At 50.4% G+C, this 57,671-nt stretch carries 43 protein-coding genes and 3 riboswitches (1 of these 46 running past the window's edge); of the genes, 11 read left to right on the forward strand and 32 right to left on the reverse strand.

Annotation, left to right across the window (positions count from 1 at the left end):
* Positions 1-465: 465 nt before the first annotated feature.
* Positions 466-5,106 carry a glycoside hydrolase family 3 C-terminal domain-containing protein gene (locus tag FJQ58_RS11895; RefSeq protein WP_139993611.1) on the reverse strand — a complete coding sequence of 1,547 codons (4,641 nt, stop codon included), beginning with the start codon at positions 5,104-5,106 and terminating at the stop codon, positions 466-468.
* Between the two features lie 262 nt (positions 5,107-5,368).
* On the opposite strand from FJQ58_RS11895, the gene FJQ58_RS11900 reads away from it, so the two are divergent.
* A complete protein-coding gene (locus FJQ58_RS11900; protein ID WP_139993613.1) occupies positions 5,369-6,049 on the forward strand; it encodes an SDR family NAD(P)-dependent oxidoreductase in 681 nt (226 codons plus the stop codon).
* A 97-nt stretch (positions 6,050-6,146) separates the two neighbouring features.
* Here FJQ58_RS11900 and FJQ58_RS11905 read toward each other — a convergent pair whose 3' ends face one another.
* The 4 genes from FJQ58_RS11905 to FJQ58_RS11920 all read right to left on the reverse strand — a co-directional run bounded on the left by FJQ58_RS11905 (position 6,147) and on the right by FJQ58_RS11920 (position 14,968).
* Complete coding sequence (locus FJQ58_RS11905) at positions 6,147-9,851, reverse strand: cell division protein ZapA (RefSeq protein ID WP_139993615.1); 3,705 nt, start codon at positions 9,849-9,851, stop codon at positions 6,147-6,149.
* 200 nt (positions 9,852-10,051) lie between these two features.
* Complete coding sequence (gene pheT / locus FJQ58_RS11910) at positions 10,052-12,493, reverse strand: phenylalanine--tRNA ligase subunit beta (protein ID WP_139993617.1); 2,442 nt, start codon at positions 12,491-12,493, stop codon at positions 10,052-10,054.
* 24 nt (positions 12,494-12,517) lie between these two features.
* Complete coding sequence (gene pheS, locus FJQ58_RS11915) at positions 12,518-13,552, reverse strand: phenylalanine--tRNA ligase subunit alpha (RefSeq protein WP_139993619.1); 1,035 nt, start codon at positions 13,550-13,552, stop codon at positions 12,518-12,520.
* A 444-nt stretch (positions 13,553-13,996) separates the two neighbouring features.
* Complete coding sequence (locus tag FJQ58_RS11920) at positions 13,997-14,968, reverse strand: DUF5071 domain-containing protein (RefSeq protein ID WP_139993620.1); 972 nt, start codon at positions 14,966-14,968, stop codon at positions 13,997-13,999.
* A gap of 495 nt (positions 14,969-15,463) precedes the next feature.
* On the opposite strand from FJQ58_RS11920, the gene FJQ58_RS11925 reads away from it, so the two are divergent.
* Positions 15,464-16,309 (forward strand): hypothetical protein, encoded by an 846-nt coding sequence (locus FJQ58_RS11925; RefSeq protein ID WP_139993622.1) that lies wholly within the window; start codon positions 15,464-15,466, stop codon positions 16,307-16,309.
* A 52-nt stretch (positions 16,310-16,361) separates the two neighbouring features.
* On the opposite strand, the gene FJQ58_RS11930 is transcribed toward FJQ58_RS11925, so the two are convergent.
* Complete coding sequence (locus tag FJQ58_RS11930; protein WP_139993624.1) at positions 16,362-16,757, reverse strand: VOC family protein; 396 nt, start codon at positions 16,755-16,757, stop codon at positions 16,362-16,364.
* 183 nt (positions 16,758-16,940) lie between these two features.
* Here FJQ58_RS11930 and FJQ58_RS11935 point away from each other — a divergent pair, with 183 nt between their 5' ends.
* Complete coding sequence (locus tag FJQ58_RS11935; protein WP_139993626.1) at positions 16,941-18,221, forward strand: class II aldolase/adducin family protein; 1,281 nt, start codon at positions 16,941-16,943, stop codon at positions 18,219-18,221.
* Positions 18,222-18,327: 106 nt separating this feature from the next.
* Here FJQ58_RS11935 and FJQ58_RS11940 read toward each other — a convergent pair whose 3' ends face one another.
* The 8 genes from FJQ58_RS11940 to FJQ58_RS32930 form a co-directional block, all read right to left on the reverse strand.
* Positions 18,328-22,422 carry a discoidin domain-containing protein gene (locus tag FJQ58_RS11940; protein WP_139993628.1) on the reverse strand — a complete coding sequence of 1,365 codons (4,095 nt, stop codon included), beginning with the start codon at positions 22,420-22,422 and terminating at the stop codon, positions 18,328-18,330.
* Between the two features lie 152 nt (positions 22,423-22,574).
* Complete coding sequence (locus FJQ58_RS11945; protein ID WP_139993630.1) at positions 22,575-24,326, reverse strand: cache domain-containing sensor histidine kinase; 1,752 nt, start codon at positions 24,324-24,326, stop codon at positions 22,575-22,577.
* A 6-nt stretch (positions 24,327-24,332) separates the two neighbouring features.
* Positions 24,333-25,097: a response regulator transcription factor gene (locus FJQ58_RS11950; RefSeq protein ID WP_139993632.1), complete on the reverse strand. Its 765-nt coding sequence runs from the start codon at positions 25,095-25,097 to the stop codon at positions 24,333-24,335.
* Positions 25,098-25,109: 12 nt separating this feature from the next.
* Positions 25,110-26,825, reverse strand: a complete 1,716-nt coding sequence (locus FJQ58_RS11955) for an extracellular solute-binding protein (RefSeq protein ID WP_238404009.1) — start codon at positions 26,823-26,825, stop codon at positions 25,110-25,112.
* A gap of 222 nt (positions 26,826-27,047) precedes the next feature.
* Positions 27,048-28,697 (reverse strand): SGNH/GDSL hydrolase family protein, encoded by a 1,650-nt coding sequence (locus FJQ58_RS11960; RefSeq protein WP_139993633.1) that lies wholly within the window; start codon positions 28,695-28,697, stop codon positions 27,048-27,050.
* A gap of 33 nt (positions 28,698-28,730) precedes the next feature.
* Positions 28,731-29,435, reverse strand: coding sequence for a response regulator (locus FJQ58_RS11965; protein ID WP_139993635.1), 705 nt, complete (start codon positions 29,433-29,435; stop codon positions 28,731-28,733).
* Positions 29,435-30,289 carry a sensor histidine kinase gene (locus FJQ58_RS11970; protein WP_139993637.1) on the reverse strand — a complete coding sequence of 285 codons (855 nt, stop codon included), beginning with the start codon at positions 30,287-30,289 and terminating at the stop codon, positions 29,435-29,437. Before FJQ58_RS11970 ends, FJQ58_RS11965 begins: the two co-directional genes overlap by 1 nt.
* 24 nt (positions 30,290-30,313) lie before the next feature.
* Entirely contained in the window at positions 30,314-31,696 is a 1,383-nt protein-coding gene (locus FJQ58_RS32930; RefSeq protein WP_238404011.1) for a copper resistance D family protein, read from the reverse strand.
* Positions 31,697-31,899: 203 nt separating this feature from the next.
* Here FJQ58_RS32930 and FJQ58_RS32325 point away from each other — a divergent pair, with 203 nt between their 5' ends.
* Positions 31,900-32,055, forward strand: a complete 156-nt coding sequence (locus tag FJQ58_RS32325; protein WP_162341460.1) for a hypothetical protein — start codon at positions 31,900-31,902, stop codon at positions 32,053-32,055.
* Positions 32,056-32,163: 108 nt separating this feature from the next.
* On the opposite strand, the gene FJQ58_RS11980 is transcribed toward FJQ58_RS32325, so the two are convergent.
* Positions 32,164-32,574, reverse strand: a complete 411-nt coding sequence (locus tag FJQ58_RS11980; RefSeq protein WP_139993641.1) for a gamma-glutamylcyclotransferase family protein — start codon at positions 32,572-32,574, stop codon at positions 32,164-32,166.
* 67 nt (positions 32,575-32,641) lie between these two features.
* On the opposite strand from FJQ58_RS11980, the gene FJQ58_RS11985 reads away from it, so the two are divergent.
* From FJQ58_RS11985 to FJQ58_RS11995, 3 genes are all read left to right on the forward strand, one after another.
* Complete coding sequence (locus FJQ58_RS11985; RefSeq protein ID WP_162341462.1) at positions 32,642-33,526, forward strand: AraC family transcriptional regulator; 885 nt, start codon at positions 32,642-32,644, stop codon at positions 33,524-33,526.
* A 121-nt stretch (positions 33,527-33,647) separates the two neighbouring features.
* Positions 33,648-34,925 carry a glycoside hydrolase family 27 protein gene (locus tag FJQ58_RS11990; RefSeq protein WP_139993931.1) on the forward strand — a complete coding sequence of 426 codons (1,278 nt, stop codon included), beginning with the start codon at positions 33,648-33,650 and terminating at the stop codon, positions 34,923-34,925.
* Positions 34,926-36,581: 1,656 nt separating this feature from the next.
* Positions 36,582-37,961 (forward strand): Glu/Leu/Phe/Val family dehydrogenase, encoded by a 1,380-nt coding sequence (locus FJQ58_RS11995; RefSeq protein ID WP_139993645.1) that lies wholly within the window; start codon positions 36,582-36,584, stop codon positions 37,959-37,961.
* 212 nt (positions 37,962-38,173) lie between these two features.
* Here FJQ58_RS11995 and FJQ58_RS12000 read toward each other — a convergent pair whose 3' ends face one another.
* The gene (locus FJQ58_RS12000; protein WP_139993647.1) at positions 38,174-39,508 is read right to left on the reverse strand and encodes a VWA domain-containing protein; all 1,335 of its coding nucleotides are present in this window, start codon (positions 39,506-39,508) and stop codon (positions 38,174-38,176) included.
* 153 nt (positions 39,509-39,661) lie between these two features.
* Between FJQ58_RS12000 and FJQ58_RS12005 the strand changes: the two genes are divergently transcribed.
* A complete protein-coding gene (locus FJQ58_RS12005; protein ID WP_139993649.1) occupies positions 39,662-39,964 on the forward strand; it encodes a hypothetical protein in 303 nt (100 codons plus the stop codon).
* A gap of 56 nt (positions 39,965-40,020) precedes the next feature.
* Here the strand turns inward: FJQ58_RS12005 and FJQ58_RS12010 are convergent, their stop codons facing one another.
* The 3 genes from FJQ58_RS12010 to FJQ58_RS12020 form a co-directional block, all read right to left on the reverse strand.
* Positions 40,021-40,983 (reverse strand): aldolase catalytic domain-containing protein, encoded by a 963-nt coding sequence (locus FJQ58_RS12010; RefSeq protein WP_139993651.1) that lies wholly within the window; start codon positions 40,981-40,983, stop codon positions 40,021-40,023.
* A gap of 346 nt (positions 40,984-41,329) precedes the next feature.
* Entirely contained in the window at positions 41,330-42,076 is a 747-nt protein-coding gene (locus FJQ58_RS12015; protein WP_139993653.1) for a GTP cyclohydrolase II, read from the reverse strand.
* 31 nt (positions 42,077-42,107) lie between these two features.
* Complete coding sequence (locus tag FJQ58_RS12020; protein WP_139993654.1) at positions 42,108-42,872, reverse strand: DODA-type extradiol aromatic ring-opening family dioxygenase; 765 nt, start codon at positions 42,870-42,872, stop codon at positions 42,108-42,110.
* A gap of 146 nt (positions 42,873-43,018) precedes the next feature.
* On the opposite strand from FJQ58_RS12020, the gene FJQ58_RS12025 reads away from it, so the two are divergent.
* A complete protein-coding gene (locus tag FJQ58_RS12025) occupies positions 43,019-43,342 on the forward strand; it encodes a winged helix-turn-helix transcriptional regulator (RefSeq protein ID WP_139993656.1) in 324 nt (107 codons plus the stop codon).
* Between the two features lie 81 nt (positions 43,343-43,423).
* Here FJQ58_RS12025 and FJQ58_RS12030 read toward each other — a convergent pair whose 3' ends face one another.
* The 6 genes from FJQ58_RS12030 to FJQ58_RS12055 all read right to left on the reverse strand — a co-directional run bounded on the left by FJQ58_RS12030 (position 43,424) and on the right by FJQ58_RS12055 (position 50,748).
* Positions 43,424-45,748, reverse strand: coding sequence for a histidine kinase (locus tag FJQ58_RS12030; protein ID WP_139993657.1), 2,325 nt, complete (start codon positions 45,746-45,748; stop codon positions 43,424-43,426).
* Positions 45,749-45,752: 4 nt separating this feature from the next.
* Entirely contained in the window at positions 45,753-46,361 is a 609-nt protein-coding gene (gene kdpC, locus FJQ58_RS12035) for a potassium-transporting ATPase subunit KdpC (protein WP_139993665.1), read from the reverse strand.
* 30 nt (positions 46,362-46,391) lie between these two features.
* Positions 46,392-48,431 carry a potassium-transporting ATPase subunit KdpB gene (gene kdpB, locus FJQ58_RS12040; protein ID WP_420799831.1) on the reverse strand — a complete coding sequence of 680 codons (2,040 nt, stop codon included), beginning with the start codon at positions 48,429-48,431 and terminating at the stop codon, positions 46,392-46,394.
* 12 nt (positions 48,432-48,443) lie between these two features.
* Positions 48,444-50,123: a potassium-transporting ATPase subunit KdpA gene (gene kdpA, locus FJQ58_RS12045; protein ID WP_139993668.1), complete on the reverse strand. Its 1,680-nt coding sequence runs from the start codon at positions 50,121-50,123 to the stop codon at positions 48,444-48,446.
* Positions 50,124-50,142: 19 nt separating this feature from the next.
* On the reverse strand, positions 50,143-50,220 hold the full coding sequence (gene kdpF, locus FJQ58_RS33410; protein ID WP_139993933.1) for a K(+)-transporting ATPase subunit F: 78 nt from the start codon (positions 50,218-50,220) through the stop codon (positions 50,143-50,145).
* A gap of 129 nt (positions 50,221-50,349) precedes the next feature.
* Positions 50,350-50,748 carry a hypothetical protein gene (locus tag FJQ58_RS12055; RefSeq protein ID WP_139993669.1) on the reverse strand — a complete coding sequence of 133 codons (399 nt, stop codon included), beginning with the start codon at positions 50,746-50,748 and terminating at the stop codon, positions 50,350-50,352.
* Positions 50,749-50,867: 119 nt separating this feature from the next.
* Positions 50,868-51,040: riboswitch (cyclic di-AMP (ydaO/yuaA leader) on the reverse strand.
* An 88-nt stretch (positions 51,041-51,128) separates the two neighbouring features.
* Positions 51,129-51,327, reverse strand: a riboswitch (cyclic di-AMP (ydaO/yuaA leader).
* A 441-nt stretch (positions 51,328-51,768) separates the two neighbouring features.
* Here FJQ58_RS12055 and FJQ58_RS12060 point away from each other — a divergent pair.
* Both FJQ58_RS12060 and FJQ58_RS12065 read left to right on the forward strand, forming a co-directional pair.
* Entirely contained in the window at positions 51,769-52,203 is a 435-nt protein-coding gene (locus tag FJQ58_RS12060; protein ID WP_139993673.1) for a hypothetical protein, read from the forward strand.
* 46 nt (positions 52,204-52,249) lie between these two features.
* Positions 52,250-52,411, forward strand: a riboswitch (cyclic di-AMP (ydaO/yuaA leader).
* 5 nt (positions 52,412-52,416) lie between these two features.
* The gene (locus tag FJQ58_RS12065) at positions 52,417-52,842 is read left to right on the forward strand and encodes a hypothetical protein (protein ID WP_139993676.1); all 426 of its coding nucleotides are present in this window, start codon (positions 52,417-52,419) and stop codon (positions 52,840-52,842) included.
* A 125-nt stretch (positions 52,843-52,967) separates the two neighbouring features.
* Here FJQ58_RS12065 and kduD read toward each other — a convergent pair whose 3' ends face one another.
* From kduD to FJQ58_RS12100, 7 genes are all read right to left on the reverse strand, one after another.
* On the reverse strand, positions 52,968-53,723 hold the full coding sequence (gene kduD / locus FJQ58_RS12070) for a 2-dehydro-3-deoxy-D-gluconate 5-dehydrogenase KduD (protein ID WP_139993678.1): 756 nt from the start codon (positions 53,721-53,723) through the stop codon (positions 52,968-52,970).
* 4 nt (positions 53,724-53,727) lie between these two features.
* Positions 53,728-54,522 (reverse strand): DeoR/GlpR family DNA-binding transcription regulator, encoded by a 795-nt coding sequence (locus tag FJQ58_RS12075; RefSeq protein ID WP_139993680.1) that lies wholly within the window; start codon positions 54,520-54,522, stop codon positions 53,728-53,730.
* A 25-nt stretch (positions 54,523-54,547) separates the two neighbouring features.
* The gene (kduI, locus tag FJQ58_RS12080; RefSeq protein ID WP_139993682.1) at positions 54,548-55,378 is read right to left on the reverse strand and encodes a 5-dehydro-4-deoxy-D-glucuronate isomerase; all 831 of its coding nucleotides are present in this window, start codon (positions 55,376-55,378) and stop codon (positions 54,548-54,550) included.
* A 227-nt stretch (positions 55,379-55,605) separates the two neighbouring features.
* Positions 55,606-55,875 (reverse strand): hypothetical protein, encoded by a 270-nt coding sequence (locus tag FJQ58_RS12085; RefSeq protein ID WP_238404013.1) that lies wholly within the window; start codon positions 55,873-55,875, stop codon positions 55,606-55,608.
* Between the two features lie 132 nt (positions 55,876-56,007).
* Positions 56,008-56,277, reverse strand: coding sequence for a histidine phosphatase family protein (locus FJQ58_RS12090; protein ID WP_139993684.1), 270 nt, complete (start codon positions 56,275-56,277; stop codon positions 56,008-56,010).
* A 19-nt stretch (positions 56,278-56,296) separates the two neighbouring features.
* Positions 56,297-56,860: a hypothetical protein gene (locus FJQ58_RS12095; RefSeq protein WP_139993686.1), complete on the reverse strand. Its 564-nt coding sequence runs from the start codon at positions 56,858-56,860 to the stop codon at positions 56,297-56,299.
* 90 nt (positions 56,861-56,950) lie between these two features.
* Positions 56,951-57,671, reverse strand: the 3' portion of a protein-coding gene (locus tag FJQ58_RS12100; protein ID WP_139993688.1) for a helix-turn-helix transcriptional regulator. It continues 197 nt past the right edge of the window; 721 of the gene's 918 nt are visible here — the last part of the coding sequence; the start codon falls outside the window, past its right edge — the gene reads right to left on this strand; its stop codon occupies positions 56,951-56,953.

The following is a 57,671-nucleotide window of genomic DNA, read 5'->3' on the forward strand; positions in this document are numbered from 1 at the left end:
AAGAATATTGCTTTTCATACGCTTCATTCCCCCTCATCAATATTGTACCTTATTGCATATTGATGACTCCAATCCAATTAGGGGGCTTAAGAGTTACTCTCTAGGAAAATGAAATAGTTGGAATTTTTCCCGTTAATTCATTCGTTACAGGTCATTTTCGTCAATGTACCCGGAATTATAGGGAAAATTTCCTTCTAAATGCCTCAGAATCCTAAAATCCTTAAAAATAGCAGGAGAAAATCCATCTATTCAAATGAGGTTTAGTCTTAAACAAAATTATTACAAGATTAGTCGAAGGAAAGGCACGCATCGGATGAAAATTTGTTTCTCCAGAACGATCTTCTCGCTTCGCGTCAACTTCATTTCTTTAGTTTTAGATATACAGGAAAAAGACACACAGACGGTTTTCCGTCTGTGTGTCTTTTTTATTTTCTCTCCTAATTAACTACACAAACCTCATACTAATTAAGAAATAAGAGCAATAATGGCGCTGTGAGTACGAAGGGCTACAGCAGCCAGCTCCGCACGCGTAATGGTTCCGGAAGGCTGCAATTGCTGTGATGGATTCCCTTTGAAAATACCGTATTTAACTGCAATTGCCATTGCCGCACGGTTTTCTTTGGAAATGCTTGCCGCATCCGAGAAGCCTTGAAGCTGCTTGCTCACTTCTGACTCGCTTAATGTAATGTCAATCCCCGCATACTGAAGGGCATTAGCAAGCACGGCAGCCATGCCTTCACGGGACATTGGCGTATCCGACGCCAGCGTAGAATAACTAACCAGCTTATGCTCGCTAGCTGCTTTCACGACGGCGTCATACCATTTCGCTCCCTCTTCACTCTTCTGAGGTGCAATGCCAAGTACGTTAAGGGCAACCATAAGCGTTTGTGCTTTTGTTGTTGGTGCTCCCGGCTGCATCGTCGTGGATGAGACGCCATTGATTAGAAGCAGGCTATTGGCCTTAGCGATCTCTTCCGCATACCAGGCTTTGGCTGCCACGTCCGTAAACGCGCGCTCCGAGTTAACGGCTACGTAAGTACCGCTCAAGGAGACAAGCGCTTTAATGACCGTTTTGCCGCTTGCATCTGTTGTAATCTGGCTTGGTACCGGCGTTAATGTGCCGTCGTCGGCAACCATCGCCAAAGCCGTTACCTTCTTGCCTGCGTTTTTCTCGACAGTAACGGTCGCCGCTGCATAGGCACCGTTTAATTTGCTGATTTTGATGCCTACCGGTGCTCCCGCTACCGTAACGCCATCAGCTTTGATGTTGTTCACCTTAGTCGTATCGGCTGCACTCGCGGCTGTTACGGTCACAGCCGGCGTTTCAGCGCTAGGCGTTCCTGTCCCTGGCGTGCCTCCTCCTCCAGAAGAAGAATTAGCAATCGTAAGATTCAGCTTGTTGCTGTCCGTCAAATTACCGTCGAAAGCAGCAGCTTTAGCTTGAATCGCGATTGTTGCCGCTTGCGCTGTTCCGTTGAATTGAAGCGTCGCTTCGGAACCCGATTCCGATACAGAGACCGAGGCTAGATTTAAGCCGCTTGCCGCAGGGTCGATCACCCAGTTCTCGATATTCGCTGCTAGCGCTGCGAACGGTGCGCTCTCGCTCTTTATAACCACTGTAGGATTAGTTTGGCCGGCAGTCACTTGGCTTGCGCTGCTGATAGCCGATTCACTTTCAAATGCCAGGCTGTCAATGCGAAGATCAGCGGCTTTGAACACGACATAAAGATTGTGTTTGCCCTTCAAGCTCGTGTTGCTCAAATCCGCTTTCACATCAACATAGCCAAGTTCCGTTACCGAAACAGATGCATTCGCAATCGTATAGGATCTAGGCTGCGTTGCCGGAACCTCAATCATGGCGATCGGTGCGCTGCTTGGCGAATCCGCGTGCAAAGTGATGATACCTCCTGCCGCATCGGATGCAACTGAGGCTTTAACGCTTTTTGTTCCTGTCAGGTCTACATTCGGAAGCGCTACGTAGGAACCGTTTTGTTTGGAGCGGACGGCATAATAGCCCCCAACTACCTTATTCGCTTTCAAGTTTTGTGCAGTGCGCTCCTTAGAAACCTCGTGGTAAATGACTTCATGGGATACGAATGCATGGTCAAATACATTAATCGGCTTATAGGCCTGTAATGCAGCAATGGTTTCGCTGTTGATTTGGATCGTCTTCTCGCCGTGAATAGCTTTGGAGGACGAGCCGACCATCAGCGTATAAGCTCCGTTTTCCACAATGAAGCTGCCTTTATTGACATCCCAGATACCAAAATCGCTAGGGTCAACAGTCAGGGCAACCGTTTTGCTCTCCCCCGCAGCCAGCGCGATTTTCTCAAAGCCGACGAGCTGCTGCTTCGGTGCAGAGTCGCCGTAGCCCGATTGATTGTTCTTGATATAAAGCTGAACGACTTCCGACGTGTTGACGGAGCCTTCATTTTTCACTTTTACAGAAACGGTAAACGGATCTTTCCCGCCTGCGCTCGCTGGCGCCGTCAAGTCGCTGTAAGCAAAGCTGCTGTACGAGAGGCCGAATCCAAACGGATACGTAATTGGAGCATCCGTATACATATAAGTAAGCTTGGACTCGATCGGATCAGCATTCGTCATATCCAAGGTGAAACGCGGGTCAATCGTAGCCATCGAAGCGGTCTTGTTTCCTTCCGGAATAACGTATTTATTAATCTCTGGGAAAGCGGACATATCCGCATACCAAGTGGAAGTCAGACGGCCCGTTGGCGCGTAGTCGCCGTATAGTACCTTTGCGAGCGCCTGGGAGTCATATTGGCCGCCATATGGCTGATAGACGATAGCCGCTACATTCGGGTTATTTTGAATGTCTTCCAGACCAACCGGGAAGCTACTTTTGACAACAACGATCGTCTTTTTGCCTTGCGCCGCGAAAGCAGCAGACACTTTATCCACCAGCTCGTAATCGGCATCGCCCATATACAAGCTGGAGCGGTCATTTCCTTCGCCTGCACTATGGCGCGGAACTGCGCCAACGAAAACGACAGCATAATCGTCAATCGCCGCACGATCTACGGAATCTTGGCCTACTTCCTTAACAACCGTTTCTTTGAATTTCACGTCGTTACTGCGAATAGCTGCATTCGATTGATTGCCGAGCACAGCTGCCGCAGTCTTCAGCTTGGCATCCGCGCCTGTCGTAATGAAACGGCCATTCGAATAATACCAGTTCGTAAAATCGCCGGAGAAGCCGCTTCTATAACCGTTCGCGACCAGCGATACCGTCTGGTCCGCGTTTTGCTCGATTCGCAGCCTTGGCGGGATTGCGCTCGTGTTGCCCAGCATCGCTGCCAAGTCCCAATCGTTATTGGTCAGATTGAGTGTAGTTCCATCGGTATTGCCAACTGAAGCGTTATTGCTGGTCGGCGATGTAACCCAACGGTTATTTTTGAGCGACAGCAAGCTGTAGCCCTCTTGACCCCAATCGTACACCTCGAAAAGCTGAGCGGTATCGGCTGGATTCAGCGGGTCCTCAGTCGTTACCAGCTGAGCTCCTCCAGTGATGGCAGAAGGATCATATACGTTAGCCGTAACCGTCTGATTATTGCTCATCGCAGTAAGCGCAATAACCTTGCCTGCCGAATCGTACGATACGTGATTTGCCCCGTTGGCGTTAATTATCGCCAGCAGCGGGGATATGCCCGATTGCGGAAGTGCAGGCGTCGTGCCTACCGAGTAGGTCGTTTTGAATCTCGCATCCGCGTATACGCCGGAAACCGCCGCATTTTTGTTTTTCGCAAGCGGCAGAACGCCGTCATTTTTCAGCAGCACAATGCTTTCCTGTGCCGCTTGCAGCGCAATCTGCTGATGCTCCGGCACGCTGTAAGTCGCCGCGGCTGCCGTACGCACATCTTTAGCGTCCTGAGCAAACGGATAAAATTTAGGAATCCCGTTAGCATCAACTTCATTAAAGATCCCTACGCGTACCATCTGATTCACATGCGGCCTTGCTGCCGTAATCAGATCCTCAGCGGTAATGCCGTACTCACCCTTGTTCACAAGTGCCACCAGATCCGGCACATCGGCTGGAGTCGTACCGGATGGACGTCCCGCATTGGCCTCAGCCAGTGCCATCAGCACAGTCGCATGCGTCCGGTCAATCGCATAGTTCGCATCATACCCGTTGCTTAGATTTCCCGAGCTCGATACATGGGCATCTGCATTAAAATCAGGCGAGCTGTACACGCCATATTTGGAGAAATCATTCGCATGCAGCTGCAGTGGGGATAAAATATTCGGTATCCCGTTCGTACGGCCGTAGGATGTCATTACCCCTGCTATGGCACCTGATTCGAGGCCCTTCAGCGGACTGCGTGTCTGATACTCGAACATCGCTCTTGCTCCGGCGCTATTGTTTGCGCTCTCGCGGAACCACTGCGCGTTATAAACGGAATAATGCTTAGTGCCGACGGCGGCGCGCATCCAAAACCCGTCATCGCTGGCCGGTTGATCGATTCCGCTAAGGCCTGTCGCCATCTCGTTAATCAGAGTTCCCGCCATATAAGGATCTTCCGAGTAGCCTTCGTCAAATCTGCCGCTCAGAGGATTAATCCGCATATCGCTGACTACCGTAAAAGCAACGGTTGCCGATGCATTCGCACCGCCATGAATATTGGATTCGCCTTGCTTTACTTTCAATAAGCTGATTTTTTCATTCCCCATCACCTTGCCGATATTGCCAAGCAGCTCCTTGTTCCAGGTTTGTCCCATGCCAACCAGTGCCGGAAAGTCTGTAGAGACGCCCTGCACATTATCGGCAGCTGCAAGTGCCCCCGGAATGACTTTACCGGCATGCGCCCCTTGCGTAAGCGTATAATGGTTACGCGAGCCCGTAACATAAACTGCCGGTCCCTCTAGCCCCGTATATGCAAAATACGTGTCCACATAAGCGTCCAAATGCTCCGGATTGCCATCGAACAACGGCATGCCGTCAAAGACTCCTCCGCTTTGTGTTTTAAATACAATACTCTCTGCCGCATGTGCCCGCGGAACCGCATTGGCTGTTATGCTTGAAGCAAGAACCCCTGCAAGCACCAAAGACAACATTTTTTTCCCCCATCTACGCTGGGTAATATGGTTCATTTTGTCGCTCCCTCTCTTCTCCCAATTTGTAATCGCTTTCACGAATGACCCAAGCTCATTATACAATTGCGAAGGGTATACTTTGTTTTTACCTTTTGGTGCAGTAATTTTAGATTACTTGCTTCGCTTTCCAGATTTCAGTCACCCAAATATAATAAAGATTTGCTTAACCGCTAAAAAAAATTGATGATGCGCCCTCTTCCCCTGCCGCTTTCCCTCTGTTAAGATATTCACCATACAAACAGCGAATGGAGGAGTCATGATGGGAACACTTCATGATCGAGTCGCCATTATTAGCGGAGCCGGAACAGGGTTAGGACGTGCGGCAGCTATTGCTTTTGCAGCGGATGGAGCGGAAGTTGCCTTACTCGGCAGACGCTTCGCGAAGCTTGAGGAAACCGCTTTGGCCGTAAAAGAAAAAACAGGAAAGTCCGCGCTCGCCTTGCAAACGGACGTATCGGATGAGCAGCAGGTGCAGGATGCCATCACTTCCGTTTTGAACCACTTTGGACGCATCGATATTATTTTGAATAACGCAGCTGTGCTCGAATCCGGAACGGTTCTGGAATTAACCTCCGATGATTGGCAAGCTCAAATCGCAACGAATCTTACTGGACCTTTCCTTCTGACAAAGGCTGTTCTGCCGACCATGCGCAAAGCCAGATATGGTCGAATTATTAACATTACCTCGGGATTATCGTGGAATGGGGCTGGGGGCTATGCGGCTTACAGCGCTGCCAAGGCAGGACTTGAATCACTGACGCGAACGCTAGCCGATGAGGAATATGAATATGGCATCCTTGCAAACCTTTATAATCCCGGCACGATTCGCACGGAGATGCATGCGACTGGCAAAGATCCCGCAACCGTCACACCGGATTTGATCCGCCTCGCCGGCCTGTCCGCGAGCGGACCCACGGGTACAATCGTGTCTTATGGCTAAATGGCCCAATACACTCGCTCATGGGAGTTAAAAGCAAAAAACCGCAGTAACAAGCGCTGGCATTGGCCATTGCTCGTTACTGCGGTTTTTTGGTGAATCAACTGTGCTCAATCAGCTCGATCCATTCGTTGTATTCGGTTTGCAGCTTGGAATATTCGTTTTTGAGTCTATGATGTTGTTCTAGCAAGTCGGCATGGTCGCCGGCCAGCTTCTCTGCCGAGCGTGCCGCTTCATCGCGTTCATAGGAGAGCGACTCCACTGCGCTTGCCGCTTCGTCGCGCTCGTACGCCAGTTTCTCCGCCCTGCGGGCTGCTGCGTCACGCTCTTCAGCAAGCTTCGAGGTATGCTCATTCAGCTCAAGCTTCCGTTCGGATGCTGCAGCCGCCTCTTGCATGGCGCGCTCGAGCCGGTCTCTTAGCTCTCCGTCTTCCGCCTCTCGCTTCTGTCTCTCCTGCTCCAAACGCAATGCTTCAGCTGCCGTTTGCTCAGCATATTGCTCCTGCTCTTTCAGGCGCTCGGTCAATTCTCGTTCGCGGGCGGATGCCGCTTCCAATTGCTGCGCGGCAATTCGCTCGCGGGCAGCCGTCCACTCTAGCTGCTCGGTTAGCTCACGTTCTTTAGCAGCCAGCTTATCGAGCTCCGCTTTGTACGTTTGTTCGCCTTCCGCAGCAGAAGCCGCAATCCTTTCGATTTGATCCAGCTGCGCCTGCAGCTTCTGAATTGCTGTTTCATAATCATGCTGCTGTTGAAGCTGCAGTTCCTCATGATTAACTGTCAGCTGCTTCAGCTGCTCCTCGTGCTCCGCAACCAATTGCGCCAACCGGTCTTCGCGTTCTTCCGCAAGTTCCCTGCGCATCTCATCTTGCTTTGCTGCAAGTTCGATATAACGCTCCTCATACTGGTCAACCAGCTGTTCAGAACGCGCCGCTTGCTGGGCAGCGAATGCCTTGGATTTTGCTTCATATTCTTCAGTCAATTGCTTGAGCTGGTCTTCATGCTGCACCGCTTGCTCCAGCAGCTGCTCTTCGTATTCGTCTGTGAGCTGTTTAATTTTGTTATCCACTTCGATCGCCCTTTGAGCAGCTTGTCCCTCGTACTCTGAAGCTTTGCGGACGGCTTGCTCCTCATGCTCGCGCAGCAGCTGCTGCGATTGCTCTTCGTGCAACAATTCCTGCTCCAGCAGCTGCTCTTCATATTGATCTACGAGCTGTTTCAGCTTGCTCTCATGCGCTGCAGCCAGCTCCGAGGCTTGCGCTCTCTGCTCCGCGTCTTTTTTGGCGAGCTGAGCTTCGTAATCCGCTGCGCGCCGCGCAGCTTCTTCTTCGTGCTCCGAATCCTTTTTGGCAATCTGAGCTTCAAAGTCCGCTTTCCAGCGTTTGGCTTGTTGATCAAATTCCGAAGCCTTGCCCGCTGTCTGCGCCTCATGCTCACCTGCCAGAGCCTTCATCTGATCCTCATGCTGCACTTCTTGCTCCAGCAGCTGCTCTTCGTATTGATCCGTGAGCTGTCTCAATCTGCTTTCGTGCTCTGCGGTTAGTCGTGCCGCTTGTTCTTCATATTCCGCGGTTTTTTGAGCCATTTGCGCTTGATGATTCGCAGCCCTTTGCGCTGCTTGCTCTTCATGCTCAGAAGCCTTGCTTGCAGCCTTCGCCTCCTGCTCAAGCACCAGCTGCTTTATTTGATCCTCGTGCTGCATTTCTTGCTCTAACAGCTGCTCTTCATGCTGGTTAGCCAGCTGCAAGAGATAGGCTTCATGCGCCTCCGCAAGCTCCTTGATTCGCAAATCCCGATCAGCAGCCAACTGCTCAAACCGGTCATTGCTTTCTGCACTCATTTGCTTAAACAGCTCGTCATTTTCCGCTTCTACGATTTTTAGCTGCTCTTCCTGTTCCAAGCGAAGCGTCCTCACTAGCTCGCGCTGCTCCTCTTGCAGGGAAAGAAGCTGCTGTACATGCCCTTCCTCCAGCACATCGCGCTGCTGCTCAAACTCTGCGCGCAATTGGTCGCGCTGTTCCTCCTTCTCCTTCAGGTGCCGCTGCTCGTGCACCTCCTGCTCCAGCCGCAGCTGCAGCAGCTGCTCCTCTTGCTCAATGTGCAGCTCCTCCAGCTGTTGAAGCCTTTCCGCTTGCTGCTGCTCACGCTCTGCCGCATCTTTCAAGCGCTGCTGCAGATCGGTTGCCCGCTTGTCCGCTGCCGAGACGTGGCTCCTCTCGTGAGCCAGCTTCTGCTCCAGCTCTTGCACCTGCGCCGTAGCCAGTTCCTTCGCACCCTGCAGCTCTTCCAACTGGCTCCGCGTCTCTTTCAGCTCGCTTTGAAGCTGCTCGTATTCGCTCTCCCGCGCGCGAACATCCTGCTCCAGCTGCGCATAGGAGGTTCGGAAGCTCTCTTCCTGCTCCATCGCCAGCATAAGCTGCTCCTCTGCCTCAGATAAACGCAGCTCCAACGCTTCTTTATCCGCGCCCCAGCTCTGCTGCAGCTCAGCAGCACGCTGCTCCAGCACTTCTTTCTCGGCGCTCCAGCCTTGCTCCAGCTCTACTGCACGCTGCTCCAACGCTTCCTTATCCGCCCTCCAGCCTTGCTCCAGCTCCGCCGCCTGCGCTTGCAGCCTAGCGCGCTCCTCCAGCCAGCCGTTCCGCCTCCGCTCCAGATCGGCCTTGAACGCCTGCTCTGTCTGGGCCGCTTCCGCCTTCCAAGCTTGCTCCCGCTCCTCGCCTAGCTTAGCGAGCTCGATTTGGGATGCCTCGGTATGCGCAAGCCAGCTTTGCTCCCGGTCCTCCCACTTGCTTTTCCAGCTTCCTTCCAGCTCATTAAGCCGTGTTTCCTTCTCTTCTTTCACCGCTTGCAGTGCCGCTTCAAGCTCAGCGGTTACTAGACTCAGCTGCTCTTCCTTCTCGCGCCTCAGCGCTGCAAGCTCCTCGGCCTTTGCGTTCTCCAGCTCGGAGAGCTTGATCTCCTTCTCAAGCTCCAGCTCAATCTCCTGGTTCTCCAAGGCTTCACGGAGCGCAGCTACCTCAGCTTCCTTCTCGCTGCGCAGCTTGGCAAGCTCTGCTTCCTTCCCGTTTCTCAACTCCGTGATTGCTGCGTCCGTCTCATTCTTGAGCGCCGCGAGGGCCGCTTCCTTCAAATCCTGAATCTCCAGCAGTTCCAACGCTTTTCTGCTGCTGAATTCCGCAAGCTCCTCTTCTTTGCTTCGCTTCAGCTCCGCCAGTTCCTGTTCTTTGGTGCCCATAAGCTCGGCAAGCGCCGCTTCCTTCTCCGCCTGCACCTCGGCAAGCTGGGCATCCTTCTTCGACCGAAGCGCCGCAATTCGCTCCACATTCTCCTGCGTAAGCCGCAGAATCGTCTCTTCCTGCACCTTGATCGCTTCGGCTGCCGCTGCCTGCTGGGCCGACGTCTGCTCTGCCGCTAGCGCCAGCATGTCAGCCAGCTCGGCTTCGGCTGCTTCCTTCGCCTTCTGCAGCTGCTCCGCTGCCATCCGCTTCGTCTCCGCCAGCTCTGCCTGCAGGGAAACCGCCTGCTGGCTGAGCTGCTCGAGCTCCGTCAGCAAAAGCGTAAGCCGTGCTTCCTCTTCAAGAAGCCTTGTATTGTCACGCCTCAAGCGGAAAACTTCCTCAGTGATTTGTACCGCTGAGAGTACAGCTAGCTTAGGCATATCCAGCCTTGGATACCCTTTGGCGAGCTTCTTCATGCTCTCGTCGATGGCTGCTGCAACCCTTTTCATATATTCCACATTAGAATGGCCTTTTAGCTTATATTGAACTCCATATATATCAACCGTAACTACCGTTTGTTCAGCATCCATTAAGGCGAATCCTCCTATTGTCCAAGTAGAGCAAGCGTAAACGGCTGATTTGGCTCTTATAAAGAGCCGTTTTCCGTTTCCCGTTGAAATATAGGCATAATCCTCTTCCAAAAACCGAATCATGCCTTATATTTAAAAGGAAAAAGCCGCATCGATAGCTCACTAGGAACTATTTCGATGCGGCTTTAAAGGTTTCCTGCCTACTTGCGCAATTCCGCTGCAAAAGATTGTTCTAATTGTAAAACAACCTTGCCATGCAGCTCCGTTACTTCCTCATCCGTCAGCGTACGCTCTCCATGGCGGTAAATCAGCGACAACGCGACGCTCTTTTTGCCTGCGCCGAGCTTTTCGCCGGTGTATACGTCGAAGACGCGAACAGACTCCAATAACTCGCTTCCGATCTCCCAAGCTACGCCTGTCAGCTTCGCAGCCGCCACCTCGTGGTCAACGACGAGCGCAATATCACGCTGCATAGCCGGATAACGCGGAAGAACCTTATACTCGATTCCTGAATCGGCAAGCTCATAAATCAAATCAAGCCCAATTTCCAGCACATACGTATCGGCAAGATCTGCCTCCAATTGAAGCGCAGGATGCAGCTGGCCTACGTAACCAATCACTTCATTGCCTTTCGGCGTGTGAAGAAGAACGGCGGCCGTGCGGCCCGGGTGAAAATGCTCCGGCTGTGCAGCTTCGTACGACACGCTTGCCGTAAGTCCCAGCACCGCGAATATTGTCTCCAAAATACCCTTCGCATCATAGAAATCCACTTGCGACGCTTTCGCATTCCACTGCGCTTCCGTACGGTTGCCTGTCAGCAGCGCTGCAAAGCGATGCTTCTCATGCGGCAAGCGCGTCAATTGCTCTTCATCGGTGTGGAAGACGCTGCCAATTTCAAACAGCGCTGCCGATTCGTTCTTCCGGTTGCGGTTATAGGCAGCGGTCTCCAGCAATTGCGCGACAAGCGTCGTGCGAAGCACACTGCGGTCCTCGCTCATCGGCATAGCAAGCTTCACGGGGTTCGTGTGCTCTGCCAGAGCAGGGAACAGCTTCGTGCGCTCAGGTCCGGTGAAGGAGTAGCTAACTACCTCATGAAGCCCTGCATCCGACAGCCGTTTGCGCAGTTCGCGGCGAATCGTTTGTGGTTTTGTCAAAGAGCCGGGCACGACATCGCCATGAATAAGCGTCGTCGGAATTTCATCATAGCCGTGAAGACGGGCTACTTCCTCTATTAAGTCAACGGCACGCGTAATGTCGCCGCGGCGCGTCGGCACGTTTACGGTGAATACATTGCTGTCAGAGAGCTCGTACTCAAAGTGCAGGCGTCCGAAAATCGTTTGAACCTCTAGCCGGGATAGCTCCGTACCAAGGTAGCCGTTGATTTTGTCCAATGATACGGGGACTTGTACCGGCTTCGCAGCCGCTGCTGCTGCCTCAACGATACCTTCGGTCACCAAGCCTTCGGAAAGCTGCGCAATGAGGGATGCCGCACGGTCCAGCGCCGGAATGACGCGAGCCGGATCTACTTCTTTCTCAAAGCGAATGCTTGATTCTGAACGAAGTCCAAGCTGGCGCGACGTTTTGCGCACCGTGCCGCCATCGAACTTAGCCGATTCCAGCAGGATATTAACCGTCTCGCCCGTAACCTCAGTGCTCGCTCCGCCCATAACGCCCGCAAGCGCAATCGGCTTCTCGCCATCCGTGATGACAAGCATATGCGGCTCTAGCTTGCGCTCTTGATCATCAAGCGTGACCAGCGTTTCGCCCGCTTTGGCTAGGCGGACATCGATCCGTCCCCCTGGCAAGCGGTCAGCGTCAAAAGCATGAAGCGGCTGGCCGTACTCCAGCATAACGAAGTTCGTAACGTCAACCACGTTGCTGATCGGGCGAATGCCGGCAGCGATCAGGCGGTTTTGCAGCCAAAGCGGAGATTCTCCGACTTTTACGCCTTTGATGTAACGGGCCGAATAATGCGAGCAATGCTCTTCAGCGCTTATTTTGACCGATACTAAGCTGTCCGTGCTGACCGAAGTATGGTTGATTGCCGTTTCAGGCAAACGAACCTCGCGGCCGGTCAATGCGCCAATCTCGTAGGCTACGCCAATCATGCTGAGGCAATCCGAACGGTTAGGCGTCAGGTCCAGCTCAAGCACTTGATCGTCAATGCCCAGCACTTCGCCGATCGGCGTACCGATCTTCGTCGCTGCTGGAAGAACTAGGATGCCTTCTTGCTGTTCCTTTGGCAGCAGCTTCTCATTGAGGCCAAGCTCCTTCGCCGAGCAAATCATCCCTTGGGATTCCACGCCGCGCAGCTTCGCGCGCTTAATCTTGAAATCGCCGGGCAGCACCGCGCCGATCACGGCAACGGGAACGAGCTGGCCTGCATCGACGTTTTTGGCGCCGCATACGATCTGAAGTTCCTCGTCTGTGCCAACGTCCACTTTGCACACATTAAGCTTATCCGCATCCGGATGCTTTTCCTTCGATTTCACATAACCGACGACAACGCCGTTTACGCCTTTATTGCGGGACTCGACAACGTCGATTTCGATGCCGCCGCGCGTCATTTTCTCCGCAAGCTCTTCCCCCGTGAATCCGGACAGGTCGATATATTCATTTAACCATTTATAGGATACTCTCATCGCTCTTCTTCCCTTCTCTCATTGCTACATTCTTGCGAATTGGCCAAGGAACCTTAGATCGTTTGTATAGAAATGACGAATATCGTCAATGCCGTATTTCAATAAGGCGATGCGCTCAACGCCCATGCCGAAGGCAAAGCCGCTAACCTCTTCCGGGTCATAGCCACCCATTTCCAATACGCGCGGGTGTACCATGCCGCAGCCGAGAATTTCAAGCCAGCCGGTTTGCTTGCACATCCGGCAGCCTTTGCCGCCGCACTGCACGCAAGTCACGTCAACCTCTGCACTTGGCTCCGTGAACGGGAAGAAGCTTGGGCGAAGGCGGATTTGCGCCTGGGCACCGAACATTTGCTGCACGAATTGCAGCAGCGTGCCTTTCAAATCGCTCATGCGGATATTTTTGCCGATCACAAGTCCCTCGATTTGATTGAACTGGAACGAATGCGTCGCATCGTCGTCATCGCGGCGGTATACTTTGCCGGGGCAAATGACTTTAACCGGCGTTTGTCCGTTCATCGCTTTCATCGTGCGGACCTGAACCGGTGAAGTGTGCGTACGCATCAGAATGTCATCCGTTACATAAAAGGAATCCTGCATGTCGCGTGCTGGATGGTTTTTTGGCAGATTCAATGCTTCGAAGTTGTAATAGTCCGTTTCCACCTCTGGACCCTCAGCGATCGTGTAGCCAAGGCCGATGAACACATCTTCGATTTCTTGGGACACTTTATTAAGCGGGTGGACCGAGCCTGTAGGCAATGCCTTCCCTGGCAATGTAACGTCCAGCGTTTCCGCAAGAAGACGGTTATTCGTCTCAGCCTGCTGGAAGGCCTCCTGCTTCTCGTTGATCACGGATTCAATAGCCGCACGCACATCGTTCCCCACTTGCCCGATGATCGGACGCTCCTCGGCGCTTAGGCCGCCCATGCCGCGCAAAATCTCAGTTAAAGCGCCTTTTTTGCCCAAATATTTGACGCGCAAATCATTTAGCTGCTGGGGAGTATCCACATGCTGAAGCTCCTGCAGCGCTTCGGTGCGCAAGCCTTCCAATCTTTCCTTCATTCTTCTTCGCCTCCGTATCATCTTTCCTGCATCTTGACACAAAAAAAGCCCTCTCTCCCTGAAGGGACGAAAGAACCGTGGTACCACCCTAATTCGGATTACGTTCCAGCTCACGCGCGCTATAACCTCATACGAAGCCTGCGCCTGCCGCTTGGCAGCGGATTGCAATCCCTTAGCCCCAATAACGGCGGGAACCGGGCCTTCCCTACTCGCGCCGTGCGGCATGCCGCCATGGCGTTTCAGGTGCCTGCTCTGGAGTGAATCTTCAGCAGCCTTATCTCATAAAGACGCTCTCAATCTGCGGCGTCCTCTCCCTGTACGAAAGCACTGCTTACTCTTCTCCATCATCGCTTTACTTCGGATATGGAACAATAATCTATATTATATGCAATCAGCGGAGGCGATGCAACAGCTGCGGGACAATTCAAGGCTAAAAACTAGGATTCATGAAACGGACAGCATACCCAGCCAGTCCGAATCCGGTTTCATCAGGCGGATTCCATTTGCCAGCCAGCGCTTTTCCTCAGCCTTTAACAGAGGGAGATAATGCATGAAATCCGCCAAATCCTTTTCTCTCGGAGCCAAGCTTTTAAACAGCAGCTGCCATACCGGATTGACGTATGGTCTTCCTGCTGCGTCTTTGTGAGCGAACTGCAACATTGGCATCGTGATATCCTTGTTTTTTCGAAATAGAATCTCGTCTCCCAGGCGTTCTGTAAGCAGAATCTCTAAAAAATCATCTCCCCTAAACAGATGCAAGCAGTATCTCGGCAGCGAAAGGTCGCTAAGCTGACCATAGTCAACCAGACGGTGTTCGCCGGGAACTGCGACTTTGATTTCCCAATTGACAAAATAGTCCAGCACAGCTTGTACGTCCTCGCGATAAACACAAATATCGATATCCTCATGCTCTCTCGTCATGCAGCCAAGCCCAAGATCGACGGCCCAGCCACCAGCAATCAACCAGGGCTTCTTAAAATCACGCATGACATCCATCACAAATTGCAGATTGGGATGATTAAAGCTTTTTTTTATTACGGCAAGTATGCTTGCGGCCGTCTCATTTACTTCCTCCAACAATTCTCCTTTCGTAGGCGAATAAGCCATTCTGACGAGATCCGCACTAAATTGCTCAATGAATGGGAAAGGAAGCTCCTTCACAAAAAACTGCAGACACCATTCTTTCCACTGGTCATCCTTTGTTTTTAACACTTCTTTGATGTGCGGTATGGTTTCATCTGGATGTTTAAGCAATAGAGTCGCCACTTCCATCGCAATGGGCCAATTAATGTTTTGCAGCCATTCCACAAGCCTAGGAATCATCGGTGCCAAACTCGCTTTATCGAGTTGATACAATTGAGCTACTCTCTCAAAATCATGTTTATCCCTTGGGAGATAAAGGCTTATATCCTCCATAAACACCCCTCGCTTTCCAAAAGCCTTTAAGAACCTATAACGTTCATAAATCTTACTCTGAATTCATGCTTCTTGTTGCTCTTTCGTCTGCACCACCTAAAATAATCCGTCCGTCTTACATGAAAATAGGTATTTTTCAACAGAATCGCCTCCATTGTTGAGTAGTGATTTAACTGGAATTATTCCCTCTAATTTGATTGTTTTCAGCCATTTTGAGGCTTTAGCTGGAATTTCTCCTTCTAATTCACCAGAAATCAACCGAAATCAGGTCAACTGGTTACATTAACGGGATAAATTCCATCTATTCGTTAGATGAAAATAAATTCGCTATTTTAGCAGGAAAAATTCCATCTAATCAAAACCAACAAGCGCCCCTCCGAGAAAGCTAATGATTCTCCTAATTCACCTATTCATTTATCTCTTTCTATTATTCTCCAATCCTATATTATTGTAAGATTATACGATATACAAATATTAACGAAAGTGGGAACTGCATTGAAAGATCCGATAATCATCCCTGAACGTTTAAAAACAATCATCCACTGGGAGAAAGAATTCGTCCCTGAAGTTCCCTATTTGGAAACGCCAACGGGGTATTTCCTTAGATTCAACGAAGAAGTCAATGGAGGATATCCATGCTCCCCTGCGGACGCTATCCTTTTTGCAAACACGGGGATGGACGGGATTCATTATGCCTTTTTAACAGATTTCGGAACGGTAGCCAACTTGGAGGAAGCACCCATCGTATGTGTTTCTCCCATGGATTTTGGCAATTGCGTACGGCTTGTCGCAAGCAACCTTGAGGACTTTTTCCGTTTAAAGTTTTACGGGCATGAAGGGCTGCTCATGAATGATTTCACAACAAAAGAAGACTATGCGAAGTACTGCCTTAAGGAACAGGATGAACCGGAGGTTTCCGAATATTTTGATCACAATAAGTGGGAGAAGCAAAGGGCTGTCGTCAGGGCAGCAGCCATACAAACCTTTCATTTCGAGCCCATTGCTGAACCGTTCGATTATATCCAGCAGTTGCGCGCCGCTAGGGAAAAACAAATCGTCCTCGCTACGGCAGATCGATTAGGCGTTAGGGCGGTAAACACCTCTGCGCTCAAGCAGACGTACCTTCCGCATCCGTGGCACGGTCAAGAAATTCCATACGAAGAAACAGATGAGATCCGAGATTTTGTAGATGGAGCAGAGGTTGAAACCTTGCTGTCGTTTGTCAGGGATTATCAGAATCAAGCTGTCGATGACACCTTCTCGCTTGCGATTGTATGTAGGGCACTGGAGGCTCGCGGTTTTCAAATGGAAGCGATGAGATTATCCAATTGCATCGAATAGGCCAACCAAGCGGAAAGAGGCAGCCGATTACGGCTGCCTCTTTCTGCTTTTCTCAATGGGGAAGCGTCAATTGCCAAGAAACGCCGAACTGATCAGATACCCAGCCGAACTTCTTGCTGAAGGAGTAGTCACCAAGCGGCATAAGAATACTGCCTCCCGCCTGAAGCGCTTCATACAAACGATCAATTTCTTCCTCTGTGTCACAGGTAACATATAGTGAAAAAGAAGGGGTAAATGTAAACGCATGCTGGGCATAGCTGTCGATGCACATGATATTTTGGCCTTTTAAAGAGAACGTCGCAAGCATTACGCTTCCCTCCTTGCCAGCCTCATTCGCCCCATAACGTGTCATGCTGATCACTTTGGAATCTTCCATTAAGCTGATGTAATAATTCATCGCTTCCTCTGCACGGCCTTCAAACATTAAAAACGGGGTTACCGTTGACATCGCGTTTAAGCTCCTTTTCTAAGACAAGTGGTATTTCTTCTTTCATTTATAACATATATTCGAGGATCTATACCTGCACTTCCTGCCTATTACGGTCTAATAACAGCTTCCCTGTAACATAGATCACATCCAAAAGATACAAATTAAGGTACGATGGGCTTAATACACAAAGGGGATGATTTTATGCAATTCGACCTGCTGCACCCATCGGACCAAATCTTGATGATGATGGACCGCATCTATGAATATGGCATGACCACAACCTCAGGCGGCAATCTGTCGGTGCTCGACGAGAACGGCGATCTCTGGATAACGCCTGCGGGGATCGACAAGGGCGAGCTAACGAGATCGGATATTGTATGTGTAAAAAAGGACGGAACGGTCGCTGGCAAACATAAGCCGTCTAGCGAATACCCGTTCCACAAGCTCATTTACGCGCGCAGAGCGGATTTGCGGGCCGTTGTTCACGCCCATCCTCCCGCACTCGTCGCCTTTAGCATGGTGCGGAAGGTACCTAATGTTCATCTGCTGCCTAATGACTATCTGGTATGCGGCGAGGTTGGCATGGCGAAATACGGGCTGCCGGGCAGCATGGAGCTAGGCGAGAATATCGCCCAAGTGTTCGAACAGGGCTTCAACACCGTCATGCTTGAAAACCATGGCGTAGTCGTGGGAGGCGAAAGCTTGTTCGAGGCGTTCCAGCGCTTTGAGACGCTCGATTTCTGCGCACGCCTTGAAATTCAAGCCAATCGCATCGGCCAACCCATCTCACTGGCAGTGGAGCCGGCTATCGATAAGCGGCATGAAATTAAATATGAGTTCCTGCCCGTATCCTACAGCAGCGAAGAGAAAGAAGCACGCCGGGAAATGTGCAAGCTCATTCACCGCTCCTACGACCAGCGTCTCTTCACAAGCACGCAGGGTACCTTCTCGCAACGGATCGGCGAAAACTCCTTTATCATTACGCCTTACAATAGAGACCGCAAATATTTGCAGCCAAGTGACTTGGTCCGAATCGATAACGGCCGCAGGGAAGCAGGCAAAACGCCGAGCCGCTCGGTCAGGTTCCATCAGCATATTTACGAAACACAGCCCCATGTCAACTCGGTCATCATTGCTCATCCGCCAAATGTGATGGCCTTTTCGGTGACGGGAGAGGCACTGGATTCGCGAACCATTCCCGAGAGCTATATCCTGCTGCGCAGCATACCCAAGCTTCCCTATGGCGACCTATACAGAGCTCCGGCAGAGACAGCTGCGATGTTTAAGCCGCAAACGCCCATCGTTATAATCGAAAATGACAGCGTCATTGTAACGGGTCAAAGCTTGCTTAATACGTTTGACCGGCTGGAAGTGGCGGAATACAGCGCCAAAGCCATCATTGACGCGAAGAGCATCGGACAAATCGTCCATATGGAAGATTCTAGAATCCAAGAGCTTGAGACGGCCTTTCATTTGAAATAAACGGATGGCCTCCCCCTTCGTACAACCTTGGTTAAGAAAAAGCGTCCTTCCTCCACTGCAATACCGGAGAAAAGACGCTTTTTAACATGCTTTTTTCAATTAATGCCTAAGAACCATAAACCTCAAAATTCCATAATGAGTAGCCAAAAGCCGTTCCCCGTTCCGTACCCAGCATGCGCACGTAGCGCCCTGTTCCGCTAAGCGTGACGTCATCTGTCCCGCCGTCGCCGGTTGTGGTACTGTAAAGATCGCTCCAGACCGAGCCGTCGGCCGATGCTTGAAGCTTGTAGGATTTGCCAAAGGCGGCCTCCCACTCCAGCTTCACTCGCGTAATTGAGCGTGATTGCCCGAGATCGATAACAATCCACTGCGGGTCTACGCCGGCAGCCGATGCCCAGCGTGTGCCACCGTCGCCGTCTACCGCCGAGCTTCCGGCAAATGGCGCCTCTACCGAGGATACCGTGACGGGTTTGTTAAGCGATAAAGGGGTTGCTCCCGGGGCCACTGGCCCCGCAGTATCATTGTATACTTCTACTTCATAAAGGGAGTAGCCATGGATGGTTCCCCGCTCCGTACCATATACGCGCAAGTAACGGCCAGAGCCAGCTGCCTCAACGACATCGGAGCCGCCATCGCCGGTTGTCGTATTGTAAATATCCGTCCAATCCGTTCCATTTGCAGATACTTGAAGCGTATACGATTTGGCAAAAGCCGTCTCCCACGTCAATTTCACTTGATTAAACGATTTGGTGCTGCCAAAATCGATGGTCAGCCATTGCGGGTCTGCACCCGTGGCAGAAGCCCACCTCGTTCCCAGCACGCCGTCGGTGGCATTGGCTCCTGTGAAAGGTTCTTGGAACGACGATACCGTCACCGCGCTGTTTAGCGCAAGATTCGGGCTCGTATTTCCGCCGCCCTCGTTACCGCCACCGCCGCCAGGCTCGCCGGTCCCGCCATCTCCGCCGTCCCAAGGCGTCCATGAATCCGAAACGTTTGAATTTTGCATCGGATTAACCTGAACGAGCGACCTCGCGCCAACCACTGCCGTCCCGGTTGTGCCCGATGCGTTTTTGAACGTAACCGTTACGCTGCTATTTGTCGGATTCCAAACTTGTGCGGTGTAGCCGCCATTTTTCTTATAGACGGTCGCCCCGCTCCAGCCTGTCGCCCATACGTCCTTCGTCCGCTCGCCTAGGGAAGCCAAGCTGTTGACGAACCAATACGTATTGAATACTTCATTGCGCTGCATGCCTGCCGGCGACCATTTGGCGAGCACCGACTGAGGATCGCTCAGCGATTGAATTGGCCATACAATATGCTTCCAGTCCGTTTCCGGCCCGCCGTTATCGGCTACGAAGCCGTTATAGAGAGCTGCAGCCTTCGACTTGTCGAACGCATAGCTCGTTAAATATTCGGAGGTTGGCAGCCAATGAATGCCGTAAATATGCACCGGCTCTCCGCTGAAGAAGGTACCATAGAAGTAAGAAGAGCCATACACCTGGCCCACCGATTTATGCGTCCACTGCGGGAGCCAGTTGTCTCCATCATAGTTGAACCAGTATTGCTCAACGGCCTTCAGCTCCGTCGTGAAGCCGTAAATGGAAGCATCACGGAAGCTGACGTCACCAGTCAACAAGCTCCACATATACTGGCCGACCCAGCCAAACAACGACTCTCCGGCTGCCTCTTGATTGTTGCCGCTATCATTGTCCGCATAGCCGCCAGCCCACGAATGGCCTTGGTACGGGTCAAAGCTGCGGAAGGACGGGTACATCGGATCCGTCTTCGAAGGGTTCGCGTAATCGCGGATCAAATGCTCGACCATGTCGCCATAGTCGGTCCGGAATTGATCGTCATACATGGCAAGCACCGCAGAGGCAAATACATAATAGCCATACGTAAAATGATGATCGGTAATGCCGGTATTGGCACCGAATTCGCTATGCTTGTAATACATCGTGCCCCAATCCTGATTGTAATACAGGAAATAATCAGGCTCGCCTTCCGTATACGTATACCAATCGATCAAAATGGTTTTGATGCGGGACAAGAAGCGGTCCCGGTACGTCGTATTTCCGATTTCGTTGGCAGCGATCACGCCCATCGCAAGGGGATGAAGTCTTTTTCCTTGCCAGTAGGCATCGCCTGCCATAATATTCGTTGTCGTTTCCTGATCCAGCATTTCCAAATAATCGAGCATGCTTTGGCGCGAATACTCCGGGTTCGTCGGCTCTGTAAACTGCGGCACCATGCCATAGAACCGGTCGACCGTCGTAAAGGCATTTCCTTCCCTGACCTTGAGCGTTCCCCGAATCGATGGGTACGTCCGTGCCGTAAGGGGAGTAGGCGTGATCTTCCATTGATGCGGATAGAGCGCCAGCAGCGTCTGGTCGGAGAAGCCCGAACGCTTAAGCTGGGTCGTGGCATTAAAGTTGGTCGTTACTTGAGAGGTCGATTCGTTATAGTTATAATTAACGACCGTATCTGTAACGAAAGCATAAGCATGCTGGTAATAGAAATCAAAATCCGCCGCTGCAGGCAGGGATGCGAGGGACAAATAATTACTGCCACCGCCAAGCTGAATTTTGATCTTGGGCCCGACTTTTTTGAATACGGTTCCGGCCGGGGCAAAAATGCCGTAGTAGCGCGTATCATTATCGTTGCTTACTTTCAGCCTGATTCGATCTCCGTTAAAGGTTGCCCCGTCTGCTGCCAGAACTGCAGCGCCGCTCCCGTTCACGATTTCCGTCACCAACGAAGAGTAGAGCTCGACCGAGTTTGGATCGCTGAATTGGCTGAATACATAAGGTGAACCTTTTACGAACGAGACCTTCATCTTGTCCGTATTGTTGTCGCTTAGCACTGAATCCACGGAAAAATCACCGTAATCGGTCACCCGATTGGACATTTTCGCCGTATTGATGTTGCTCGCCATCATATACAAATCCGGATTGCCGCCTGCGTTGACCGAAATGCCGTCCCCGCTAATTTTGCCCGCGCCTGGATTCAAAATCCCGAGCCCCTGCGTGTAAAATTTAGATTTCAGCGGCAGCGTAATGATGGAATCGCCTAGCGGCTTGATCAACAGAGATTGCCACCAGTCATTGGACGCGATCGGCGCTGCTACAGCGCCAGCCTTGTTCGCCGGATACCTTGGCTGCGGCATCACAATATCATTCGTCAGATAGCTTCCTTGCCCTACCTGCACTTTCGTTGGTGTCGGCAATGCAGGAATGCTGTAAGCAGGCTGTGGATGTCCTGCCACATAGTCGTACACCTCAAAGTCATACAAGGAGTAGCCAAAGCTGGAAGCCCTTCCGATTCCCTTCATACGAACGTATCTGCCCGAAGCGTAGACGGGAATGTCCTGCTTGCCTCCTCCGCCGCGGATTTCGCGGTAAATCGTATTCCATGACGTTGCGTTATTGGATACCTGGAGGTCGAATGCACGACCTGCGGCTTCCCAGTTAAGCACAATACGCCCAATCGTTCTTGTGCTGCCAAGGTCAACGTAAATCCACTGGTCATCGGTATGGTTGGAGCCCCATCTTGTCGCGGAGCTTCCATCCACCGCATTGGCAGGCAGCGTTGCGCCTGGAGGCAGGTAGCCCGCTTGCTCATAAGAGGAAGCTTCCACCGGCCTGTTAAGAGCAACGTTTGGTCCATATTGCAGAGGCGCTTCATTCACCCCGCCAGTGCCGTAGACTTCAATCTCAAAAATCGAATAGCCATAAGCGCTCAGAGCCCGCTGTGTTCCGAGGATCCGAACGAAACGGCCGTTGCCCGCAATCGCCAGCTCGTCCAAACCACCGTCGCCGGTAGTCGTTGCATAAATATCCGTCCATGTCGATTCGTCATCGGATACCTGAACCTTATAGCCTGTAGCGTAAGCTCCCTCCCAAAGGATCTTCACTTTGTTGATAGCGGCTGACGCGCCTAAGTCCAGATAAATCCACTGCCCATCAGCTCCCCAACTGCTCGACCATCTGCTGCCCGTGTTTCCGTCGACAGCCAAATGGGCCGAATTATTGCCTTCGACTGACGAGGCGTAAGCCGTACGATTGAGCGAGAGCAAGTGGGATTCAGCCGCATAGGCCTTCTCGGCGGGCTGCAAGGGCGCCACCGTAAGCAGCATCGCCGCGATAACCGAATAAACAATGCCTTTGCCTGCGGCCTTCCTTCTGTTCTTTCCTGCTAACATAATGAACCTCCTTTAAATTTTCGCTGATGGCCGCTTGGCAGATATTCTGCATAAGCTGAACAAATGTAAGCGGTATCATATTCTCTATTTTAAATCGACAGCATCTGCTAGAAACACTGAACGATTCAACGAAATGTGTAAAATTCCAAGGATCATTGCGAATTCATCCCACCCTCCTTATACACCACCGCCGGAAACCGTATGTGGACGATCGTTCCCTTCTTCAGCTCGCTCGAAATCGCAACGCCATACTGCTTGCCGTAATGAAGCTTAATGCGCTCATCAACATTCCGAATCCCGTAACCGATCCGTTCCGGCCCATCCGCAAATATCGCATCAAGCTTGCTCTGGCTCATGCCAAGACCGTTATCCTTAATCTCCATATAAATCTCACGGCCCCGCCTGAATATGGAGAGTGAAATGCAGATTTCATCAGCTTCCCAGGCATGCTCCAGTATGTTCTCAACAAAAGGCTGCAAGATGAATTTTACCGTCTCGCAGCCTGTCGTGGCAGGGTCCGCTTCCAACGTCACCTGAATTCGATCCGCGTACTTCATATTTTGAATAGTCAAATAGGCTTCAATAATTTGCAGCTCCTTCTCCAGCGTGATCAGCATTTCTCCTTTATTCAGCGTAAGCCTGTAAAATTTCGCGAGCGCACGGATGATCTCATGCAGCTTGCCGATTTCCCCCAGCTTGGCCATTCGGCTAATAGAGGAGAAGGTGTTATAGAGAAAATGAGGATTGATTTGTGCATGCAATATTTGCAGCTCGGCTTCTTTTTTCTCCAGCTTGCTGATATATACCTCGTCGATCAGCGCCTGCGTTGTAGATGCCATGTCATTAAAGGAGTCTGCAATGTCGGCAAACTCATCCCTGCCGCGGTAATGGATTCGCCGGTGGAACTGCCCCTCCTTGAACGCCCGAAGCGAGACGGTCAGCTTCATCATCCGTTTGGAAAGCATATTCGCAATCAGCATGCTAATCAATGTCATGACCAGCACAGTCAATACGCAAACGACGACCGTGACATTTCTGACCTTGTCGGAATTTTCACTAATGGATGAGACCGGAATAAGCGCAACTAGCTGAACCGGCAATCGGCTCATTTCCTTCGTTATAGGCAAAAAACGCTTGTCGCCCGCAAGCAGCACTGACGAAGAGTTATCCGGCGTTAGTTTCGAGCTCGCATACAGAAGCTGCTGCTTCTCATGGACAACAAACAGCTGCGTGCCTTGTCCCAGCAGGTTAAAATCAACATCCTCGAAAATCTCCTTTAGCTTAACGGATACCCGAATGAGCCCGATGGATTGAAAGGTTTCATAATTGATGAGAGGCCGAAGCAGCGAGATATAACCATAATCGGCATCCTTCCCTACCTGTTTCCAAAGGAGGGCGTCAGACGCAAGTTCCAACTCGCTGTACCAAGGCTCCTCTTTTATTCGGTCCGTATACAAAATGGCATACTGCCGTTCCCCGGCGATAAGCGATTGCTCCGTTTCGTTGTAATAGAACTCGCTGATCGTGGCTTTGTCGAGATAGACGGTCAGCTTCACCTTCTGCTTCGGCAAATACAGCGCGGATTCGAGACGCGGCAGCACATATTGCGTAGTCGCCTGGTATTTTTCCAAATTCAAATAATAGCCGGACAAATAACGCGACAGCACCTGATCGGCATAGATCTCCTCCGAGCTTCTAATGACGTCATCCACCCGGTATTGCACATTGTTGCTAATCTGCTTCATCGCAACCTCCAAGTTGCTCCGCGTATGGCGCTCGGTCGACATGACGGAGGAAAAATAGGAATAGCTGCCGATTGCGCTGACAGGCAATATAACCAGAAGAAGGTAGGATATTAACAATTTATATTGAAAAGGAATGTAGCGCTGCTTATGCTTTTGCACACTTCATCAACTCTGCTTTCTATAATCTCCCGGTGTCATGCCGAAGGTTTCCTTGAATACCCGGCTGAAATAGGTCAAGCTCTTGTAGCCTACTTGATCTGCGATTTCATAAACCTTGAAGCCATGCTGCTGAAGCAGCCCCTTTGCCTTATTCATGCGCTCTTGGACGACATAATCGTTAAAGCTGATCCCTACCTGCTCTTTAAAAAGAAAACCGAAATGGTTCGCGGAATAAGAGAATCGGCTCGCGGCTTCCTTCAACGTAATCTCTCCGGATAGATGGGTTTTCACGTAATCTTCAATGTCGGAAAGCAGCTTCCACTCGCTTTTGTGCTGTTTAATGGAATCGAGGTTAGCTGCCGCGTCTTCCACTCGCTCATTCTCCTGCAGCCGCTGCGCATCCAAACAAGCAACGATCGCCTTTAAAGCCGCGACGATCTCGTCATCGTCAACCGGCTTTAGGATGTAGCCGTCCGCTTTCAAAACCATCGCCTGCTTGGCATAATGAAAATCCTCATAGCCGCTAATAAAAACGACCTTTAACCGCTGATGCGCCTGCAGCGCTATTTTCGCAAGCTCGAGCCCGGACATTACGGGCATTTTAATATCGGTAACGAGAATGTCCAGCTCATGCTCATGGATATAATTTAAGGCCGCTAGCGGCTTATTCGAACTGTAAACGATTTCAATATTCAACGCTTCCCAAGGAATGAGACGCTGCAAGCCGAGCAAATCGAAGTTTTCATCATCTACCAATGCCGCTTTATACATCGTATCAATCTCCTATCGCTTACCCATCAGGTTAAGATTTTGCTGCCATTTCGCCGTTTTCCATTGCAGTACCTTTCCGTAACCGAGCCGCTGCGATTCATTCTCCGCCTCTTCGATCAGCTTGCTTACCTCCTCATCGCTTGCGGCAAAAATAATTTTCGGAACAAGCTGCTTGTAATGCTCCTTGAGCTGCTGCATGATCATCCCTTCCTCGGTATTCGGAAGAGGGTCCAAGTTCGAGAACTCCGTCATATTTTTGGACGTTTTAAAGGATACCGTCGTCTGCGCCATGGCCGTCCAGTCCTGTGCCTTCTCTGGCAGAAGCCGCTCGCGCCTGCTCTTGGCCGCATCCACATAGCTCGTATTGCCATACCAGTTGAACTCCCCGATTTTGAGCTCATCGTACTTAAACCGGTCGCGGTTGATGTAAGCCTTATTGGGCAAGGGTACCCCATCTTCGATTCGGTCATAGTACAAGCCCGGCGGGCCAAAGAAAAAAACCTGCTGCCCTTCCTTACTCAGCGCCCAGTTCATATAGGCGAAGATCGCCTCAGGATTGGCCGCGTTCCGTGTAATGACGTTCACGTTCCAGCCAAGATTGTTGTAGCCGCTCGGATAAACCTTGGTCTTGTCTACTCCTTCCGCATGAATGGGCCAAATAATATCATAGCCAGCGTCCGGGTCCTTGGCTTGAAGCCAATGATTCGCTTCTCGTCCGACGCCTTCCACAACGGCATCATATGCGCCAAAAACGGCAATTTTGCCATCTTTCAGCCTTTCCATCATTTGATCCCGCGTTTGCGTAAAGCTGTCACCTGATATATACCCCTCCCGGTATAGGCGGCTTGCGAACGCAGCCGTCCGCGCAAAAGCCGGGTCCTGGTAAATAGAAATCAGCTCCTTCCCCACTGGCACGCCAAATACGGCGCCGGAGCCAGGCGATAGAAATGCGGGATTTCGATCATTCGCCGCCCCGCTGTAGAGCATGCCTATCATTTGCGATTCGCTGTCACGAATCTCGCCAAATTCCAAAGGAATTACCCCGAATTGCGCTTGTTTCACAAGCAGCAAATACGCCTCCAAATCAGACCAAGTGTCGAGCGCGGGTGAACCCAGCTGCTTATAAATTTTCCGGTTAATGAGATAAGCAGCATTTCCGCTAACGCTGTCATTCAAGCCATGGATGAACCAATTGGGGATTTGATAGAGCTTTCCATCCGCGCTGCGCAGCATCTCCAGATTCGCTCTGCCTATCGTTTCCGCAAATTCAGGATACTTCTCCAAATACGGGTCCAAAGGAACTAACTGGCCTGCGCTTACAAGACGTTCTACATCCTTGCCTCTCTCCAGCACAATCGCGTCCGGCAGCTGCTTGGATACGATCATGGCATTCAGCTTGGAGGCAGCGCTTCCGCTCGATTGGATGGGGATCATCCGGACACCGAGATTTTCCGTAATCCATCTCCCGTGGGGACGCTCCTCCCATGCCGGTGCCGTATACCAGTCATAATTAACGTATTGCGTGAAGGTTAAGATCCGTTCGCCAGCGCCTTCCTTCGGACTTGCAGCATCACCATCTATTGCCAAAGCTGTACCGAAACGTCCGTTGCCATCCGCCGCATAAGCCACCTCTCCGGATGGTTTGCTCTGCCCAGCGCAGCCTGGCAGGGCAAACAAAGTAACCATGACTAATCCATAGAGCAAATGAGATAGCCTCCTACTATTCATACGATCCCTCCTCTCAATAACCGCGCAGCTCTCCTACAAGCTTATAAGTGATCTTCCAGCTGTGACAAGCCCGCATTTTGTCTTATTTATCCAAAAATTTTGTTTCTTTTCGGTGATAGTGCACCTTTGGATAGAGACAACAAAAAAAGGCTGTTCAAGAAGACCACATGCAGATCTTCTTGAACAGCCTTGTTGAACAAATATAAGAATGAGTGCCCTGAATCAAGCATGCTGCCGAATGAAAGCGAGAATCGGCTCAGGATCTTCCAAGCTATGCGGATGGTGGCCCACTCCCGGCTTCACAATGAGGGATACAGTTCCCCCTAGCTTCCGATAGAGCTCCGCAAACGGTGCAGCATTTTCCCCGATTGGCACCGGAATATCCGCATCGCCCGCTACAATCACTACCGGGATATTCGTATCCGCCAGCTCATCTATCCGATCGATTGGGGAGATTCTTGCCAAAGCCGATGTCTCTTCCGTCAACCCATATACAGCCAGGCATTCTGCCCATTCCGCCTCAGCTCCTGTCCCCGCGCCTTTTCCGCCCGGCCAGCTGCGAATATCCAAAACGGGAGCGTCCAAGTAAAGAAGCTTGACCTGCTCCGGATACTTGGCGGCATAGTTGAAGGCATAAAGCCCGCCGCGGCTGAAACCAAACAGGACGGTTTTGGGGGCTAATCCGTACTCAGCCGTGATGAAGCGATGAAAGCCATTCATTTGTTCTACGGCTCCAGGACAGCCATACTGATTGCTTAACCCGTAATAGGCAATCGCCCAGCCCTGCTCCAGCAGCGCCATATCCGGATAGGAGAACGCATCAAAAAATTCAGCCCTCCACAGCCATGGCTTGCCGTCTGCACTCTTCTTAGGAAAGATAAGGAGTCCTTCTCTGCCTTCAAGCATAAAATCAATCCGTTCATAGCCTCGCCAAATCGAATGCTTTATGACTGGATTACCCTTTGCTTCTGTGGATATTTTCCGAAGCTCGCTCGCAAGTTCTTCTCCCTTCACTAAAGCAAGTGCGAGTGGTGACGCGTCAGCCTTCGACGGATTCGTATGGCCGACATGCTCCTTCCAGGCCGAGCTCAGCAAGCGATGGCGGAGCATAACCGTTTGAAACAGGGGAGAGCTCTCCGGATGATCCACATAGTCTGGTCTTTGCTCCAAAGAAATATTGAATAACACGCGAAGCAGCGCACGCGCAATCTGCCAATGTCCCCGAAAATCCGGATGTATGCCATCGCCGCTCTTATAGTTTGCATCCGCTGAACGCTCACGGCTCCATTCATGAAGGATCGCATCATGAATAGGTACGACTGCATCTACAGGTTGCTCTAATGACAAGATCCAATCCGCGTAACGCTTCAGAACCGATTCGTAATCTTCAAAAGGCGCGGCATAGCTATATGTCACTTGGCCAAGCGGCTGCAAGCTGCCAGAGAAGGACTGTGGATCAAACGGCGGCGGCGTCATTATGATGACTTTTGCTCCCGCATCCTTAATCTTGCCTGCTGCGGTGAGCATGCCTTGCTTATACGCTTCAAACCGCTCTTCGGCGAATGGATAATAGAGGCCGTCATTCATGCCATAACAAAGAACGACCCAGTCCGGACTCGTTTCCAATAAAGCCTTGTCCAGTCTCTCATGCACACAAGGGCGCGGAAATGGATGCTCTGGCTCGCTTAACCCGGAAGCCGTCTCGCTGCTCACTCCGAGATTAATGAGCGTCATCCGGTGTCTCGGAAAATGTTCAAGGAAATAAGCGTCCATGAAAGCGATAAACCGGCCTTCGTCCGTAATGCTGTCCCCTAAAAAAACAATTTTGATCTCCTCTGGAATTGCGGAATCCTTTCCGTATAAAGGGTTCATATGACTCTCCTTTGGCAGCCGTATTGGATATTCCTATCTTTCCACCATGCCTTGTTCGAAAGCGTAGCGCGTCAGCTGCACCCGATTATCCAGATGGAGCTTCTGCAAAATGTTCTTGAGATGGTTTTTTACCGTATGCTCGGACAAACCCAGCTCAGCGGCGATCTCGCGATTGGAAGCGCCCGTCGATACTCGTTCCAGCACCTCTTTCTCCCGGTCGGTAAGCGGCGTTGTCATCACCGCTGCATGTTTGTCCAGCGATTGCGCCTTAAGCGCCGGCCGTTTCCGCTCCTCGGGCTTGCTCACTGAAAATTCCTGAAGCAAGCGGAACGCGAGCTCCTTTGACATCGGAGCTTCATCGAGTGAAATCGCGCGCAAATACTCCATCCAAGAGGAGGGAGCCAGGTTTTTGAGCAAATAGCCCTGTGCTCCCCGCTTAATTGCCTCGAATAAATTCGTTATGTCATCCGAGACCGTGACCATGACGATCTTCAAGCCCGGCATAAGCAGCTTCAGCTTTTGGGTCGCTTCAAGCCCGCCCATGCCAGGCATATTAATATCCATCAGCACCAGATCGGGCTGCACCTGGGGGATGGAGGCTATCGCATCCTCTCCACTGGCTGCCTCACCGACAACAACAAAAGTGCTGTCGGTGAGGACGATATCGCGCATGCCTTCCCGCCCATGCGGATGGTCATCGACCAAAAACACGCGCACCTGCGTTATTTTCTCCGTCATTAGGCTGCGCCCCCTCCAATAATTTCCACTTTCGTGCCGCGTGAATTCCCCGGCTGCACCGTTACGCTCCAGCCCATCGCTTCTGCACGCTCCTGCATCATTTTGACGCCGTATTTCCCTTTCACAGAAAGCTTGTCCGCCGATACGCCGATGCCGTCGTCTGTAATCGAGCAGCGAAAATGGCTGTTCGATTGCTCAGTTCCCGGTTCACTTTTGCCACGGATCATAATTTGTTCCGCTTGCGCATGTTTTTGGGCGTTCATTAGCGCCTCTCGCATAATGGCAAGCAGCTCCACCTTCTGCTTATGCGACAGCACTCCCTCCTGCACCTGCCACTCGACGGATGTACGGATGCCGCTGGTCTGCTCCATTTCCATGGTCAAATGATGGATGCTTTGCATCCAAGACATGTCTGCAGGCAGCGGGGCATCATGCAAGTTTGCTATGGATTGCCTTACGTCATCATACACATGCCGCACCGTTCTCTTAATCTCTTCCGTCGTTTGCTTGGTGTCCGAATCGATTTGCGACCTCTCTAGTTTATCGAGCTTCACCGACAGCATAAAAAGCGATTGGGAAATGCCGTCATGCAGCTCGCGTGCCAATTGTTCGCGCTCCTCGAAGGCCGCCTTGACCACCCGTTCCCGCTGCAGCGTTTCCTGCGTTTGCTCCAGCTTGGCAAAGAGTGCCCGCAGCAGGGTCAGCGTGATCAGAAATACAAATACCGGCGCCAATAAATTACCCAGATCCATTGAAATAACGGGTAGTAAAAACGTGTGGCGCAAATATTCCCATAGGCCGATGGTGACCGTCGGAATCCATAGGATAAGCCATTTCAGCCATTTGTAGGACATGGATGCTTCTCCTTCCGCTTGCCGTTAATCATTGCGGAAAGCAATGTTCTGCTTCGTCTCCGCGCCGCTTTGATCCGTAATGAGCAGCTCTGCCTCCCACTCGCCTCGCGTAGGCAGCTCGACCTTGTCTGATTCATAATCCGTTTCCGTAAAACCAGGGAAGGATAAATAATTTTCGCCGCTTGCCGCCTGCAATGGAACCTCAATGGCCGCACGCTTCGGATGATCCGCGGAGTGCAGAAGCAAACGAACCGAGGCTGGGGCTCCGAGCTGCTCAGGCAGCCATATTTTTAGCGTTACACGGTTAGGTCCGGGTCCGTTAGGCTTAATCTCAAGCGTGTAATGCAGCTTGTCGCCCATTTGATGATGGGAAAATGGCTTTGTAATAGGCTCCGGGCTCACATAAGTAAAGATGCTTGCTACAATGAGCACCAGTGCCATCAGAAGACCATCCAGCTTCAGCAGCTTGCCGCTTGGCAGCTTGCCCTTCTTAGCCCGACGACGAAGAAAGAAGCCTGCAACGGCGATAAGGAGCACAAAGAGCGCTTTCGCGAGCAGCAGCAAGCCCCAGCTCGTATAAAGCAAATAACGCCAGCTTGGCAGCATTAACGCCGTCATAGCTATTCCGCTTACCGTAAGCAGAAGAATCGTAAGCCACGCGATTTTGGTGAAGCGCTCCGCGAAGCGGCCCGCTTCCTTACGGTCTGCCCGCCAAAATAGCAGCAGCAAAAGCAGCCCGCCTGCCCATATTGCTGAGCTTGCCGTATGTATAAAATCGAATACGACCGCGAATGTATAATCTGGCAGCGCCATCACATGACCGTTAAAGCTCTCCGCCGCTGCAAGCAGGAGCGCCCATATGATTTTGACGGAATCGGGCAGCCTCACAACCGCAAAACCAAGCAGCGACAGCACGAGGATAGCCAGCCAAGAATTCCCGGTTGCCGTTTCCGTCAGCAATCGGAGCCATTCGTTCGGGCTGCCTCCACTATAACCTTTCAGCAGCTCTGTAATATGCGTGAAAACAAACAAGAGAACGGCGAGCAGAAACGTTCTCAGCGCATAAATCTCCCACTTTCCGAGCAGCTTTCGCGCGTTTGCATTCTCATCCATCGGAATCGCAATGGACCACAGCATGATTCCCGACACGAACATAAACGCCAAATAGTATACGGCTCTTACTGTAAAAAACAAAACCTGCCCCACCGTCATGCCTTCATCACTGCCATGTTCTGAAGAGTGGGTATGTCCTACCTGCTCATGTGGGTCAAACGCTGCTGCAACGCTGCCGGCCAGCGGCTCGGCGAAAGCCTGCGAAGGCAGCAGCAGCGACCCCAATGCTGTGAAAAGCAAAATCAAAAGTGCAGCCGCCAGGCCGTTCGTCCATCCGATCGGCTTGGCTCGCATTATCGACTTTTTTATCCTATCCATAACCAATGTTGTCACGTCCCTTTATGTCATTCTGCTCTAGTTTACTAGACCGTTGTCAAAAGAACAATTCCGGCTGCGCTGGCAAAAAGCATAGATTGAATAGAACCATGTATAGCCGCAAGCATTATTAGCAATTCTACAAATAATACACTACGAAGTAGAAAGGAAGTGCTTGAAACATGGATAAGGATTACCGAATTGCGGAGCTTAGCAGCCAAGGGGACGCGCTTGATGCCATCCGCAGGCTGGAGCAGCAATTGACCGAGACTTACGGCTCGGAGGTCGCATTGATCGCATATGCCGCAGAAGAGCATGAGGATGATCCGCAAACCTAGAACGGAGAGGATAATTCGGCAAGGCCAAACAGCTATCGCTGATCAATAGGGGAAACGAGAAAGCATGAGCCAAAAGAGACATTTCCAAGTTGAGGGGGAATGTCTCTTTTAGTTTTCCTTTGCTTTTTTCCGCGCATAAACGTCCGGCCAATAGGTGTCTTCCAAAACCGGAAGCCCTCTGCACGATTCCCATGCATAAACCCAGCCGGCCAGACTGTTATCCTCTGCATCAGAGACCCAAATCCGCTCGTAATCATTGGCTTCTTCTATACCGTGAAACTCTTCAAGCACGTCCATGGCAGCAAGACCTGCTCTATCGACGGCCATCCAAAGACCGCGTATAATACTAGTGCGCTGCTTTGCCGCTTGATCCCGAACGAGTGCGGGATAGTCGCCGCAATCGACCATGCAGCCAACCATTTGCCCCGGGCGACACGACTCTGCATAGGCAGCGACGATAGCGTGGTTGCTTTGGCCCGGAAGCAAGCTGCCATAAATAAAAACCGAAATGGACGACAACTGATTCTCCCCCTTCTCTATTCAATTACCTAACTTACTCATGCTAAGCTTGGAGGTGTTCATCGTCATGGTTGTTCAGCAGCCTTATGGGGTATACGGCTATCGTTTTCAAGATTCCCCGCAGCTTCCTCTGTATCAGCTGTTTGCCACTGGCTGCCAGGAGGTGACCGACCCCGACTATTACTGGGACGGCATGAAGCGGATTGACGGGCCTCTTTATTTATTTCAATATACGATCTCCGGGTTCGGCCATTTCCGGCTCGGCGGGGAAACTACAGAAATACATCCCGGAACCGCCTTCCTCACGGAAATTCCGGGCAATCACCATTACTGCTTGCCTGAAACAAGCGACCACTGGACCTTTTATTTTGTATTGATCAGGCAGCAGCACCTGCAAGGGCTCTGGAAGGAACTGCTGCAAACGGTGGGCGTAACGCCGTCCTTTGAACCTACTAGCGCTGTCGTTCGCTGCTTGCAAAGCTTGTACGCCGATGCAAGGGGCAACCGGATTCAAAACAGCCTTCAAGCTTCCGCGCTCGTATACCGGCTAATGATGGAGCTGCTGCAATTCAGCACCGCGCAGCAGCAAATCAAAGCGAGTTGGCCGCAGCCGATCCAGCAAGCCGCTGCCTTCATGGAAGCCGAATTTCACCGCTTGCAAAGCCTCGACGATGTAGCCGCCGCCGCTGGGCTGTCCAAGTATTATTTTACAAGAATGTTCACACAAACGACAGGCAGTTCTCCGATGGATTACGTCACTAAGCTTAGAATTGAGAAGGCTGTCCAGCTGCTTCGCGGCAGCACGCTCTCGGTAGAGGAGATCGCCTACACGGTCGGATTTGCAAGCGGCAGTTACTTCAGCAAGGTATTTCGAAGCCGCGTCGGGTTCCCACCTGCGGATTTCCGATTAGCGAAGGAGCTTCCGTCTATCGACCGATTACAGTTCGATTAAAGAGCAATATTTTACATATGACCGCAATAAATTGTGCTAGCCACCTGCTGCTGTTTCGTTTTACGATTATCGCATAGAGCAATATTTACGATAAGAGAGGACGATTCCGATGACAAAAACAATAAAGCATCATTCCTACGCGGCATTGCCGCCGATGGGCTGGAATAGCTGGGATTGCTATGGCGCCAGCGTAACAGAAGAGGAAGTTCGGGGAAATGCCGAATATATGGCCGAACACTTGAAGGATTTTGGCTGGGATTACGTCGTCGTCGATATTCAGTGGTATGAGCCTGGGGCGAACTCCTCGCACTACCGCCAATTCGTCCCGCTGGAAATGGATGAATATTCTCGCCTGCTGCCTGCCGTTAATCGGTTTCCGTCAGCTGCCAATGGCCAAGGCTTTAAGCCGCTTGCCGACTATGTCCATTCTTTGGGTTTGAAATTCGGCATTCATATTATGCGCGGCATTCCGCGGCAAGCTGCTCATGCAGATACGCAGCTGCTTGGCACTCCGGCAACCGCCCGCTCCATTGCGCATCCTAATTCCATTTGTCCATGGAACACCGATATGTACGGCGTGGACGCTTCCAAAGACGGAGCCCAGCAATACTACAATTCCTTGTTTGATTTATACGCATCCTGGGGAGTTGACTTCGTCAAGGTAGATGATATCGCTGCCTCGAGGCTGTATGGGATTCACTTGGATGAGATTAAGCTGATCCGGCATGCGATCGAGCAATCGGGAAGACCGATGGTGTTAAGTCTCTCACCGGGTCCTGCCCCGCTGGAGCACGCCGAGGAGCTTAATGAGCTCGCCAACATGTGGCGGATGACCGATGATTATTGGGATTTGTGGCATCTGCTGCATGAAATGTTCGAACGCTGCGAGAAATGGGCGCCGCATGTTGCAGAAGGCGCTTGGCCGGATTGCGACATGCTGCCGCTCGGCCACCTTGGCATTCGCTCTGTCGATGGCGGGGGAAGCGACCGCTGGACGAGATTCACGAGGGATGAGCAAGTCACGATGATGTCGCTATGGGCCATCTTCCGCTCACCTTTAATGTTCGGCGGCGAGCTTCGGGATAACGATGAATGGACCTTGTCGCTGCTGACAAACGAAGAGGTGCTTGCGTTGCACCGCAGCGGCCGCGGCGCGCGACAGCTATACCGTGACGAGGAGCGCATTGCTTGGACGTCGGAGGATGAGGCGGGGGCCCGTTATGTAGCATTGTTCAATGCAGGCGAGCATTCCGATACCGTCACGGTTACCTTGGCGCAGCTTGGCTTAAACGAAGCACCGCAAGTCCGCAACTTGTGGGCACGCGAGGATCTCGGTAAACAAAGCGAGCTTTCGTTCATACTCGCTCCTCATAGCTCTATTTTGCTGAAACTAACTTAAGGACAACTAACCTGGCTTACTCATACGTGATGCTGAGCCCAGCTTCACCAAGCCACGTTCAGGATCGATTGAACATGAAGCCTCGCACAAGACCAGCTCCCGCACGCTTGTCGTGTTGGGCTGTTTTTTTTCCATCCCGCTCCCCTCTCCCCCCGCTCCCGCATAATAAGGCCGCCATTACTCGAAAAACCTAAGGAGAAACGTGTTATATAACGAATTTCAGTTAATTACGAAATTAGTTACTTTGCATTGGTTTTAAGGGGTATGTTTCTTGCGTGGTTGGTCTTGTTATATGAATTAGATGGAATTTCTCCCGCTAAAATCGTCTACTGCACTCGATAGATGAAGTAGAAGGAATTTGTCCCGTTAATTAAGCTATTATTCTTCATTTTCGGCTATTCCCTTGGAATTAACAGGATAATTTCCTGCTAAACGTAAAGAAAATCTAATATGAGACAACTTAAAGGGAGAAATTCCAGTTAAACCAAATAAAAAGACGTCATATGCTGCTATATGAGTCGCTTTGGATCGATATCCTTTAATATGCTGCTATATGAGCCACGTTGGATCGATATCCTTTAATATGCTGCTATATGAGCCACGTTGGATCGATATCCTTTAATATGCTGCAAGATGAGCCACGTTGGATCAATATCCTCTAATATGCTGCAAGATGAGCCACGTTGGATCAATATCCTCTAATATGCTGCAAGATGAGCCACGTTGGATCAATATCCTCTAATATGCTGCAAGATGAGCCACGTTGGATCAATATCCTCTAATATGCTGCAAGATGAGCCACGTTGGATCAATATCCTCTAATATGCTGCAAGATGAGCCACGTTGGATCAATATCCTCTAATATGCTGCAAGATGAGCCACGTTGGATCAATATCCTCTAATATGCTGCAAGATGAGCCACGTTGGATCAATATCCTCTAATATGCTGCAAGATGAGCCACGTTGGATCAATATCCTCTAATATGCTGCAAGATGAGCCACGTTGGATCAATATCCTCTAATATGCTGCAAGATGAGCCACGTTGGATCAATATCCTCTAATATGCTGCAAGATGAGCCACGTTGGATCAATATCCTCTAATATGCTGCAAGATGAGCCACGTTGGATCAATATCCTCTAATATGCTGCAAGATGAGCCACGTTGGATCAATATCCTCTAATATGCTGCAAGATGAGCCACGTTGGATCAATATCCTCTAATATGCTGCAAGATGAGCCACGTTGGATCAATATCCTCTAATATGCTGCAAGATGAGCCACGTTGGATCAATATCCTCTAATATGCTGCAAGATGAGCCACGTTGGATCAATATCCTCTAATATGCTGCAAGAGGAATCGGAATATGGAGAAATTAGTTTGTAACAAGCAGCCGAGTCTACTTATCTGCATTGCTGATGGTCGAGCAAGGCTACGCCACCCTAAAGTTATCTGTTTGTTTATTTTGGTTTAACCACTCCAATATGTTACAGTTAGATTTCATACGTAAACCAGTGCTGCCCCTGATCCATTGCTGCTGCAGCTGATCTTGCTGTTATCCCTGCACTTGCAGCACTTGCCGCACAGCATCCAAACAGGGACAACGCTTTTGCGTAGAAATCATCTCATTCATGAAATCAGAGGAGGTCGTTTAGTTATGGCAAGCCAAACAGGAGCCATCGTACAGCAATCCTTAAACGCACTAATGGGAGACAAAGCATTTTTGCCGAATTTGCAGGAAAAAGCACGCGAGCAAGCCTTTCTTTCGCTTGCTGCGATTCTATCTACACCGAACAAAGTACATAAAGCCTTTTTGCGTATTACCGTTGATAACGGCGACGTCGTGCGTATTCCGGCTTACCGCATTCAGCATAACGATACACTCGGACCTTACAAAGGCGGCATTCGCTTCCACGAATCCGTCAGTGAGGATGAAGTAACGAATCTTGCGGCGCTCATGACGCTAAAAAACGCGCTGCATGAAGTCCCCTTCGGCGGCGGCAAAGGCGGAGTTGTGATCAATCCGCGCAATTACTCAGCGAAAGAGCTTTACCTCATCTGCAAAAAATACGTGCAATATTTCAGCGATGTGCTGGGTCCTGACAAGGATATCCCAGCTCCAGACATGGGGACTGGCGAGCGTGAGATGGACTGGATGATGGCCGAATACAAGAGCATCCATCCCGGACAACCTTATCTTGGCAGCTTCACTGGAAAAAGCGTCATTAACGGCGGTTCGCTTGGCCGCAGGGAAGCGACGGGAAAGGGCGTCTACTTCACTTTCCGCTACATGCTGCATGATTTCCTGAAAGCGCAAAGCAGCTGGCTGGCCGGCAGCTCCAATCCATTCGTTCAAACCGCGCTCGCACATGCGGACAAGCCGTTGTCGATTGCCGTGCAAGGCTTTGGAAACGTCGGATCGGTTGCTGCGCTGGAGGCCTATAAATGCTCTTATTTGCACAATAAAGTCGTCGCAGTGAGTGACCGAAACGTCACGTTGTACAACCCCGATGGCCTTTCGATCCCAGCGTTGCTGGAATATGCCTCGCAGCATCAAGGAGACCTTCCGTTTGATGAAGCCGCCCTTGCTGCCCTAGATTTAAAAGCACAAATTCTAGCGCGTGAAGACGTCCTCTATCTGGATGTCGATGTGCTTATCCTCGCTGCGCTCGAAGAACAAGTCCATAAAGATAATGTTGAACTTGTCAAAGCCCGCATTATCGTAGAAGGAGCGAATGCCCCTGTCACAGGCGAGGCCGATGAAGCCTTGACCGCAAGAGGGACCATCATCATTCCAGATATACTGGCCAATGCAGGCGGCGTTATCGTTTCCTATTTCGAATGGCTGCAAGGAAGGGAAACGCAATTTTTCAGCGAAGATCAGGTTTATCAAATGCTTTACGAAAAAATGCAAAAAACGCTAAACGGCATTTTGCCGGCGTTCTTCGGAGATCCGTTCCCGCTCCGTCAAAACTGCTATAACCATGCCGTCATGAAGCTGTCTACTGTGCTCTACCGCCAGGGCAAGCTCTATTAACCTCGCTGAGTTATCATAAGGATTTGCTTCTCACGCTTGATCGGTAATCAAAACAGATTTGCTTCTCACGTTTGCACAACGGTCGATACCACACTACGATTTATCTAGGCAATAAAAAAGGCAATCCCTCAAGCAGCTACCGCTGCGAGGGATTGCCTTTTTTCTGCGCTTCCTGCACTAACCCTTTTTAATCCGTTAACTTTATGCTGGTTCTAGTCCTGCACGTAACGATTAATGACCTCTACGAGCAAATCATTCAGAAGCTTAACCTCAAATTCACCTACCGCAGGCTCCAAGTGATCGCTGCCGATCCCGCTGTCGTCGGTCAAAAATAAATACGTGCCTCCAGTTGCGGAAGCCATGAATCTCATCAAATATTCCGTATCGATACTCACGCCGCTTGAGGCTAAAGGTATGATGCGAATGCCTTGCGCGGCCGCTTCCTTCGTCAGCTTCTTCATTTCGTCAATAACCTGCGCATCATCATGCGGAGGCGCATCCAGTACAAGGAATAGCAAACGGGCGCGTGCCTCCTTGCTCCAATCATGCTCATATAGCGCGTCCTGCAGCGCTTGATCCACAGCCTCAGGATAGTCCCCGCCCCCCTCGGCCTTCTGCTTGCTGAACTGGTCAATCACCTTGTTCATATCCGTCGTAAAAGGATACGGCCTCACGATATACTCATCATGCTTGTCACGGTAAAAGTTTGCGCTAACGCGCATGCCAAGCTGATTCCCATGCTCATCGGACACGCGCCTGACGACATCCTTCAGCTCTGCCTCCAAGTAATTCAGCTCATCCTCCATCGAGCCGGTCGTATCCACCACAAACATGAGATCGACCTGATCGGACAGCTTGGCACTTTTCCCCAGATCAACCTTCACGCTGCCCTGCTGCGGAATTTGCAACGGCTGCGTCGTTTTGCTTTCTTGCCCGGATTGCACCTTAACCGTGAAATTCCCTCTATTCGCCGTATCCTGATCAAATAGGCCTGCATAAACAAAAGCTCTGCCTTCCGTATTCGTTCGTGCCGTCCATATGGTCTGATTGCTTGCCAACAACTCAACGCTTGCGTCCGAAACCGATTTTCCATTCGCGGTCACGATGACCTCCAGCCTGTTGAAATTCCAAAACTCCCACAATTGCTTGCTGCTGTCTGCTTCTTGCGAATTCAGCAAATTGCCAAACCGCTCCCATGAGGCAGGGTCATCCCATTCCCCGGCCGTCAGCTGGCCCGCCTGCACATTCTTATTTGAATTTGGATATCCCCGTTTGCCGCCTTCTTTGATTCTCGTTGGCTCTTCAGAAATAGATAGCGCGCGGTTCTCGCTGCCAGACCTATCCTCTCCTTTTTTCGGCGACGATTCCCCGACCTCTCCCCTGGCTGACGAGTTCGTTCCCTCCACTCGACCAACGTTATCGCTTGCTCTGTCCGACCCTGACGAGCATGCCCCTAGAATAAGCAGCATAACCAGCGATACTCCAAAAAGCATGCTAAAGCCTTTTCTCTGTTTGTTCAGCTTTAACGGTACATAACCTGCTTTCATTCTTTCTACCCCCTAGCTTTGTATTTCCTAATCTGACGAATATTGGGTATGGAATGTTGCATAAACGGGCTATTCCCATTACAATCGTTTACAGACATGCGGCAAGTCCCACTGCCGGCTTCATCAAGTATTGTACTCAGGAGGACCTCACCCATGGAAACATTTGAATTAATCGCATTCGAAATGACCTATCAGCACCATACCGTTCAGCTTTCCTTTACCTCGGCGGAGCTTGTACGCGTTACTGAATACGGTGACCGTTTGTGGTATGTAGATATTAACGGCGTGGCAGACCGCGAGCTATTAGCATGGTTTGGGCGCAGCGAGGATATTGGGGTTGAGCTTACGGCAGTTGCCAAAAGCGGCCAAACGTTTCGTGGAAAAGGTTATTTCCATCCGAACGAGCCGCATCAAGCGGCTGCCGTGCGCGGCGACGGCGAGCTGTCAGAGCAATAACTTAAACAAAAAAGCGCCGACCATTCCGGAAAGGATAGGTCGGCGCTTCTTGCTATTTATTTGCTGTGGGAAATCTCAGGCGTAGTTAGGCGGTCGTAGAACTCGACGCCCTTGTCTTTATCCTTGGAATCGCGAAGCGCCATTGCGGAGCGCGGATGCTCATCCAGAATGCCTGTGATCATGTAAGGAATGATGTAGCCCCATTCTTCCTTCTCGCGAAGTGGAATCATGAACTTCTCGATCATATCGAGTACGGGACGAATATTGTACTTCGTATTTTTGAGCTCGGCTACAAGCAGCTCGGTGTTGCAGTTACCTGCTGCGCGGCCCATGCCGTAAACGGAAGCATCCAGAAGCTCAACGCCTTGTTCCGCTGCAAGCAGCGTGTTCGCGAAAGCAAGCTGCAGGTTGTTGTGCGCATGTACGCCAAGACGCTTGTTCGGAAGATGCTTCTTGAATTTTTCTACCAGGTAGCTCATGTCGTTTGGTTTCAGGCTTCCGTAGGAATCCACCACGTAAACAACATCAACGACGCTATCATTGATGAGCTCGAAGGCTTCGATCAGCTGGTTTTCCATCACGTTCGATAGAGCCATAATGTTCAAAGTCGTCTCGTAACCGCGCTCATGGAATACATTAACGAGCTCAAGCGCTTTATCTACGTCTTGGATATAGCAGGCTACGCGAATGAGATCCAGCAAGCTTTCGCTGCGCGGCAAAATATCATTCTCATCGACGCGGCCGATATCAACGAGTGCGGACAGCTTCGTGTTGCCTTTGTTCGGAATTACTTTTTTCAGGAAATCATCGTTCAGAAAACGCCAAGGGCCTGCGCTTTCAGCACCTTTTAGCAGCTTTGGAGAGTTTTTGTAGCCGATTTCCATATAATCGACGCCGGCTTCGTTCAAGCTTTGGTACAAATGCTGAACGAACTCGACACTAAAATCCCAGTTATTCACGAGTCCGCCATCACGGATCGTGCAGTCAACAATTTTACAATGGCTCGTTTTTGATTGCATGCGTTGATACTCCTTTAATGTGAACATGAGTTCATTTTTTCTCATCATACTTGAAATAGAAGAGGAACGCAAAATAATTTTGTCGTTTTATGGCTATTTTAAAAGCATTTTCACATTTTCAGACAGGTCTTAGCGGAACGGAACATCTCCCCATAATTTCGTATTTCCCTCGTCGTGGAATGCTTCTATTATAACCATTCTTTTGCAGCAATTATCCATCCGCTCCTTCCAACTGCCTACGGTTCCATGAAGGGTTAGACGACTGGCAGGCGCTAAATGTTTTCGCAAAAAAACTGTACCTAGTCGCCTACGGCTGCCCAAGTACAGTTCTCACTTCTTTTGCTGTTTATTTCACAAGCGTATGGGGCTCTTGTCCAAAATGGCCCGAACGATTCATCTTCGTTTGAATATATTTCTCGTTATAGACGGAAGTGTTGCCCCATAACGGAACTCTGCCCGCAACGTTGAGGCCTGATTTGCGAAGCGCCTCTACCTTGCGCGGATTATTGGTAATAATCGAGACCGGCAATGTGCGAAGCAGCTTAAGGACGGCAATCGCCTCACTGTAATCGCGCGCATCGTCGGCAAAACCAAGCTCCGTGTTCGCATCGACTGTATCATGGCCTTCCTCTTGCAGCAAATAAGCAATCGCCTTGCTGAACAGACCAATTCCGCGTCCTTCATGGTTTGCCAGATAAAACAAAGCGCCTGAGCCATGCTCGGTAATGATGCGCATAGATTGCTTCAATTGAAAGCCGCAATCGCATCGCGCGCTCCCGAAGATATCCCCCGTGTGGCATATGCTATGCATGCGGATAAGCGCATCCTCATTATTTTCGAAATCGCCGTATACGAGTACGCTTGATTGCTGAAGATCCGCATAAGAGAATCGGTTGAGATCCTCGACCAGCTGTTCGGGAGATAATTCCGCGCCTGCCTCTTTGCGGAGCCAGCTGTACCAATGAAATGTTTTCGTTTCCCCATCGAGTTCAACCGGAAGCTTGACCGGTCCGATCACGTAAATATCGTCATTTCCGCTTTGCGTTCGTTTTAACTTATCTTTAATGATAGCTGCTATATTCGGTTTAATCATGCTTGCTCACCTTCTCTGAATAAGTATAAGATTAAAATTGCATGGATAAATAACTCAATGTGCCAAACTCATAGCTACGATAAACGACCTGTGGCGCTGCCTCGGGATCTCCGCTGCCAAGCGCTATATATAATGGAACAAAATGCTCTGCGCGGGGTACTGCCATTTTAGCATGCGGAGCAAGCCCTTCATACTCGAATAAGGAATTTAAATCGTGCTCGCTCATTTTCTCAATCAGCCATTCGTCAAATTCTACGGCCCAGCTCTCCGCTTCCTTCTGTCCCCATTTGACCGCTCGCAAATTGTGAACGGTAACGCCGCTGCCTATCAGCAGTATATTTTGAGCACCTAAGCTGCGCAGCGCCTCGCCGATGGCGTATTGCTCATGCATGGGACGGTAAGGATTAACCGAAACCTGAACGACTGGAACATCCGCTTTCGGGAACATATGTTTCAGCATCGTCCATGAGCCATGGTCCAGTCCGCGTTCAGCATCATAAGCAACGGGAATTCCTTTGTCTTGGAGCAATTGTCCGACATGATCAGCGACCTGGATGGAGCCTTTAGCCGGATATTTGATTTGATAGAGCTCATCGGGAAAACCGTAGAAATCATATATCGTTTCATATTCATCATCCATAGATGAGATGGTAACGGTCTCTGTCTCCCAATGCGCCGTAAAAATAACGATCGCATCCGGCTTCAGGCTTTCACCGGTATGTTTAAGAAATTCGCTATATTCATTTTGCTCGACTGCGAGCATCGGTGATCCATGCGCCAGAAATAAGGATTTCATTGTGCGTCCCTCCACATTCACTTACTATTCGTAACTAATTATAATTTTATAACTAAGGATAGTCAAGTAATTAACATTATTCAGGTGTGCTTGTATAAATAAGATATTAAGGTTATACTGAATGCAAGTAAAAAGAGGTGATACGCATGGATCAATCTAATTTATGTCCACGGTTTCAAAAAGGTATGGACATTATTAGCAGACGTTGGAACGGACTTATCATATTCCAGCTTTTGTCCGGCCCGCAGCGTTTTTGCGCCGTTCAATCCGCCCTTCCGATCAGCGGCCGACTGCTGTCGGAACGATTCAAGGATTTAGAGAATGAAGGCATCGTCGATAGACAGGTATATCCCGAGATCCCTGTTCGCATAGAATATTCATTAACGGAGAAGGGCCGCGCGTTAGAGCCGATTATCCGTGAAATTCAAATTTGGTCGCAGGACTGGATTGAACCGGTGGTCAAAGCTTAAATCCGAACGTTTAGCACAAAAGGAATATCCCGCAAGCGGAGAATGAGAAGCCGCTTCGTGATATTCCTTTTTTTCATTCCCTTAAGCGTGCGAAGTTGTATTTCGATTGGCTACAACAAGCACATCCAGGTGGCGTGCGGTTTGAAGAAGCTCCTTTACGATATTGCCACGCCGCATAAGCTGTCGCCAGCCGCTCTGGCTTGACTGCCCAATGATAAGCTGCGTCGCCTGTGCAAGGTTGGCCGCTGTCAGCAGTGTCCCCGCGATATGAGCTCTGCTCTCTGCCTTTGACATTTCAAATATACCGCCAAGCCTCTCAGTCAGCCTCGTCAGCGCTTCTTGCTTTGCTTTCGCATCATTCGTTAAGGCTTCGCCTTGCACATGATGGACATGCCACTGCGCTTTAAGGCGATAGGCGATACGGAAGCCGCGGCGGATCAGCCGCTCTGCATCCCCGCGGGTATCAACACCGACGAAAATGACTTCCTTTCTGTGGAGCGGACCGCGCAGCGTCTGATTCCGGTCCCATGATTCCAGCCGCTCATCAACGTCATCCGCAAGCTCCCGCAGGGCAAGCTCGCGGAGCGCAATAAGATTGCCGGTTGTGAAAAAAGCGCCCAGCGCTTGCTCCACTTTATCGCGTGCATAAATCTTCCCATCTCTCATACGCTGCTGAAGCATTTGCGGCGTGACATCAATCAGCTCTACCTGATCAGCTAAACGAATGATCGCATCCGGTACCGTTTCCTTAACTCGAACCCCCGTAACCTGCGCGACAGCATCATTTAAGCTTTCGATATGCTGCACATTCATCGTCGATATGACCGCTATGCCATGTTCAAGCAAATGAATAACGTCCTCATAGCGTTTTTTTCTGATGCTGCCCGGCACATTCGTATGAGCCAGCTCATCAACCAGCACGACCTCAGGATTACGGCGAATGATCGCTTCGGTATCCATTTCCTCCAGCACCGTTCCGCGGTAGTGGACCGCCTGCAGCTCAGCCTTGGGGAGCTCCCCGATCTGCTTCTTTGTTTCCTCCCGGCCATGCGTCTCCACAATGCCAATGATGACGTCTATGCCCTTCTGGAGAAGCAAGTTCGCTTCAGAGAGCATACGGTACGTTTTCCCAACGCCCGGAGCTGCCCCGATATACAAGTTAAAATGTCCTCTCCGGATGGTCTCGGCTTGCTGTTCGCGCTCCTGCAGGCTGAATCTCCGAAACAAGGCTGTTTGGGTGTCACGTCTATGCTTGACTGGCAAAACCCGCTCTCCTTCAAGCTCTGCGCGATCTGCCATCAGAAATAAATCAATCTGATTCAGCTTGCGAAGCACGCTGTCGACAATCGATCCCTGCCATAGCTGCTGCCAGCTGGTCTGCTTCGAATGCCCCATAACGATTCGCGTAACCTGCTGCTGCTCCGCATAACCAACAAGTGCAGCCGGCAGATCACGGCGGTGCGCAAGCGGCAGCTCCTGAAACACTCCGCCTACCTTATTAGTGAGCTTTCGGATAGCGGCTTTGAAGGCCTGCTCCTCTCTGGACAGCTTCTTGGCAGGGTCGATGAAGGAAACAACCACGACATCTCCATTTAGCCTTCTCGCAATCTGCTGCCCCCTTCTTACATACAAAGAGCTGTTCCAATGGTATTGGGCCGTGACCAGAATTCGCTCAGAAGTACCGGATGGTCCAGTCAGCCCCAGTTCCCCACGATGCTTCTCCAGCGATTCGTTCACGCCCTCAGCCACCAGACGCAGAGACAGCTCTCTGAGGACAGCTAGATTCCCGCGCAAGGGTATAGCCCGCGAGGAATGTACACCAAGCACTCCCTCTTCAAACCGTTTGAGCAGAGTTTCCGGCGACACGTCGATAAGAATAACCTCATCAGCCAGCTCTAGCGTATGAGCCGGTACCGTGCAGTCTGGCCGGATACCGGTCCATTTCCAAGCGATCTCATCCACACCCGCCAGCTCGTATACATTAATGGTCGTGATTACGCTGATTCCTATGCCAATAAGGTACTGTACCTCCTCAAGCCTCGTGCGAAATTTGGCATCTCTGCGATTAAGATGCGCAAGACCATCGATGAGCATAACTTCCGCATTGCGCTGGGTGATAGCTTCAAGATCCAGATCCGTCTGCTCCATGCAGCCTTCTCTCTGTCCGATACATGGGATTTGCTCCAATGGCTCCGCAAGCTGAAGGGTTTCCTCATTCTGTGGATGACTTAGCCCGTTTAAGACAACATCAATGCCAGCCTGCTTGAGCTGCATGCCCTCCCGCAGCAAGCGGTAGGTTTTTCCTGATCCGCTCACCGCGCCAACGAAAATTTTCAGGCGCCCTTGGTGCAGCTTTGCCATTGACAGCAGCAATTCCTCTGGCGTTTTCCTCTTCAAAGGAGCCATTCCTCTACTCTCCAAGCAAAGCGGACAACGCGAGATTCAGCTTGAGCACATTCACTCTCTCGTCGCCAAACAGCCCTAAATCTCGGCCTTCAATATGCTTGATCACCAGCGCTTCGAGCTGAGCTGCCGGTTCACCGGTAAGCTTGCTTATTCTCGCGATTTGGACCATTGCCGACTGCGGAGTAATATGCGGATCAAGCCCAGAGCCAGAGTTCGTGACTAGTGCTAGCGGCAATTGACTGACCGGCACATCCGGATTTTGCAACTTCCACGCCTCAATCGCAGCCCTTGTGCGTTCAGTTAAGTCCGGATTGGACGGCCCATAGTTGTTGGAACCTGAGCCTGCTGCATTATTTTCAATGCTGGATACCCGCCCTTGAAACCACTTGGGATCCGTGAAATTTTGGCCAATCAGCTCAGAGCCGACAATCTGCCCCGAGCGGTCTTTCACCAGACTTCCGTTCGCTTGCTCAGGGAAGAGCAGCTGCGCGGCTCCCGTACTAACTAGTGGATAAATAATTCCACACAAAACCATAAATAGCAGGCTAATGCGCAGCGGAATCCAGATGGATGACACTTCAAAACCTCGGCGACCTTCCGTTTGTTCATTCATTGTTCAGGCCTTCTTTCTTATATAATAGAATTAAATCCATACCTGCACGGCAAAATCAATCAGCTTAATGCCTACGAACGGAACGAGGACACCGCCTAATCCATAGATCAGCACATTTCGGCTAAGCAGCTTTGCCCCGCTCATCGGCTTGTACGCAACCCCTTTGACCGCAAGCGGGATAAGCAGCGGAATAATGAGGGCATTGAAGATTAACGCGGACAAAATAGCCGATAGCGGCGAGCCCAGATTCATTATATTGAGCACCCCCATCTCCGGAATGGCCAACATAAACATAGCCGGAATAATCGCAAAATATTTGGCAACGTCGTTTGCGATGCTGAAGGTCGTAAGCGCGCCTCTTGTCATGAGCAGCTGCTTGCCGATCGCGATAACTTCAATCATTTTCGACGGGTCCGAGTCCAGGTCCACCATATTGGCTGCTTCCTTGGCTGCAATCGTGCCGCTGTTCATCGCAAGGCCAACATCCGCTTGCGCCAGAGCCGGCGCATCGTTCGTGCCATCCCCCGTCATCGCTACCATTTTCCCTTCGGCCTGCTCGCGGCGAATGACTGCGATCTTATCCTCCGGCTTGCTCTCGGCAATGAAATCATCGACACCCGCTTCCCGGGCGATCGTGGCTGCCGTCAGTGGATTATCCCCCGTACACATAATCGTTTTGATCCCCATTTCCCGCAGCTGCTCGAAGCGTTCCCTCATTCCCGGCTTCACGGTATCCTTCAAATAAATGACGCCATACAGCTCCTTGTCGACTGCTACTGCCAGCGGCGTTCCTCCTAAGGTAGAAACCGTGTTAGCTATTTGCTCGAGGTCAGCTGGGATTGTTCCTCCCTGCGAAATGACCCATTTGCGAACGGCGTCGACGGCGCCCTTCCGAACGCAGCGGCCATCGGCCAGATCGATGCCGCTCATCCTCGTTTCGGCTTTGAACGCGATGAATTCGCCGTCTTCAGCAACTGCTTCTTGAAAGCCCATCTCCCGCATCTTCATCCATTCCAGCACCGATCTTCCTTCAGGCGTCTCATCCTTCAATGAGCTTATGGCCGCCCATTCGGCAAGCGTCTGGATGCTGCTGCTTGATACGGGAATGAGCTCGCTAGCCATCCTGTTGCCGAACGTAATCGTTCCTGTTTTATCTAAAATCATCGTATTGATGTCGCCTGCTGCCTCCACTGCCTTGCCTGACATCGCGAGCACGTTAAACTGGGTCACTCGGTCCATCCCCGCGATACCGATCGCTGATAACAAACCGCCGATTGTTGTTGGAATAAGGCATACCAGTAATGCGATAAGCACAGGGATTTCTAATGAAATACCCAGATAGTTCGCGATAGGCTTCAAAGTTACGACTACGATAAGAAAAATAATCGTCAAGCTGATCAACAACGTATTCAGCGCAATCTCATTAGGCGTCTTCTGGCGCTTTGCCCCCTCAACTAACGAAATCATACGGTCAATAAACGATTGGCCCGGTTCACTTGTCATCCGTACCTTGATCTGATCACTGACGACTCTTGTTCCGCCCGTGACGGAGCTGAAATCGCCGCCAGCTTCTTTTATAACCGGCGCGGATTCTCCCGTTATTGCCGATTCATCCACGGAAGCCAGCCCGTCAATGACCTCTCCATCGCCCGGGATCATTTCGCCTTGGGAGACGATAACGACATCGCCTTTACGCAGTTCCGTTGACGATACAATGGCAACGGACTCGCCGATCAGTTTGTTTGCGCTCATGTCCTGCTTTGATTTTTTGAGTGAACTGGCCTGCGCTTTTCCTCTGCCCTCCGCGATAGCTTCTGCAAAATTGGCAAACAGCAGCGTAAACAACAGGATTAGAAAAACAGCAATATTAAATCCGAGCCGTTCCTGCGACTGAAAATAAGCTGGAAACACCACCATGAGCAGCACGATCACCGCCCCCGCTTCGACAACGAACATTACCGGATTTTTGATCATGACTGCGGGATTCAACTTCATAAAGCTCTCACGCAAAGCTTGCTTAACGGCATCCGCCGACAACATCGTCTTCTTCTTATCTGCTTTCATTATCATTCACCTCATCCATTATCCGAGCGTTAAATATTCCGCAACCGGCCCAAGCACGATGACCGGTAAAAAAGTAAGAGCCCCGATTAAAAGGACCGTACCGATTAGAAGCGCCGTAAACAAGCCATTGCCCGTGCGAAACGTACCGAGCGTCTCCGGAACATGCCGCTTGCTCATAAGTGAGCCTGCAACAGCCAGCATAGCAATCATCGAAATATAGCGGCCAAGCAGCATGACGAGCCCGGTGCTGATATTCCAGAATGGCGTATTGTCTCCTAAGCCTTCAAAGCCGGAGCCGTTATTTGCCGCCGAAGACGTGTACTCGTACAGGACCTGGCTTATGCCATGGAAACCTGCGTTCGTAATCGCTCCTTGCCCCAAATCCGTCATAAAGGCGATGGCGGTGGGCACTAATATAATGAAGGGATGGACGAGGATCGCCACGGCGATGAGCTTCATTTCACGCGGCTCAATTTTTCGCCCCAAAAACTCCGGTGTCCGTCCGACCATCAGCCCGCATATAAAGACGGCTAAAATGGCATACATCAGCATATTGATGAGGCCGACTCCCTTGCCGCCAAAAACGACATTCAGCATCATTTCAGCCAGCGGCACCAGCCCGCCAATCGGTGTCAGCGTATCATGCATATTGTTGACCGTACCGGTTGTAGCCGCTGCCGTCACGGTTGTGAATAACGCCGACTGCGCAATGCCGAACCGGACTTCCTTGCCCTCCATGCTGCCTTGCGAAGCATCAATGCCAAGCGCGCTCAGCGCAGGGTTGCCCGTTTTCTCCGACGTATAAGCAAAGCTCAGAAATACGATAAACAAGCACATCATCGCGGTGAAGATCACCCAGCCCTGCTTTTTATTTTTGGCAAACAGGCCAAAAGCATAAGGCAGCGAGGCAGGAAGCGCCCACATCGACAAGATTTGGATCACGTTCGTTAACGGGTTCGGATTCTCAAAGGGATGGGCCGAATTGACTCCAAAAAAACCGCCCCCATTCGTTCCTAGATGCTTGATGGATTCCAGTGAAGCAACAGGGCCTATCGCTATTTGCTGCATCGCTCCTTCCAGCGTCTTGACTGTCAGCGTAGGGTCCAGGGTTTGCGGCACTTGAAGCGCCACGAGTACGAGCGTGATCACAAAGGATAGCGGTAGAAAGATCCGGGTATGCGCTTTGACAAAGTCTTCAAAAAAGTTGCCAATCGTTTGTCCTTTGCTCGTAATTCCGCGGACGAACGCCATAGCAACCGAGAAGCCGGTCGCCGCGGACGTAAACATCATCATCATGATGACGGCCATTTGAGAGAAATACGACAGCGCGCTCTCTCCGCTGTAATGCTGGAGGTTCGTATTTGTTATAAAGCTGATTACGGTATTGAAGGTAAGCGTAGGCTCCATGCTCCCAGTGCCATTCGGGTTCAGGGGCAGCGCATGCTGCAAACGCAAAATCAAATAACTAATAGCGGCCAAAATAAAGTTCGTCGCAACAAAGCTGAGCACATACTTTTTCCAGCCCATGCCCTCTCGCCGCTTAAGTCCGATTATTTTGAAAATCAGTCTCTCCGAGCTGCCGAACACCTTATCTAGTCTGTTCGCTTCATTGGAAAACACATGATAAACGTAAGTGCCGAGCGGCTTCACCAGCAGCACAAGCAGGAAAACAACGACAAGCATTTGCAAAATATCCATGGCCAACAAGCCTCCTCCACTAAAACTTTTCCGGATGAATTAACGCATAAACCAGATAGATGAAAACAAACAAGGCGACGATCGATACAATGATCATGGGCGTTCTCCTCCCGATCCCGATGGATCAACCACGCTGCCGCACCAAGCTAAAAAACCGTAAAATAAACCAAAGCATGCGATAAAAATGAGCATCATATATACGTCCAACAAGGAAATCCCTCCTATGCTATTTGCTGCTTAACAAAAAACCAACCTCGCCGGTCTGTGAAAACACAATGTGATTCGCTCCAAGCCCCTTATATATGGCTCGTGGGTTCCATTGCTGCGTAATCACATAAATAGACTTGGAGGTCCAGGGCCGGCAGCATTGCACGAAGCGGCAGCTCAGCGCTAGGCTGCTCTCAAATATGAACACCTCGCGAATGGGAACATCCGGCGGCTGCCAGCTGCCGCGGTTATTCGTATTGATGTAAAGCACATCTGGAATGCCCTGCTTTCGCAGCCGCTTCTCCTTCGCCTTGCTGTTCGTAAGCACAATAAATTTCAAGCGGCGGAACTGCAAGGTGCGAATAAAGCTGTGCCCTGCCTCACTAAGACCGGCAATGACTATATGATTTTCATCCAATTTTTGTATCCTCCATTTGGTAAAAAAGGCAACAAAAAAGAAGCCTTGGGATAAGAGGAACCAATCCCGCGGCTTCTTATGCCCACAGCTTAATAAGCTGCGGGAAGCGCATTGGTTGTTGCCTCTCTCGAGTAAGCTTACGAGGTTAGCTGTCGGATTCGGGCCTTGAGAGTTGCCCTACGCTTGGCTGCTGGCCAGCGATTCACCCCATGGAGCGATCCTTGCGACTAAGCATGGATCGTCCGGTTGGTTCCCCCGTTCCTGCTATTGCAGGACTCAGCATCGTACTTTCTTGCAAAAATAGCTGCTTTGGGCAGCAAAAAACCGCAGAGGTACATGACACTCTGCGGTCGAGGTTAATCGATCACAAGCTTCATCATTCCTCTCCATATCCACGCTTACGAGGTTAGCTGTCGGATTCGGGCGGTGAGAGTCGCCCTACTTCAAACCGGTATCCATGGTACCGGCTGAAGATTCACCCCTGCTATGCGACATCCGACTCTCACATCGGACAGGCGCCTAGCGTCATTCATGGTTCCCCCGTTTTCCGCTTTCGCAGAAACTCAGCGATCAGTCAATCGAACTTCATTCGTCGTTCCTGTATCGAATCTTACTCCTCGCGCTCCCTCTCTGTAAAGGCAGCTTATTGGTTAAATAAGTTAATTTGAGCCTTGCAGCTCGTCATGTAACGCTTACATTCACGTTTACCTCGATGAATCTCGTTATTTCTTCTTTTTTCTCATGTTTATGAAAATAATCCATTTGCCTAGTCAGCTGTTTTTCAGCAGCATACGCCTCTTTTCCCCAAGGCTGCGCTTCTCGAAGCATAAACGAGCATTTTCCAGAATAAGCACGTTTTCTTCGTCAAAACGCTGCAAATGATTTAGAAATGACGCCACAAAACCTTATCTGGGTTAACGGCTGTTTTACACCGATTCGTTTCCGGTTTACTATAGACGGCAAGCCTTAATGGTTGCCTGTCATCTTCGAATTTCATTCGGTTAAGGAGAGATATCCTACATGTCCATTCAAGCCAAAGACCCTTTACCCAGTCCCAAATGGTCAACGCCAGCAGTCCTCACTATCAAGCGAATACAGATGTACGTGCTGGAAGAATCGTTTAATGACCGGCCTGCCGGCTATCATATTTATCTTCGCCTGTCCGCTGAAGAGGGTTATGGCTGGAGCGAGCTCTTCCTAAACAAAGCCGATAAGCCAAGAGATTGGACAACCTGGTGCGGCATGCTTCTAAAATTTATCGATGCCTCAATCCAGCATCAGCTGCCTGTGATCATTAGCCCGGCATTATGTGGACAGGATGATCGGCTATGCCAGCTGTTTAGGGCTGCCGCCCACCGCGTGAGCAGCGAAGATTTAGGTTTCCTTAACCGTGAGTTCGAAGATAAGGAAGCTCTTTTTTTCAAACAAGCGATCTCCTATATTTCGTTGTTTTGAATGCATAAGATTTACAGAAATGCAATTGAGGGGTATAATTAAGAGTACACTATTCACGCTTAATTTTTCGCAAGAAAAAGCGGGGGAACCATCGCGAGCGATTGTCATCGTTTCGCAAGGGGTGAATCCAGGGATTTGTAACCCTGGTAGGGCATTCTCTCTAGCCCGAATCCGACAGCTAACCTCGTCAGCGAACAAAGGAGAGATTTATTTATGTTGACAAATTGTGCAAGCCAAATGCAATATTTTGCAGAACAGACCCCTTCATTATCCGTCACTCGTATTGAGCTGTTTGTCATCCCTGCTCTCGCCGTCGATGCTTCAGGTCATCGCGTATGTCTCCGTTTAACAAGCAATTTGGGAATTGGCTGGAGTGAGCTATTTGCCAGCGATACCGAGGATACGATTGACTTGGACAGATGGAGCGATCTCCTTCAAAGCTTTATCGGCAGCATCCCACTTCCACCTCTTGACCATTTTCAATACGACAAAACGGATCAGGACGGCCGCATACTTGATTTATTCGCAACTGCCGCCTTGCAGGTCCTGGCACATTCCGCTGATTCGTCTTCGCACAAAACCAACCTTGAAGAGTCTGTTTTACGTCAACGTTCTGTCTCCTATGTCTCATTGGATTAATCGCATGACTACAAAAAATAGACAGTCCAGAACAGTTAACCGCTCTGGGCTGTCTTATTTTGTTCGTTCCTTATGGCTCAAGCTTGAAAATATTGCGTCATGCTTGTTATGAGCACATGACTGGTTTATCTCACCAGCCAGCCGCCATCAACGGCCAGAATATGGCCATTCATATAATCGGAAGCTGCGGAAGCCAAAAATACCGCTGGACCGATCAAATCCTCGGACGTACCCCAGCGTCCTGCCGGAATGCGGCCCAAAATCTGAGCGCTGCGGACTGGATCCTCACGAAGGGCTTCCGTGTTGTCCGTACTCATGTAACCCGGTGCAATCGCATTGACCTGCAAGCCTTTGGCAGCCCATTCGCTCGCAAGCGCTTTGGTAAGCCCCGCTACCGCATGCTTGCTGGATGTATAGCCTGGCACATTAATGCCGCCTTGGAAAGATAGCATCGAAGCGATGTTAATGATTTTCCCCGAGCCTTGCTCAATCATATACTTACCCGCTAGCTGGGATAGGGCGAAGACGGAATTCAGGTTCACATCCAGCACCGCCTGCCAATCTTCATAGCTGTGGTCTGCGGCAGGAGTGCGGCGAATAATGCCCGCGTTATTGACCAAAATATCGATACGCCCCAGCTCATCAACGGTACGTTCAACGATCCCAGCGAGCTTCGTACGATCCGATATGTCGGCTTGTATCGTCACCGCTTTGCGTCCTAGCTCCCTTACCGCGTTCGCCGCTTTGTCGGCAGGCGTACTATTGGTAACGAGCACTACGTCAGCGCCCGCTTGCGCGAAGCCAAGAGCAATCGCCTCGCCTAGGCCGCGTCCTGCGCCCGTAACGATAGCTGTTTTTCCAGTCAAATCAAACAAACCCATCAGTTCAAGTCCTCCCTCTTGTACGCTTCCCGCTCTCGGGAAGCACAGCCTTCATCATCCGTATCGAAAGCGCCTCGTATTTCGCTGCTACCTCTGGCAAAATCCCATCATCGGTAATGATGTAATCAATCTCGCTCAGCTCCGCAAACGTAATCAATGCGCCTTTATCGAATTTACTATGGTCAGCCAAGCAATAAACGGTTTTGGCATTGTCCATATAAAGCTTCTTCAGCTTGGCGAGCTCCTCCGTGAAAATGGTCAGCCCATATTCCAAGTGAATGCCCGTCGTCGATAAAAACAGCTTATGAACATTCAGCCGTTTAATCCATTCCTGCGATTCGGCGCCGATCAGCAAGTTATTATGGCGGTAGCCGCCTGGGATCACGAGCCTTACCTGATCCTTCGCCGTAAGCTCCCGGATAATAAGCAAATCATTGGTTAGCACGGTCACGGGCATGTTAGGGAGCCTCTTCGCCATTTCAAGCGTCGTGCTGCCTGCATCCAGCGCAATGATATCATTGGGCTCAATGCAGGAGAGCGCGAGCGAGGCAATGGCCGACTTCTCCTGTTGATGCTTGCTGTTTGGGAACTGCAGCGGGTAGAGGCTGTCCTCGCCCGCTTGTTCCGGAACAGCGCCTCCGTGCGTCCGTTTCAGAAGCCCTTTTTCCTCAAGCTTCTCCAAATCCTCACGAACTGTTTTTTCCGTAACGCCAAACTGCTCGCTCAGCTCGGATACTTTCACCGCGCCGAGCTGCTCTAATTTCTCGATAATTTTGCGATGCCGTTCAGCAGCAAGCATGGTGCACCTCCTGTAGCGAATACTCCTATTTTAGCTCGCTTGCAGGTACTGCGTCCATGTCTGTGAATGTATAGTTCTCGCCTGCCATCGACCAGCAGAACGTATAGTTGCTCGTGCCAACGCCGGAGTGGATCGACCACGGAGGCGAAATGATCGCTTGCTCATTCGCCACGACAAGATGTCTCGTCTGCGAAGGCTCGCCCATCATATGGAATACGCGCGCATCATCATTCATATCAAAGTAAAGGTATGCCTCCATCCGGCGGTCATGCACATGAGATGGCATCGTATTCCAGACACTGCCCGTTTGCAGGCTAGTAACACCAAGCATCAACTGGCAGCTTTGAATGCCGTCTGCATGAATATATTTGTAGAGAACGCGTTCATTGGACGTTTCTTGCGAGCCAAGATGAGTCGGATTTGCTTCTTCCATCGTCATCTTGCGGGTAGCGATTTCGGCATGTGCAAGGGCGGAACAGAAATACAATTTAGCCGGGTTTTCTTTGTCGGTACTCGACAACAGCACTTGGCGTTTGCCTTTGCCAACGTATAGCACTTCAAGCTTATTTAGCTCGTACACTTCGCCGTCAACGGAGATGGAGGCTGGTCCGCCGATATTCAAGAAACCGATTTCACGGCGCTCCAAGAAATATTCGGTTTTCAGCGTTGCCGCATCCTCCAGCTCAAGCGTTTCGTTTACAGGCAAAGCACCGCCAACGATCATGCGGTCGTAATGCGTATATGTCATTTTGAGTTGATCCTGTACGAACAGGCTCTCAATCAAAAACTCACTGCGTAGACGTTCCGTATCGTATTGCTTCACATCGGTTGGGTTTGTAGTGTGGCGTACTTCCATGGTTTATAAGCCTCCTAATAGTTTTATTGCCTATGCCTGACTCGCAAGCACAAGCCATCGTTTGATAATGTTCGTTTTTATAATAACACACATTTACGAACATAAACAGTACCTTTTATGAAACCTTCTATTTTTGAAATCAGCAACGAGAATTCGCTGCCTTCTATAGCTTTAAACGCCAAAAAGAGGAGATTTAATCTCCTCTTTCTTGCGAAACTATATTTCATTTACCAAGTGATCCAGCCGCCTGTATGTTGATAATCATACAGCAAATCATATTGCTCAAGGCGCATCAGCTGCTTCATGCGCGTTCGATACAAACGATTTCCGTCCCTTTTTACTTCGGTGCATTCTTTGTCGTAATGTACGCTTTTGATCCCTTTGCGGTATTCCCTTGTTTTGCTTCTTCTTGGGTCCTTATGCTGCTTGGCTTTAATCTGAAGCTTAGAAACTATTTGCTCATTTTCCCACAAAGCAATCTCTTCTACTGCAAACATCTTCATCCCCGTTGTATCGGGTTAGATTATGGCGCTTGGCCATGAATACCAATACAACTAATAGAAGAAGACCTTAGGATTGAACATCTCCATCACCTCGAAGTATGTCAGTATGTCAGTATGTGCTCGATATTAACAAGACATCTTATTGTGCTGCTGACATTCAGTTCTTTCCTTAAAACCATCGACAAGAAGAACAGCTTCGTCAATAAAATTGGCAGCTCCCTCCACGGTTTGCATCGCCCGTTTGAAAGAACTAGATAGAACAAGATCAATGTGATGTTCCTTAAGCAGGTCTGTCACTCTTTTTGCATCATTGCAACCATGCTCGGATAATGGCCGATTGACCTCATCTGGCGTATATACGGAATGGGCATGCCGCACAAAATAGAGATTGGTCATTCGTTTTCCTTGCTCCTTTTCATTCCACCGTAATGGTAGCGTACACGGAGCCATTGTAATGGCTGTCCACTACCGACTCATCCAACGAGAAATTGCTGTTCGCAGCAATGAGGTAGGTTCCCTTCGGCAGCAGCAAATCCCTCTCCCCATAAAATGATTTCCAATAGCTAGCCTTTAGATCGTCACTGGCATAACCACCGCTTTTTTGGAACGGAATTTGATGTTTTTCACCCTTTATATAAGTCGTTGGGGCAAGCTCCGTTGTACTTGCGCCTTCCATTTCAAACTGCTTGCCATCCGTGATATAAAATACGATTTTCGCTTGAGGCCCCCAAACCGTTATCGAAGATTCGTCGCCGATATAAGTTATGCTTGCGGAATAGACGATCGGCTCTCCCTCCTCAAAGGTAGTCTTATCCAGATGAACGCTCATTTCAAAAAGCTCATCTTTATGCTGCAGTTTAGGTGCCGCCATTTTCCCCATAAGTATAGGGTCCATTGCCTTTTCCTCATTATTTCCGCTGCCCTTGCTGCTGCATGAGGTTAGAATGATGATCATGACCAGTAAAACAATCCGTTTCATGATACCTCCTATTATGCGTAATATTTCCATTATGAACTTCCAAACGCATAAAAGAGAGGAAAGGTTTCACGCAAGCTTGTATAACCTTATTCATACCTTGTACTTTAGGGCCAACTTCCGAATATGCAGCTGCAGCTCCTCTATGACGTCCGGAGGTTCGATGACCGTAACATAGCTGCTATAGCTAAGAATGCTCCGAATCGCATTCTCCATGGATGAATAAAAAGTGATGACCGTTATAGTTCCGTCTGCATTCGCCACAACCTCGTCACTTCCGAATTCATCCCTTACTCTCGTCTTTAACTCCTGATCGAACAGCAATTCTGCCCTCACTCTGGAAAAAATGGCTATCCCCATGAACTGCTGCTCCACATCCTGCAGCGAATAATTGCGACGGCTGAATCGCTCTGGCATGGTCCTAATCTGCAGCATACGAGAAAGACGAAATACTCTAATGTCGGAACGCATTAGGCAATACCCATACAAATACCAGACATAGCCTTTTAGAAAAAGCCCCATCGGTTCAATCGTCCGCTCGGTTTCCGTTCCTTTATTGTCCAAGTAATCGATTTGGACAAGCTGGCAATCTTTAATCGCTTGGTGGATCAGAACAATTTTCTGTTTATCGTTCGGGGTCGGTGTCAAATCAAAATCCACATTCATTTGGTCAGCTCTTGCCTGATTCGGCATGATTGCCCCAATTCTCTCAAGCAGACCATCAAAGTCAGTGCTGTCCGTAACGGAACGGACACCCCGCAGGGCAGAGAAAATAGAAGAAAAATCATCGAGCGACAGAATTTGCTTGTCAATG

Source organism: Paenibacillus paridis (genome assembly GCF_006345825.1).
Taxonomy (GTDB): domain Bacteria; phylum Bacillota; class Bacilli; order Paenibacillales; family Paenibacillaceae; genus Pristimantibacillus; species Pristimantibacillus paridis.

Bases quoted from the DNA above. Each gene is read 5' to 3' on its own strand.
- kduD (WP_139993678.1), bottom strand. From the start codon at position 53,723: ATGGGTTTGTTTGATTTGACTGGAAAAACAGCTATCGTTACGGGCGCA.
- FJQ58_RS11955 (WP_238404009.1), bottom strand. From the start codon at position 26,825: ATGAATAGTAGGAGGCTATCTCATTTGCTCTATGGATTAGTCATGGTT.
- FJQ58_RS11935 (WP_139993626.1), top strand. From the start codon at position 16,941: ATGCAATTCGACCTGCTGCACCCATCGGACCAAATCTTGATGATGATG.
- FJQ58_RS12025 (WP_139993656.1), top strand. From the start codon at position 43,019: ATGGATCAATCTAATTTATGTCCACGGTTTCAAAAAGGTATGGACATT.
- FJQ58_RS12095 (WP_139993686.1), bottom strand. From the start codon at position 56,860: ATGAAACGGATTGTTTTACTGGTCATGATCATCATTCTAACCTCATGC.
- kduI (WP_139993682.1), bottom strand. From the start codon at position 55,378: ATGGAAGTACGCCACACTACAAACCCAACCGATGTGAAGCAATACGAT.
- FJQ58_RS11985 (WP_162341462.1), top strand. From the start codon at position 32,642: ATGGTTGTTCAGCAGCCTTATGGGGTATACGGCTATCGTTTTCAAGAT.
- kdpB (WP_420799831.1), bottom strand. From the start codon at position 48,431: ATGATAATGAAAGCAGATAAGAAGAAGACGATGTTGTCGGCGGATGCC.
- FJQ58_RS11920 (WP_139993620.1), bottom strand. From the start codon at position 14,968: ATGGAGGATATAAGCCTTTATCTCCCAAGGGATAAACATGATTTTGAG.
- FJQ58_RS11930 (WP_139993624.1), bottom strand. From the start codon at position 16,757: ATGTCAACGGTAACCCCGTTTTTAATGTTTGAAGGCCGTGCAGAGGAA.
- kdpF (WP_139993933.1), bottom strand. From the start codon at position 50,220: ATGATCATTGTATCGATCGTCGCCTTGTTTGTTTTCATCTATCTGGTT.
- FJQ58_RS12020 (WP_139993654.1), bottom strand. From the start codon at position 42,872: ATGAAATCCTTATTTCTGGCGCATGGATCACCGATGCTCGCAGTCGAG.
- kdpA (WP_139993668.1), bottom strand. From the start codon at position 50,123: ATGGATATTTTGCAAATGCTTGTCGTTGTTTTCCTGCTTGTGCTGCTG.
- FJQ58_RS32325 (WP_162341460.1), top strand. From the start codon at position 31,900: ATGGATAAGGATTACCGAATTGCGGAGCTTAGCAGCCAAGGGGACGCG.
- FJQ58_RS12030 (WP_139993657.1), bottom strand. From the start codon at position 45,748: ATGGCTCCTTTGAAGAGGAAAACGCCAGAGGAATTGCTGCTGTCAATG.
- pheS (WP_139993619.1), bottom strand. From the start codon at position 13,552: ATGAAGGAAAGATTGGAAGGCTTGCGCACCGAAGCGCTGCAGGAGCTT.
- FJQ58_RS11895 (WP_139993611.1), bottom strand. From the start codon at position 5,106: ATGAACCATATTACCCAGCGTAGATGGGGGAAAAAAATGTTGTCTTTG.
- FJQ58_RS12075 (WP_139993680.1), bottom strand. From the start codon at position 54,522: ATGCTTGCTGCTGAACGGCATCGCAAAATTATCGAGAAATTAGAGCAG.
- FJQ58_RS12085 (WP_238404013.1), bottom strand. From the start codon at position 55,875: ATGTTTGCAGTAGAAGAGATTGCTTTGTGGGAAAATGAGCAAATAGTT.
- FJQ58_RS12005 (WP_139993649.1), top strand. From the start codon at position 39,662: ATGGAAACATTTGAATTAATCGCATTCGAAATGACCTATCAGCACCAT.
- FJQ58_RS32930 (WP_238404011.1), bottom strand. From the start codon at position 31,696: ATGCGAGCCAAGCCGATCGGATGGACGAACGGCCTGGCGGCTGCACTT.
- FJQ58_RS11995 (WP_139993645.1), top strand. From the start codon at position 36,582: ATGGCAAGCCAAACAGGAGCCATCGTACAGCAATCCTTAAACGCACTA.
- FJQ58_RS12065 (WP_139993676.1), top strand. From the start codon at position 52,417: ATGTTGACAAATTGTGCAAGCCAAATGCAATATTTTGCAGAACAGACC.
- kdpC (WP_139993665.1), bottom strand. From the start codon at position 46,361: ATGAATGAACAAACGGAAGGTCGCCGAGGTTTTGAAGTGTCATCCATC.
- FJQ58_RS12015 (WP_139993653.1), bottom strand. From the start codon at position 42,076: ATGATTAAACCGAATATAGCAGCTATCATTAAAGATAAGTTAAAACGA.
- FJQ58_RS11950 (WP_139993632.1), bottom strand. From the start codon at position 25,097: ATGTATAAAGCGGCATTGGTAGATGATGAAAACTTCGATTTGCTCGGC.
- FJQ58_RS12010 (WP_139993651.1), bottom strand. From the start codon at position 40,983: ATGCAATCAAAAACGAGCCATTGTAAAATTGTTGACTGCACGATCCGT.
- FJQ58_RS12060 (WP_139993673.1), top strand. From the start codon at position 51,769: ATGTCCATTCAAGCCAAAGACCCTTTACCCAGTCCCAAATGGTCAACG.
- FJQ58_RS11940 (WP_139993628.1), bottom strand. From the start codon at position 22,422: ATGTTAGCAGGAAAGAACAGAAGGAAGGCCGCAGGCAAAGGCATTGTT.
- FJQ58_RS11900 (WP_139993613.1), top strand. From the start codon at position 5,369: ATGGGAACACTTCATGATCGAGTCGCCATTATTAGCGGAGCCGGAACA.
- FJQ58_RS11905 (WP_139993615.1), bottom strand. From the start codon at position 9,851: ATGGATGCTGAACAAACGGTAGTTACGGTTGATATATATGGAGTTCAA.
- pheT (WP_139993617.1), bottom strand. From the start codon at position 12,493: ATGAGAGTATCCTATAAATGGTTAAATGAATATATCGACCTGTCCGGA.
- FJQ58_RS12090 (WP_139993684.1), bottom strand. From the start codon at position 56,277: ATGACCAATCTCTATTTTGTGCGGCATGCCCATTCCGTATATACGCCA.
- FJQ58_RS12000 (WP_139993647.1), bottom strand. From the start codon at position 39,508: ATGAAAGCAGGTTATGTACCGTTAAAGCTGAACAAACAGAGAAAAGGC.
- FJQ58_RS11960 (WP_139993633.1), bottom strand. From the start codon at position 28,697: ATGAACCCTTTATACGGAAAGGATTCCGCAATTCCAGAGGAGATCAAA.
- FJQ58_RS11970 (WP_139993637.1), bottom strand. From the start codon at position 30,289: ATGTCCTACAAATGGCTGAAATGGCTTATCCTATGGATTCCGACGGTC.
- FJQ58_RS11965 (WP_139993635.1), bottom strand. From the start codon at position 29,435: ATGACGGAGAAAATAACGCAGGTGCGCGTGTTTTTGGTCGATGACCAT.